Source organism: Glutamicibacter sp. 2E12 (genome assembly GCF_050030965.1).
Taxonomy (GTDB): Bacteria; Actinomycetota; Actinomycetes; order Actinomycetales; family Micrococcaceae; genus Glutamicibacter.
Genome location: NZ_CP188297.1, coordinates 2,103,131 through 2,158,348, shown reverse-complemented (window position 1 = coordinate 2,158,348; position 55,218 = coordinate 2,103,131). Strand labels below are relative to the sequence as shown.

Below are 55,218 nucleotides of genomic sequence, written 5' to 3'. Positions count from 1 at the left end.
CACCGATAACCACTGCGGCGATCGCGTCGAGTTCCATGCCCACACCGGTCAGCGCATAGCCCGAGCGCGAGAACATGGCGAAGAGGATTCCGCCCAGCGCCGCACAGGTGCCGGAGATGACGTAGACAACCACCTTGGTGCGTGCCACACGCAATCCCATCAAGGTGGCTGATTGCTCTCCGCCGCCCACCGCGTAAACGGTGCGGCCGAAACGGGTGCGGTGCAGCACCCACCAGGACCCGGCAATCACCAGCACGGCGATGACCACGGCGGCGGTCAACCGCCAGCGCCCCGCAGAAACGCCCCAGCTCGACAGCGCCACGAAACCCTCATTGCGGATCGGCACGGATTCCGGGGCGAAGATGAAGCACAGGCCGCGGGCCAAGAACATGCCGGCCAGGGTAGCCACGAAGGGCTGCACCTCGAAGTACTGGATCATCACTCCCATGCCCAGGCCGATGATCGATCCGCTGAGAATCGCGATAGGCAGCACCAGGGACAACGGGATCCCTGCATTGAGCATGGTTGCGGTGATGACCGAGGACAGCGCCAGCACCGCACCGACGGACAGGTCGATGCCGCCGGTGAGAATCACGAACGTCATTCCTGCTGCCAGCACGATCAGGTGGGCATTGTTGATGAACAGGTTGGACAGTACAGCGGGCGAAAGGAAATTCTCGTAGCGCACTCCGCCGATGACGAGCATCAGCCCGAAGACGACCACAGTGCCCAGAACCGGCAGGTAGCGCCGGTCCACATTCAATTTGGATATGGACTTGCGCGGAACACTGAGGATGCTCATGCTCCCACCTCCTGGTAGCGGCGGCGTTCGCGCAAGGAACCGAGCATGGCGCGCAGCCGGGTTGACATCATCAAGGTCACGGCAATGACCACGATGGCTTTGAATAGCGAAGTGACCAGCGGTGAAACGCCCAGGACGGTCACGGCCAGGCTCAGGGTGGTAATGATCAGCACGCCAATCATGGTGCCCGCGAGGTTGAACTTGCCGCCGGCCAGGGACGTGCCGCCAATAACCACGGCGAGAATGGCATCCAGCTCTATGAACAGTCCTGCATTGTTGGCATCAGCGGCCATGGTGTTGCCGGCGAAGATCAGTCCAGCCAGGCCCGATAGCAGGCCGCACAACACATAGACGGTGAATACCAGAGTTTTTGATTTCACCCCTGAGAGCCGGCTGGCTTCCGGGTTGATGCCTACCGCTTCGAGCAGCATGCCCAGTGCAGTACGCCGTACCACGAGGGCCACCACCGCAAACACGCCGTAAGCGATGAGCGCGGCCACCGGCAGGCCCAGCACATAGCCCGAGGCCAGTTTGCTGAAAGGTGCGCTATTGACCGTGGTGATCTGGCCGTTGGTGATCAGCATGGCCACACCGCGGCCGGCGGTCATCAGGATCAGCGTGGCGACGATCGGCTGGATGCCGAAGTTCGCCACCAGCACGCCGTTGAATGCGCCGAGGATCAGGCACAACCCCAATGCCACGATGACGGCGCCGACGGCTGTACCTGCGGATCCCGGATTTGCCGAGCTGGCGATGAACGTCAGCGCCACGGCTCCGGAGATCGCGACGGTGGCACCCACTGACAGGTCGATGCCGCGGGTGGCGATCACCAGAGTCATGCCCAGGGCGACCAGCAGCAGCGGCGAGCTATTGCGCAGGATGTCTATGGGGGCGCCGAACAGGTGCCCGTCCAGCACGCTGATGCCCAGGATGTCCGGGCGCTTGATGGTGCAGGCTAGCAGCAGCGCGAGCAGCGCAATCGCTGGCCAAAACAGGCGATGCTTGTAAATACGGGTCATTTGTTTTCTTCCCCGGTGGCGATGATTTCGATCAGGCGTGGCACATCCACATCTGGAGTGCTTGGAATTTCGGCAACCTTGGCGTGATCGCGCATCACAACGATGCGATCCGAGAGGCGCAGGACTTCTTCTAGCTCAGCGGAGATGAAGACCACCGACATGCCCTGTTCAGCTAGTTCGGAGACCAGGTTCATGATTTCGGTCTTCGCGCCGATGTCGATTCCGCGGGTGGGCTCATCGAGGAGCAACAGCTTCGGAGCGGTGGCGAGCCAGCGGGCCAGCAGAACTTTCTGCTGATTCCCGCCCGAGAGGTTCTTGAGCAGGGCGTTCGGATTGGCCGGACGGACGCCCAGTGCCTTGATATAGGCGTCCACGATTTGCGTGGCTTTGGTCTTGGGCAGCGGGCGGATCCATCCGCGCGCTGCCTGCAGGCCGAGGATGATGTTCTCGGCCACGGTCAGCTCGCCCACAACCCCTTCGCCCTTGCGATCTTCGGATGTGTAGGCGATTTTTCGGCCCAGGGCCTGCCGGGGAGTTCGCAGCTTCACCGGTTTCCCGCCCAGCTTGATCACCCCTTCATCTGCCTTGTCCGCTCCGTAAAGCAGGCGCGCGAGTTCGGTACGGCCTGAGCCCAGCAGGCCGGCCAAGCCGATGACTTCCCCGGGATAGAGGTCCAGATCGAAAGGCTGCACCGCTCCCTTGCGCCCGAGTCCCACTGCCTGCAGCAACGGTTCAGCGTCGGCCGCGCGTTCGGTTGCGGCGGTGCGTTCGTTGGCGCCGCCCACGTGGGCATCGGAGGTGCCAGCGATCATCAGCGAGACCAGTTCGCGTTGCGGCAGCTGGTCTTTCTTTCGTTCTTCTACCAATTGCCCGTTGCGCAGCACGGTGATGCGGTCGGCAATGGCGTAGATCTGGTCCAGGAAGTGCGACACGAAGAGGATCGCCACACCGTCATCACGCAACTTCCGCATGACCTCGAAGAGCTGGGCCACCTCGTCGGTATCCAGGCTCGAGGTCGGTTCATCGAGAATCAGTACCTTGGCGTCGACCACCATGGCGCGGCTGATGGCCACCAGCTGCTGGACTGCCAGTGAATGGGACCCCAGCGAGCTGGCCGGGTCTATCTTCAGCCCCATCCGCTCCAGATAGGTTTTGGCCTGGCGCCGCATGGTTCGCCAGTCAAGACCACCGAAACGGCGAGGCTCGCTGCCGAGCATGATGTTTTCGGCCACGGTGAGATTGGTGCAGAGATTCACCTCTTGGTACACCGTGGAGATGCCGCGTTCGCGGGCATCGGCGGGGCCGGTGAAGCGGGTGTCGTTGCCGTTAACCGTGATGGTTCCGGAAGCGATCGGATTCACGCCAGTCAGGGCTTTGATCAGGGTCGACTTTCCAGCGCCGTTCTCCCCCATCAAGGCGTGGACTTCACCGGGAAAAAGCCGGAAGCCAACGTTGTCCAGTGCTTTGACCCCGGGGAACTCCACGGAAATTCCAGCCATTTGAACGATGGGCTTCATTGTAGGGGAATGCTGCACGGTGATTTCCTCAGTCCGTGACATGGGTGTTGAATCAATCATTAACTTGCCTCTGCGAGTTGCTTGTCCTGCCACCTGGTGGTGAACCGGCGGGCCAGCCTGTGGCCCGCCGGCTCGTGCTCTTGCCTGCGTCCCTAGTAGGTGCGATCGGCCAGGACCTCGGCCGCTTCATCCTGGGTGAAGGCGGCGTCTTCAACGACGATGCGCTTCTCTACAGATTCGCCGGCTACTACCTTCTTGGCGATTTCTGCCAAATCCTCACCTAGCAGCGGGTTGCATTCGACGATGTAGTTGATCTTGCCGTCAACCAATGCCTGCATGCCGTCCTTGACCGCATCAATGGTGACAATCTTGATGTCCTCGCCTGGCTTCTTGCCGGCTGCCTCGATGGCTTCAATGGCGCCCAAGCCCATGTCGTCGTTATGGGCGAAGACCAAATCGATATCGTCATGGGAGTTCAGGAAACCTTCCATGACCTGCTTGCCGCCTGCACGGGTGAAGTCACCGGTCTGCGAGTCGATAATCTCGATGTCCGTGCCCTCAATGGCCTTCCCGAAGCCTTCCTTGCGGTCGATGGCCGGTGCTGAGCCGGTGGTTCCCTGCAGTTCGACAACTTTCAGGTCCTTGTCCAGATTCTCCACAACCCAATCTCCGGCCCGCTGTCCTTCTTCAATGAAGTCGGAGCCGATGAACGAGGCAAAGAGCGTGTCATCGGTGGTGTCAACGGCGCGGTCGGTGAGGATCACGGGGATGTTGGCGCTCTTGGCTTCTTGCAGCACAGCATCCCAGCCCGTTTCTACCACTGGGGAAAAGGCCAGGACGTCAACGCCTTGCGCGATGTACGAACGCAGAGCCTGGATCTGATTCTCCTGCTTCTGCTGGGCATCAGAGAAGCTGAGCTTGAAGCCGTTTTCTTCGGTCAGGGTGTCTTGGATGTCCTTGGTATTTGCCGCGCGCCACCCGGACTCGGCGCCAACCTGCGAGAAACCGATGGTAATGGTCTCAGAACCCGAACCTCCTCCTTCGCTGCCACTGGAATCCGAGCCGGCGCATGCGCTCATGGCTGCCATAGCTGCGATGCTGAGCGTTGCCAAGCCAGTGCGCAAAAAGGTCTGTCGTTTCATCGTGAGTTCCTCCTCGTGGGTCCCCGCCGGATAATGGTGGAGTGAATGGTCTCCGGCACCAGAACAATGTGTCGATGGTCACAATGTTAGCGCTAACAATTTAGGGTGTGAAGAGCCTTCCGGCTTTTGATTTCTTTTTCCATTGCCAACGGGTGACGGTTTTCAATCTAAATCGATATCCGACTAGGTAAAAAGGAATCAATGAGAGAAGGGAAATTATCCGGATTTAATCAATTGTTTGTTCGTCAGCTGGGCAATTCGGCACAAATATCCCTGAATTCTTGTCCTGCTTGACGGTGCGCCTCATGTAAGGATGCAGTGTGCGAAACTGGGCATGTGGATGCACAAATTATTTACACGATCATCGCCGGGCTGCTGCTAGTCGTATCGGCATTGGGCACCATCTTCCCGGTGCTGCCCGGCTCGTTGCTGACGATCGGCACGCTCTTGGGCTGGGGCTGGCTGCTGGGTTCCGGCGCTTCCTGGTGGGCGGCCGGCCTGGGCATGGCGATCGCCCTGCTGGGCTGGTCCGCCTCTGCGATCCTGACCGGCAAGAAACTCAAGGAACATCAAATCCCCAAGGGTTCCATTCTCTTTGCGGTCGTGGGTGCCATCGCCGGTGCTTTCCTCATTCCCGTGATCGGCATGTTCGTCGGTTTCGCAGTGGGCCTATTCGCCGGTGAAAGCGTGCGCCGGCGCGAAGTCTCCGGCGCACTCGGCTCCTCCTGGGCTGCGTTGAAGGCCATGGGCCTGGGCATCGTCGTGGAATTCGGCTGCGTGCTGCTGGCCTCCTCCATTTGGGTCATCGGCCTGATTACCCACTTCGTAACGCGCTAGATCCAGCCCATCTCGCGGGCGTAGCGCGCGGCCTCGATGCGATTGGCAGTGCTGGTTTTGCCGATCGCATTGGACAGGTGGTTGCGCACAGTTCCCACCGACAGGTGCACCGCCGAGGCAATCTGCGATACCGGCGAGCCGGAGGCGGCCAGTGAAAGGATCTCGCGCTCACGCCCGGTTAGCGGGTTGCTGCGGCTCTCCACGCTAAGCATGGCACGCTGCGGATCCACTACCTTGTCCCCGCAATAGACCCTGCGGATGGCGGCAATCAGCTCGGCCGGCGGAGAATCCTTGACCAGGAAGCCGTGCGCTCCGGCTTCGAAGGCCTGGCGGAAATATCCGGGACGGTCAAAGGTGGTCAGGATCAGCACCTTCACCCCGGCGTGGCTGGCCTTGAGTTCTGCTGCGGTGCGCAGCCCGTCGTGCCGCGGCATCTGCACATCCAGCAACGCGATGTCGGCGGGGTGCGCATCCAGTGCGGCGGCGACCTCGTCACCGTCGGCGCATTGCGCAACGACGTGGATGTCTTCTTCGAGGTTCAGCAAGGCTGCCAGCGCGCCCCGGACCAGGTGCTGGTCATCGGCGATGAGAATCCGGATCACGCTGCACTCCCCTCTGCCTCGAAGGCCACTTGCACGCTGGTTCCGCCCAGCCGCGATGCCCCTACTGTACAACTGGCACCGAATTGCTTGGCGCGTTCCTGCATTCCCCGGATGCCGTGGCCTGGCGTGCTGGCTTGCAGGCCATCCCCGTCGTCATCGACGCTGACTTTTCCGGGTTCCAGATGCAGCACGATGGTGCTGGCGTGCGCGTGGCGCAGCACATTGGTGACCGCTTCGCGCAGGATCCATGCCACATGCGAACGCAGCTGCATCGGGACTTGCTCGGCGGTTCCTGCCACGGTGAACTCGAGGTTGTTGTCGTCGCACGCCTGCTGCAGCTCGGCCAGTTCCCCGGCCAGGTCCTGGCGGCTGAGCCCCTGCACCGTCGTGCGCACGGAGTCCAGCGCGTCCACGGCCAGGGCGCTGAGTTGTTCCAGTTCCCCGCGGGCCTGGGCGTACTGTTCCTGGTCCATCAGGCGCAGGGCCAGCTGCGCCTTCAAATTCAATGCGGTCAGCGAATGCCCGATGCCGTCATGCACGTCCCTGGCCACGCGTTCCTGCTCGGCGACCAGCAGGTAGTCGCTGCGGATCTTTTCTGCTGCGGCCGAGCGCCGAATGGCGGCCACGGTAATCGCGTACACCACCATCAGCACGAGGTTCAGGCCGATCAGGAAGATCGCGTCCATGAACTGCCCGTAGACGATCGGCAGCGCGAAACTGAGCACCAGCACCGCGGCGTAGGCCGCGATGGCCCACTTCCTGCTGAGCAAGAAGATCGCGAAGGAGGTGATGAAGGGGAAGAGCCCCATGGTGGTCAGCCCGATGACCGGGATGCCCAGGGCGATAATCGCGCAGAGGACCAGGAAGTTCGCCTGCGCCCTGCGAGCGCTGGTTCCGCCTTGCCCGATGTTCTGGGAGAATTTGGCGTACGACTGCAGGTAGACGGCGGCGAAGAGGGCGATCAGCGCCAGGCCGATGATCCGGGTGGGCAGCGTGTAGTCTTCCACGAGAAGGTCCAGCACCGGGAAGACCAGGAAGATCACCCAGACGCCGGCGATCAGCCAGCCTCGGCGATCCCAGAATTTCTGGTCCTCGTCGATCTCGCAGAGCGGATCGTCCGCTGGCGCGGCGCCGGGCAGGTTGCGGCTCACTGGCGTGCCTTGGCCTTCCTGGTGGCGAGTACCGCGAAGAGAACGAAGATGAGTGCCCATGCCACTAGGTTAGCGGTTGGGATCCACAATGCGTCCGGGGCCATTTCGACTCCGGCGGGCATGTCCTTGAGCAATGGGTAGCGGGCCAGTGCTACGTAGCCGTACATCGGGGTGAAGCGGGCCGCGTCGAGCATGCCTCCTTCCAGGGGCATGAAGACATTGCCGAAGAAGGCGAAGAACACCATCAAGCCTGAGGCCAGGCCCAGGGCCGATTCGGATTTGAACACCATGCCCACCCCGATGCCGTAGCAGGCGAAGACCATGGCGCCGAGCAGGATGATCAGGTAGCTCGCTCCCCAGATCCACCCTTCTTGCACTTCGGCTCCAGTCGCGGCGCCCAGGGCGAAGACTACTGCTGCCGAGGCACCGGCTACCGTGGCCGCGACGATCATCTTGCTGCTGACGAACATGGCCGGCGGCATTTTGGTCAAGGCAATTTGCCTGCCCCATCCCTGCATGGTTTCGGTGGCCACGGTCCCGGCGATTGCCACAGTGCTGACCGCCGCCCCGTAGGCTGCCATGGAAATCATCAGATAGAACTTCACGTTGCCTGCGCCCAGCTCGAACTCGGTGTAACTGGGGATGTTGCCGAACAGGATGTACATGGCTGCGGGCAGCAGCAGGGCGAAGATCAGGTTGTACCCATCGCGGAAGTGCCGTGCGAATTCCACGCGGATGTAGGTGCTCATCATGATGCGTCCTTGGTCAGCTGGATGAAGGCCTCTTCCAGGCTCGGCGAGGAAATTTCCAGGTCGTAGCCCTGGTAGTCGGCGAGCAGGGCGGCCGCGAAGCGATCCGAATCGGCGCTGTGGAAAGCGAAGCGCAATCCGTTGCGTTCGGCTACCTGCACCGAATTATCAAAAGCTCCGGCTCGTTCGGCATGCTCCGCCGAGGGGAAGGAAGCGCTGACGGTGCGTCCGGAGATGAGCTTGCGCAGCTCTTCGGTGGCTCCATCGGCGACAATGCGGCCTTGGCTCATCAGCACAGTGCGTTCTGCGAAGTTCTGGGCTTCTTCCAGATAGTGCGTGGCGAAAATGACGGTGCGCCCTTCGGTGGCTTCTTCTCGCATCGTGGCCCAGAAATCCCGGCGGGCCATCACGTCCATTCCGGCAGTTGGCTCATCGAGGATCAGTACATCCGGGTCGGGCAGCAGAGCCAGAGCGAACTTGATGCGCTGCTGCTCGCCGCCAGAGCATTTGCCCACGCGCCGCTTGGCGATCTTATCCAGCCCCGTGCGTTCCATGACCGGCCCAACGCGATCTGCTTGCTCATGCATGTGGGCGATGACTGACACTGTCTCCTTGACGGTCATATCGCGCAGCAACCCGCCGGTTTGCAAGACGGCAGAGACCCGCCCAGCGGAGATGGCTTGGCGCGGATCCAAGCCGAGGATCTCCACCGACCCTCCGGTGGGTTGGGTCAGGCCCAGGATCATGTCCACGGTTGTCGTCTTGCCAGCTCCATTGGGACCCAGGAAGGCCACGATCTGTCCGGTCTGGATCTGCAGGTCAATGCCCTTGACTGCTTCAACTTTGCTGCGCGGCGTTGAGAAGGTCTTCTTCAAGCCGCTGAGCGAAACTGCATTCGTTCTAATCAGCGTTTCCATGCTTCATAGTCTTCACCCTTTGCCGGGTGTGCAGAAGAGCAGAAAGTCATGCGTTGCCCATGACCGTTGTCATGGACCGATTCCAAGTGGCTCGATGCAACCTCGCCGACTTTTACGTCGAATCCCGCTGTGAGCTTGGCAACTTGCCGCTTCCCATTGTTCCCCCGGCTCTCGTTGCTGGCCCCGTGAAAAGCCATGATCACTACGGGTCAACGAACAACTTGGAGATTTTCGCCCTTGTGGCCGGGTTGTCCCCCATCAGAGATTACGGATGGCACTCTGGGAAACTCACAGCGTACTCACGTAGGATTTTTGCTGTGCTAGATCATTCTTCGTTTCTTTCCCTTGTGACCGATTATGCGGCTCCAACCATGGGCGCGGCTTTCCTGCCCGACTGGTTGAACCCAGTCGTCTTCCTGAACAACCCCGCGCTTGGCCCATGGGTCTTGCTGCTGGTTTGCGCCATTGTCTTCGCCGAGACCGGCTTGCTGGTGGGCTTCTTCCTGCCAGGCGACTCGATGCTCTTCACCGTTGGCATGCTCATTGCCACCGGCACCATCCAGATTCCGTTGTGGCTCTTCGCCGCCGCGATCTTTGTCTGCGCCTTCGCAGGTGACCAGACCGGCTACATCATTGGCAAGAAATCCGGACCTGCCATCTTCAAGAAACCGGATTCCCGCTTCTTCTCGCAGAAGAACGTTGAGCGGGCCCACGAGTTCTTCGAGAAGTTCGGCGGCCGCGCGGTGATCCTGGCACGCTTCGTTCCAGTGGTCCGCACCTTCGTCCCGGTAATCGCTGGCGTAGCGAAGATGAACCACAAGACCTTCATCCTCTACAACCTGATCGGTGCCGCCCTGTGGGGAATCGGCGTCACATTGCTGGGTTATTGGCTGGGCCAATTCACCTGGATCGAAGAGAACATCGACCTGATCTTCATCCTGATCGTCCTCATCTCGGTGATCCCTATTGGTGTTGAACTGCTCAAGGCCCGCAAGCCGAAGAGCAAGACCCCCGAAAACTGATCTTCAAGCACTTCGGCGGCGGAACTGACCGCCGCCCCACTGTACGCCGCGGCGCATCAACCAATGTTCACATGGTTGGATTGTGCCGCGGCGTACTCCTTTGCAGACAAGATTTTCGTCATTGTCCACGGCTTGAATCGCTTCACGCGTGATCGGGCGGATGGCATTGGACAGCACTTCGCAGTCGCAGAATCCGCCCAGCAGCTGCATTTTCCGGTCAATCGCGGTAGCTCGCGGAGCGCTCGCATCGCGATAAGACAGGAGGGAGAGATGGGTCCCGTCGCATCCTTGCGCGCAGACCGCACGATACAAATAGCACGCAAGGCATTCATGTTCGACAGGTTCGAGTACTGCAGGCATTGGTGGCTCCTTGAAACAGTGGATGGCAGTAACGAAGCGTTACTGCCATCCACTGTCCATTTTGAAGCGCCACGCGCAGCGCATTGCTCACCTAATGTGGAAAACTAGCTTCATGCCAAGCTCTGCCGGAGGAAAGCCGCAACGCGTTCCAGGGCTTCTGCCACACGCTCATATCCGGCTGCGAAGGACAAGCGGATATACAGGTGGCCTTCGAACGGATCAAAGTCGCCTCCAGGGGTTAGTGCCACATGCGCATGCTCCAAAACCGCTTGGCAGTATTTGCCCGCAGAACCGAAATGCTCCAAGACTTCGGGGGCCAACCGGCCGTAGAGGTAGAAAGCCCCATCGGCGGGAGCTGCCTCGCTGATGCCCAGGCTGCTGAAGTGCTCCAACACGTGGGCTCGGGTGCGGGCGAACTCGGCCACGCGCTCATTGGCTTCATCGAGGCTCTGCTGTTCAAAGGCAGCTACCACCGCGCGCTGTGCTGGCGCTGGAGCGCATAAGGCGAGGTTCGAAGCCAGTGCGTCCACCGTTGGCACTAGCTCATCGGGCACGATCATCCAGCCCAGGCGCCAGCCGGTCATCCCCCAGTATTTGGAGAAGGATGAGACAACGATGGACGAGCGGGAGAACTCCCACGAGGTGTGTCCCTTGCGGTCTGGGACGAATTCAATGCCGTGATAGATTTCATCGCTAATCAGCCGAACATCATTGGCTTCGCACCAGATGGCCAAGTCCGAGAGCTCGCCGGCGCTGAACATGGTTCCGGTGGGATTATTCGGCGACGCAACAACCAGCCCATCGAGGCGTCCATGCTCCTTCTTGGCCGCCTCAAGCAGCTGCACGGTGGGCTGGTAACGCTGCGCTGCACCGGTGGGCAAGTCAATAACTTCCAACCCCAGGGCACCCAGAATATTGGCGTAGGCCGGGTAGCCGGGACGGGCCAGCGCCACCACGTCTCCGGCATCGAAGGCTGCCAAGAACGAAAGCTGGAATGCACCGGAGGAACCGGTGGTCATCACGAAGTTCTTTGCGGGGATCTGCACCCCGTAGGTGTCTTGGTAGTGCTTCGATAAGGCCTGTCGGGTTTCGAGCAGGCCCGCGGTTGAGGTGTACCCGAAGTCGGCATGCTCGGCATGCAGCTTCGCGGCCAGGTCATTCACGGCAGCCGGTGCTCCTCCACCGGGCTCCCCCACGCACAGTGAGATGACGTCGTCTCCGGCAGCGCGCATGGTGGCTACCTGATCAACAATCTGCATCACTTCAAATGGGGCTACCTGGGAACGTTTCGAGGCTTGCACTGTCGTCCTTCTTTTCACTGGTGCGCTGAAGCTATCTTTTTCAAGGCTATCGGCTCAGCTCCCGAAGGCCACATCATCGGCCGTTCGTGACCGGTTCTGGTGGTGGCCAGTGCTCAAGAGCATTGCTGGTGACTTGTCGTGTTCAGGTAGCTAGTGGATCATGGAAGCAGACGGCAAGCCGCCAGTTATCACGGCGTAGAAAGATAGGGCATCAGATGAGCGAACAGCGCGTTTTCAAGGCAGTAGTGGGCAAGGAAGCTGGCTGGTGGAACGTTTGGGTTCCTGAGTTGGATCGCGTCACTTCTACTCGCAAGTCCCGCAAGATCGCGCCTTACACCCGGACCCTGATCGCTGCAGTGCTCGGCGTGGATGAGACCTCATTCCGGGTTGAGCGCGAACTGGTTTCCGCACCTGAATTTGAACGCCGCTACACCGAAGCTGTACGCCAGGCTAACGCCTAAGAAATCAATCGGCCTCCGTTTCCTTCTAGGAAGCGGAGGCCGATTGTTAATTGTTCTTCTTTTCGAAGGTGCGTGCTACTTATGCGCCGGAGACAGGCTTCTGTACTGAAGCACTATGCGCGATACTGTCTATTCAGCGGTCGAGGCCCCTGAGAGTAATTCCAAACTCAGTCTGCTGAATAAGTTCAATAAACAGTTTTCTACGTCCCGATGACCAGTCCATGCAGTTGTCGCTTGAACAGGGCATACCGTGTTTTACTCCAGTGAAATAATCTCTGAGCATGCATTCGCCACCGTACTTGAATGGGTAGCAATCAGCACCGAAGCTCCTTCAGAAGCGATACGTTCCAACTCGTTGAGCACCATCTGCTCATTTTCTGAGTCAAGGGCGCCTGTTGGTTCATCAGCGATAACAACGGAGGGAGCCTTAAGGATCAAACGAGCCAATGCAACTCGTTGTTGTTCTCCTCCTGATAACTGATAAACCGGTTCACGCTGACGCCGAGGTAACCCAACTCGCTCCAACGCACCATCGAAATCAGCGGATCTAACCATCGAACGACCTTTTGCCACGAGGGCAATCTCAAGGTTTTCTTGGACAGTCGCATTTTCCACTAATGCATAGTCTTGAAACATGTATCCAACAATGTCGCGTCGGAACTTGCGTTGACGCTCTGCGGACAATCTTGAGATATCCCTGCCTCCGACAAGAATCTGGCCACGGTCCAACTTATCCAGCAGACCGATGCAATTTAGCAGGGTCGATTTCCCACTTCCCGATGGACCGGTGATTGCAGTCAGCTGTCCCGCAGATACATTTATGTCTAGATCACTAAAAAGCCAACGATTTCCGAATAATTTGCTTGCCTTTGAAACTACTACGCCGGTCACGCAGTCTCCTCCGATCGGTTACGGATCAATATGTTCGTTCTACTGCGCAAGGAGATTACTAGAACCACAATATTTATCAGACATACCAGCAACACTGCCCATGGTTGCCAAATATCAATTGCAGTAGCTTGTCCATGAACTCGACCGCTCTGATCCGCTGGGGCCAATCCTATGTAGTGGATCGTCTCATTTAAAATAATTCCGAATACAACTAGTCCAGCAAGTACCACCTCGAACGAGAAAAGTTTCTTGTGAGTATTGAAGAAATCCCACCCATGAAGGTACTTCACGAGAATGAGACGCGCGTTTCCTCGAACATGAATTTGAGCCATTCCGACTGCTGTCGCCAAAAGCACGACCAAAGAGAGCAACGCTGTGACAGAGCGAATCCGCAGCTCCATGACTCTGGTTGAATATTCATCTGCAGCTTTTTGTGCAATGGGAATGTATGCGGCAATCCATGACCTTAAATACTGCGAGGGAGTCACAGCAACTGCCGTTTGGAAGTCCTTGAACAGAACTCGCCCTTGGCTTGCAAAAGCCATGAAGTCATCATCTCTAACAAGATCAGACTGAGCTCCGTACAAGATCAGCGGAACATCAGACAATGACTGCGGCCTACTTTCACCGTCAGGTTCTGGTTCATACAGGGAAAAATCCTGCTCGTCCGGAATCGTTTCGACTATTAGATTATCCGCATAATCAGGGTCAAATGACCCTCCGATTTCAAGAAGGTCAGCAATCTCCTGCTGTGACAGCTGAAGACCATCTGGGAGTAAAACTTTTACGCTTTCAGGTGGCACGTAGGAGATCTGCTTGCCATCGCTCGAAACAAGTCCACTCTCTTTTATGTATGAATTATTGACCAGTAACGCCGTGGACAATTGACCTGTAGCACCTTCAACTTCTAGAGGAACTGCTACCAGAAGATTCCCTAAGGAGTCTTGTTCCTTGAGCCATTTTCCGGACGAATATGCGAGTTCATCTTCTTCTTCCAAAGCAGCGCTACCTCCGAACAAAATGGTTGCCGCATTTCCTGCCTTCGAAAGTTGCTGCCTCGCCTCATGGGATTCCAAGGCAACTTGCGCCGAGGCAAACGACGAAGTCACTAATGAAATTGCCACGATTAGGCCAGGAATACGGATCAGGTATGCAAGTGCGGATGCGGCCGAGAATCCCAATTTGCCCTTGATACCAGCAAGTACGTCGACTGACCAAACAACGTGCACAGCTAGCATATGAACGATGATTGCAAGAAGTACCCCAATCAGCTCTATGCAGAACCAGACTTTAAGTACGGAGCTAAATTGATTCAAGCCATTATATAGAAATAGGCCAAGTGTTCCAGAAACGATGCTCGCAACCATTACCCAAACGGCAAACGGAATCAATCTACGCAGATCATCCATAATGGCTTGGTTCTTAGACATGCCATTAAGCTGCCTAATGGAATACATCTTAATATTATTAATCGTCGTAACGGTCACCAAAAGGATCACGAGAAGAATTACCACGTAGGAAGCTGAACCGATCATTCCTGTTAGGAACCACGTGAACGCCTCCCCAAGGTGAAAACCGATCTCGCTGACTTTGACATCAAGCCCGATTCTTTCGAATTGAGCGATTAGCTCCCCGGGGGCCCCATCGTCACCAAATACGAAATACCTTCCGCGTGGATCAACCCCCGTAAGTTCTGAAGCCGAATGAACAATGGTCGAAACCGAATTACTAAAGGTTGGATACCCCTCGTTCAACCACGATTGCTCAGGACGTGACGAACCAGCCTCACTGAGATAGGCATGACGAACCTTTGGATCATGAAGATCTCTAACTTCTCTTAGGATTACGGCGTCGGCCTCCTGCGCTGCACCATTGAGCAATTCCGAAAGAGAATCACTGCCAACAGAGGCTTTTTCGCCAGAAACCTGCACGGCAACAGAACCTGGGTATGCCGATTCGTCAGCAAGAATGCTAAACATAAAACTTGCGAATGCTGCATAAAGGGAAATTACAACTACAGCAAAGCGGAAACCAGAATGCTTCATATTGGTATCACGTTGAAATCGGGAAGAGCAAGAATACCCTTCCCGACCAATCAAACTCCCTAGCAGTATCTATGGTAGGCGCGGTGAGAGCCACCCCAAGTCGAATAGACCGATTCTGCATAAGCGCGAACCCCAGGCGCTTTGCAAGCAGAGCGTTTGAGCCCGCCTACATCGCCCTCAGCAGATACTCCATGTTTTTTGAATGGATAATCCCATCTCGACCACACGTATGTTTGAGTCCAAGATTTTGACGTGGTTCCGTAATACCACTCTGTCGAGGCAACAGCAGACGCGGCAGCGGCCGGAGTGAACATTGCCGCAACAAGGGCGATCAACGAAAATTTGACGATCAACTTTCTAAAGCGAACTTTCACGCAGAAGATTCCTAATCTGAAGATGTAGTGAATGACTAACCGCAAGCCTCGTCGAGAAGCGTCCCACGAAAGTAAAACCAACAGCCGAACAATGACTTGCTGGAAAAGATTACCGTTAACTTCACAATCTTTCCAAAAACACTGTACTCACCATGGGTTTACTATAGTTTTCAAGAAATTTCTTCAGATCCAGTATTGCAAATGTAACGCATCAAACTTTCCGTCTAGGACATCAGTTCAGGACGACTGCAGTACCTGATAGGCCTGAATCTCCTGTCCAAAAGTCCCCTCAGGAGATGAGGGTCGGGTATTTTGTGACCTGCACGCTTGCAATGTATTTTTAACCCGCATTTATCCGCATGACCGATAAACACGCTTCAATTTTCAGCTGTCCCATGCCCCTCAGGACTACCCGGCTCATGTTTCACCGGTAGGGTTCAGGGCAACCCACTAACTCACTACTGCCTGAGAACAGAGGTTGCCTGCATTGTGTGGCACAGCCCGGCATGGGGTCTGCCTACTTGAGCGGATAAAGGATACGTCGGCGCAGGAGATCGTGCCAAAGCACTAGTCAAAGATAGAAACTTTATGCCGGGCACTCTGAGGAGGAATTCGTTGGTCATCACGTGGCGGGCACCAGCGAAACGAATTCAAAGTATGAAGCGGCGGCCGTTGGCTATTTGCCCGTCTTTTCCAGTTCGCGTTCCTTGACCGGGTGACGGGAAAGGATCGAAATCCGGTTGAAGGCGTTCATGGCCACAGCGATCCATTGGATGGCTGCCACTTGCTCATCGCTGAGCACCAGACGGGCCGATGCCACCGCGGCGATACGCTCTTCTGGCTTGGGCAGGTCGGTAGCGGCTTCAGCGATGGCTAGTGCTGCGCATTCTTCTTCGCTAAACAGGCCGCCGCATTCATCCCATGTGCTCAGCAGGTTGATGCGTTGGAGGCTCTCCCCTGCGTCCAGTGCATTGCGGGCATGCAGGTCCAGGCAGTAGGCACATCCATTGATCTGCGAGACGCGCAGGTTGACCAGCTCGGCGGTGCGGTCGCTGATTCCGGCTGCGCGGTAGGACTTGGCGACATCTTTGGAAAATCTGCCAATCGAGTTCCATAGCTCTGGATTGGTCTTATCAAGGAAAAGCGGGTCTGAAACGGCCATATCAGAACCATACATGCAGTCGTAGCTCTCCTGCACGAAGAGGGCTCGTTAACGCATCGTGGAGACCAGCGAAAGCTGGTCTCCACGGTAAATGCTACTTGTCGCCGTCGGCTGCGAGCTGGCCGCAGGCGCCGTCGATTTCCTTGCCTCGGGTATCACGCAGCGTGGTTGGCACGCCGAGCTCATCGAGGCGGCGAACGAACTTGGATGTGATATCCGGTTCGCTGCGGGTCCAAATGGAGCCCGGCACCGGGTTCAGCGGAATCGGGTTCACGTGCACCCAGCCGCGGCCGCGCGCGTTCAGCTTCTTGGCCAGCATTTCTGCACGCCATTCGTGGTCGTTCATGTCCTTGATCAGCGCGTACTCGATGGAGACACGGCGACCGGTCTTCACGTAGTAGTCGTACGCGGCATCCAGTGCCTCGTCGACCTTCCAGCGCGAGTTGACCGGGATCAGCTCGTCGCGCAGCTCGTCATCCGGCGCATGCAGCGACAGCGCGAAGGTGACCTGGACATTCTCCTCGGTCAGCTTGCGGATCGCCGGAACCAGGCCAACGGTGGAGACGGTGATGCCGCGGGCGGCCATGCCCAAGCCCTCGGGGGCATCGGCGACCATGCGGTGCACGGCGTTCATCACGCGCTTGTAGTTGGCCAGCGGCTCGCCCATGCCCATGAACACGATGTTGCCCACGCGCTCCTCGGGGTGCTGGCGTCCGCCCAGTCCGCCTTCGGCGATCACGCGGTTGGCCTGGACGATCTGGTCCAGGATTTCAGCGGTGGACATGTTGCGGGTCAAGCCCGCCTGGCCGGTGGCGCAGAACGGGCAGTTCATGCCACAGCCGCACTGCGAGGAAATGCACAGGGTGATGCGGCCCGGATAGCGCATCAGCACGGACTCGACCAGCGAGCCGTCGAACAGGCGCCAGAGGAACTTGATGGTCTTGCCATCATCGGTTTCCAGGCGCTTGACCTCGGTGAGCAGCTTCGGGAACATGGCCTCGGCCAGTTCCGCACGGCGCTCCTTGGGAAGATCGCTCATCTTCTCCGGGTCGGTGGTGTAGTGCTGGAAGTAGTGCACGGAGAGCTGCTTGGCGCGGAAGGCCGGCAGTCCCAGTTCCTTCAGCTTGGCCTGGCGCTCGGCCAGGGACAGGTCAGCCAGGTGCGTTGGCGGCTGGGAGACACGGCGCTTGGTGGCGAACTGCAGCTCTGGACGACCATCGGCACCCATCTCCTGCTTCCAGCCTTCGGCGGTTGGAACGACCTGGGCGCGGCCTTCGGCTTCGGCTCGGGACTTGGAGATGCGCATCTGCTGGGCGCGCTGGGCCGCGGCCTGCTCATTGCGCAGTGCCTTGCGTTCTTCGGCGGAAAGTGGGGTGGAATCGATGGAAGTCATTGCTACCTATTGTTTCATGTATCCGCGAGTATTTGGCGGTGAGTTTGGGCACGCAAAAACAGTGCCGCACCGCCAATCTACCGGCGGCGCGGCACAGCTGCATTCGGGTGTTCAGTACTTGAAGGATTCCTTCAGGTGGCCGAGGTTGCCCACGGCACCGGCAAGGTCCATGTCCCCCAGATGCCCGCTGGTGGCAGAGGCCGGTCGGTCTTTGCTCCAGTGCCGGAATCCATCCTGGTGCTCGCGGGTGACCACCGCATCACCGGTGCCGGCCATGACCGCCTCCAGCTGGAAGGTTTCGCCCCAGAGGGGCTCGCCATGGTCGGTTTCACCCAGGTAAACCCTGACTTCTCCGCTGACCGAGCCGTTGGCGAGCTGCTTCTCGATGTGCACTTCCAGCGCATCGCCGTACATTCCCACAGCGCCCAGCGTCTCGCAACCGCTGTCCGGATCCCATGACGGCATTTCTCCTGCTGGGCAGTCGAAGTTCACCACTGTCGCATCCCCTGAGCCGGTTGTGCGTGCGAAGAAGCTGATCAGGTGCGAGTTGCCGGCAAAACCGTCGAGGGTTCCGACATGGGCTACCTCGCCCATGAGCCAGGTGGTGTCGGTCTTTTCCGGGGGTGCCGCCGAAGCGGGGACAAGCGCGTTCAGCGCCAAAATCGCGGTGCCTGCGGCGCACAGCACTGCACCAGTCTTTTTCTTCATGATGATGGGTCCTTTCCGCTTCGCATGCCTCGATGCACGCGCAAGTGATGCCGTCCAGTGTGCGACCACCACTCCGGTTAATTCAATAGATAGACATAAGAGTTATCCGGACGCAATGCACGCTGGCCGGCAGCGGGTCTGGCCGTGCTGTTGCGCTCCGGCCCTCATATGCACTCTCACCGCATCTGGGCGCCATCCGGATAGATGCTCCGTTCGCAACCAGTCATCGAAACGTTGCCCTTTCGTCACGCAACGGGAACCGAACGCTGCCCGCGACCGGTCATCGTGAAGTCTCGCGCCACCTTCCCCTGCAACCAGGCACTGGAGGCCAGCCGGGACATCGCCGAATCCCGCAGCGGGACAGCCCAGCGCGGCAGGGCACGACCCAACAGCATGTTCACCTGCGCACGACGGGCCGCACTGCGCGCTGCCCCGAGCCGGCGATTATCCAGTGCTCCCATGGGCGCCCTGGCAGCGATGAGGTGCGCCACCGCCTGCGCATCAGCCAGCCCCAAGCTCAGCCCCTGCCCGCCGATCGGGCTGATCTGGTGGGCCGCATCGCCCAGCAGCACCACGCGCCCATGGACCATCGAGGGCACCATCCGGGTGGCAGTGCCGAAGTTGCTGGTCATCGTGCAGGCCTCGGCGTCAAGAAGGTATCCGGTGCGATCCAAGATGGTCTGGGCCAGCATGCCCGGCGAATCATCGACCTGCATTTGCTCGATGCGCACCACCCAGCGCCGCCGCGCACCGGGCAGCGGGAAGGACTCGACAATCCCCTGCTGATGCAGGAAAAGCGCGGCAGTGTGCGCCAGCCCAGTGGTCTCCGGGAAGTCCCCCATCAGGTAGCGGTCGCGATGTTCTCTTCCGGCAAAGCCCACCCCGAGATCCGTGCGGACCGCGGAGCGGACCCCGTCAGCTCCGGCCAGCCACCGGGCCCGGTGCACCACGCCGCCAGCGGCAAATTCCACGGCTTGCTCCGATTGCCCGAGTACCTGCTCGAAAGCGCAGTCCATCATCAATGACCCCGGTGCCAGCTGTTCCAAGCGCTCGCGCAGCAATTGCTCGGTGTCCTGCTGCGGCAAGGACAGCACATAGGGGTATCGGCCGCCAATAGTGGAGAAATCCATCGAAGCGATGCTCCGCCCGCGCGAGATCCCCAGTCCGCCGCGGATTTGCACACCGCTGCGCTGCACCGCCGGTCCCACGCCGAGCCGCGCCAGAACCTCTTGCGCTGGAGGATGCAGGCCGATAGCGCGCGAGTGGGCTACCGGTTCGCTGCGCTGCTCGAAAACCCGAACGGCATGCCCACTTTGGGCGAGCTCTATGGCCAGGGCCAGGCCCACCGGCCCGGCGCCGATGATCGCGGCGTCATCCATGGCCGCCAGCTTCCCAGAGCAGCAGGTTGCGGTAGGGCCGCTGCGTGCGCACCTCCCAACCAGAGCGGAGCAATGGCCCCAGTTCCCCCGGCACGAAGCTGCGCCGAATGGAGGTCAGGCCATCGCGCCGGATCAGCGAACTGCCTGCCAGCGGCAGGGTCGCCAGCCCGAACAGGCCCAGCGCCACCGGGGAACGCCGGATATCGCTGTGCAACCCGATCCCGGTGCACAATTGCTCGGTCTCGTCCTGCAACTGGCGCAGCTGGTCCGTACCCAGGTGGTGCAGCAGGTGATTGGAGAGCACCAAGTCGAACTGCTCGCCGTCGGCCGCTAGCCGGGTGCTGGTTGTTTCCCGGAATTCGAGTACCCCGCGCGGCAACGTGCAGCGTTGCAGCGCTTGCCGGGCGTAGGAGATGGCCCGGGGATCCGGGTCGATACCGCACACTGCCACCTCGAACCCGTCGGCGAGCGCCCAGCGCGCCAGATTCGCCGCAATGTCTCCTCCCCCGCTACCTACGTCCAGAATCCTGGCCCGGACCCGGCGCGCCAGCAACGGGCGGATGTACTGCACGTAATTGCCCCGCCAGCCGGCTACTACCCGGTTGACCAGAGGGAACTGGGCGTAGGTGCGGCGCAGCAGCGCCGGGTCGCAATCCGGGCGGTCCATTTCCTCGATGGCTTCCGCTGCCCGGGCCAGCCGGAGCATTATCCTTGCCGGCATATGGTGAACAGCCCGGATTCCACCGTCAGCCCCGGACCGAATGCCATGGAGCAGACCCTTTCGCCCTCGTCCGTAGCGGCCGCTTCCAGGATTTCCTTGAGCACGAATAGCACCGTGGCGCTGGACATGTTCCCGTAGCGATCCAGGATCGCGCGGGCTGGCACCAGCTGCTGGTCATCCAGGCCCAGCCGGTTTTGCACCCGGTCCAGGATGGCCCGGCCCCCGGGATGCAGACCCCAGTGCCTAATCCGGTCCACGGAGAGTTCCGGGTCGGCATCCTTGGCCAAGAGCGGCTGCAGCGCCCCGGCGATGTGCTCGTCGATGATGTGCGGAACGTAGGTGCCCAGCACCATCTCGAATCCGTGGTCGCCGATATTCCAGGCCATGGCCTCCTCGCCCACCGGGGTGAGCACGGTTTCGAAGCCGTCCATTTCCAGCAGCCCGCTGCCCTGCGCCGAGACGATCACCGCAGCGGCCCCGTCGGCGAAGATGGCCGAGCCCATGATGGTGTCCGGGTCATTGGAGCTGTGCACATGCAAGGTGCACAGCTCGGCGCAGACCACCAGCACGGTGGCTTGCGGATCGGCCAGGCAGAAGTCGCGGGCCGCGCGCAGGGCTGGGAACGCCGCGTAGCATCCCATGAAACCAAGGTGGTGGCGCACCGTGCTCGGCGCCAGCCCCAGTGCCCGTACGATCTGGTAGTCCGGACCCGGGTTGTAGAACCCGGTGCAGGAGACGGTAATGACGTGGGTGATATCTTCCGGGGCAAGGTCCGGGCAGGCGTCGAGAGCCTTTTTCGCGGCGTTCGTGAACAGCGCGCTGGCCTGTTTCGCATAGATGCCGTTGCGTTCGGCGGTGCTCGGGGAGAGCAGCCGGCCTTCAACCCGGTCGTAGAACAGCGGAGTTTCGGGTTCGGGCAGGGAGAGGTCGAATTCATCGACACAGCTGTACCTGGTGCTGATCGCGGCGGAGTTGAACGAGGTGGCGATGAGCCGTTCACCCAGCCGGCTCAGGTTCGGCTGGCTGGCAAAGACATCGCGGATCTCTTCCTGGGCCAGGGTCGTCGCGGGAACTGCGGTTTGAATCGTGCGGATCTTCACTGACATGACCCGAGCCTAGGACCGATGCGGGGGAAGGTAAACAGCTTTGGCGAATTACCAGCAATAGCCCGGGTATTCTGTTCCGCCGTGCGCGTGGATTATCTATCCCCTGCGAAGAATATGATTATTGTTATTAACATCAGATTCAATCGATCACGCATGAAGAGGTCAGCTTGGCAAAGGCATCAGTTCATTCCCTGGAGGGTATCCGCCGAACCATCCTTGATGGCTTCTGGTCCCCCGGTGACCGCCTTCAGCCGACCACTTTGGCAGAACAGTTCGAGACCAGCACCACCGTGATCCGCGAATCGCTGACACGGCTAGCGGGGGAAAACCTGGTGGTCATCCGCCCAAACCGCGGTTTCTTCGTGCCGGATCTGAACCTGCGCGAACTGGCGGATATCACCGAACTGCGGTGTTCCACCGAGGCACTGGCCGCCCGCTTGGCGGTGGAGCGCGGAGATGTCGCGTGGGAATCGAACTTGATCGCAGCCCACCACAAGCTTTCGCGCACTCCGCGGCGTTTGCCGGAGGAACCTGGCACCGTCAACCCCGCATGGTCCGAGGCGCACCGCGAATTCCACCATGCATTGCTGGTACCGTGCGATTGCCAGCCGATGCTCAAGCTCTCTGCCGACCTTTCGAACTTCACCGAGCTGTACCGCCGCTGGGCTGCCCCGTCGAAGGCCGCAGGCAAGCGCAACGTTGAAAAGGAGCACCAGGAAATCCTGGATGCCGCCTTGGATCGTAATGCAGCCCTGCTCGGTGAACTGCTCAATAGCCATTACCGTTCCACTATCCAGGTGGTCATGGATGCGGGATTGAGCACCCTGCGCTGAATCATCGCGCAGTAGTCTTTCCTTTCGAGCGCCGTCCAGCTATTTTTTGCCAGGCGCGGGCGGAATGACGCGCTGGGTAACGATGGCGGCGTTCATCGCTGCTACTGCCCGTTGCGCGGAGTCGGCTGCTGGTGAATCCTGTGCGAGTTCCGCAATCCGGGACTGCGCTTGGCTTCCCGTCATGGGTGCGAGCTCTTCTTCCAGCACATCGTTCACCAGGCCTATCGCCTGCAAGATCGCGAGCACGGTGGTGTCGCTGGTTCCCGGGATCTTCTGCCCGTGCAGGGCGCCCTGCAAATCGGTCCGGATCTGGCGCTGGATCTGTTGGTTGATGATGCGGACCCGCTGTTTGCCCAAGCCCAGCAGTGTGCGTTCACCGTATTCGATGATCCCGCCCTTGGCCAAGGAATCGGTCAGCGAGCGGGCATCGCACAAGGAATTGATCTTCACCGCTTCGTCGAGGCTCAGATTGCCTCTCTTTTCCAGCTTTTCCAATGGCGCGGCGAGAACTGGATCCGGGCAAGGGCCGGCACCGATGAGTTGGATCTGCCGCTGCTGATCCTCGCTCAGCGCCACACGCCCAGCGATCATCAAGTCGGTGATGATGGCAGCATTCATGCCGTATCCCGTAGCTGATACAACTGTCTCCGGCTTTTCGGAGTCATCGGCCATTAGCAAGTAGAGCTTTTCTGCAATCAACATATTTTCAGGCTACCGGCCCGCAGAGGCGAAATTCTTCAGCCTTCCGACGGATATTCAGGCTCGGCCGCCCTAGGCCGCGGACTTCTTCGCCTTGGCTACTTCGGAAGGCGAATGGGTGGTGCGGGGTTCGGAACGGTCCTGGGTCATCGCCGACGTCGTGCGGATGAATACCGAGATCCAGCTGAACATGATGGCCACGACCGAAAGCTCGAAACCGGTCAGGTTGTAGTACGACCATTCGGTCCACAGCTGGAAGGCCGCCCAGATCGCGCCAATGGCTGCGTAGGAGAGCATATGGAATACCGCAGGGTAGCCAGGCAGCAGCACGATGGTGCCCAGCAGCAAGAAGATCATGGCCGCCGAGACCAGTTGCACGAATGCCGAATGCACTTCCATCGACAGATCGAAGGGGACCAGGCCAATGCCGATAATGCCGACCGAGACAATCAGCAGGCACCAGCGCACGAGCCGCGGCCGGGGACGCACCATTCGTGCAATCCTGTACCTTTCCAGCGCCGGGCGGCAACGGTAGGACTGGGCCAGGCGGACCAGGTCGCGGGTCAGGAATTCGGTGAAGGCCGCCAGCACCAAGCCGGAAATCACCAGCGTGAGGTTGAAGGTCCAGAACGAGCCCATGCCGGCCTGCGTGGTTCCCAGCGAAGAGAACATGCTCTGCCACCAGCCCTGGTCTTCGGCCAGCAGCATGCTGATCAGCACCCCGGCGCTCATGAAGATGCCCAGCACCACGGAAAGTGATTCCGCGTTGATGCGCGCGGTTGCTTCCAGGGACAGGTAGGCGGAGATGCCCGTGGCGACGCTGACTGCCAGCGCGCCTGCAAGCACATCCAGATGCAGCCCGTAGAAGGCCTGCTGGAACAAATGGAAGACCACCAGCAGGATCATGACCGAACTGGCTACGTGCACCAATACGAGACCCAGGGCCGTGACGATCTGGCGCCATTTGGGAATCTTCTTCAGCCACGGTTCCCGTGCTCTCAGCATCGAACGGAAAGCATAGGCGCTGCTGGTTCCGGCCGAGACAGCACCGCAAACGGCGGAGACGATGCCCACGGACAGATCGCCAAAGAGCGGCGGACGCTCGCCGGCGAAGATAATGAGCCCCACAACCAACCCGAATAGGGAACAGAACAGGCCGGCCCACAGGGCACGGCGCTCAATGTCTAGCTCGCTGACTCGTTTGCTGAGAGTTACATCGGGATATTGGGAATGCACGGAGTACATTCTCTCATTTTCATTGAAAAACGTGTACCGCCCGCGGCGCCGCCGCGCACTGCGCAGCAGCGCACTGCGCTAGTTGGAGGCCAAGTCGACCAAGCCGCTGGCCATCAGGCTCACGGCACCGCCGAAGGCAATCAGTATCACGAATGCGCGACTGAATTTTTGCGGGATCCTCGGAGCCAGGTAATTGCCCAGCAAGATGCCCAGCACCATCGCGCCAAGGCAAGCACCCCACTGCTGCCAATCCAGCTGTGGCATGCCGCCCTTGGCGGCCAGGGACGTCAGCGACAGCACCAGGAAGTAGAGCTGCACGGAGATGGCGAATTGCGCCTGCGGCCAGCGGCTGGCCACGGCGTATCCCGCGATGGCCGGGCCGGAGACACCGGCGGTCACTGACATGAATCCGGAAACTGCCCCGGCGCCGATGGCCAATCCCTTGCTTTGGGCCAGCGCGAGATTTCGAATCATGAAACTCGAAACCAGTGCCAGGATCACCATGAACGATATGCCGATGGAAAGCCATGGACCCTCCAGCGAGTTCGCCAGCCAAGCTCCGGGAACGGTCATGAGCATGGCCGGTATGAGCATGAAGGCGACCTTCCGGTACTCGACCTGACGGAAGACCTGCGCAAAGATCAGCAAACTGCTGCAGGCGCCGAGCAGGTTGACCAGCATGACCCCCTCATGGGGTCCCAAGACCATGACCAGGAAGGGCGAGGAGACCAGCGCGAACCCCATTCCGGAGATTCGTTGCGTGGAGGCGCCCACGAAAACTGCAGCTGCCAAGCCGATTACCGCCGCTAGTTGCACGCTTTGCTCCACGTTGCCTCCGCTTTCCCGATCGCCATCCTCTATTACGTTAGTCCACGGCCAATGAGTCAATTGAATGGAGCCCGCTTCAGTTGGAGTTTTACGCTGTAGAGGTGAGCAATGACGTAGATTTCATGATTATCGGCGGCGGCGCGATGGGCTCGGCGGCCGCGTGGTCCCTGGCCTCTGGCGGGCACGAGGTCCTGCTGCTGGAACGCTTTGCTCCGGGCCATCTGGAGGGCGCCTCGCACGGAGCAACCCGCAACTTCAATCCTGCCTACACCGAACCGGAGTATCTTCGCCTGCTGCAGCGTTCCGACGCTTTGTGGGATTCGCTTTCCGAGCAAGCCGGCACCCGGCTGCTGGAGCGCACCGGATTGGTCAATCACGGAATCGTTGCCGAACAACGGGGAATGCACCAGGTCCTCGCCCACGCAGGATTCGGCAGCGAGCTGCTGAGCATCGCTGCGGCAGAAGAGCGTTTCGCGGGAATGAAGTTCGAGACCGAAGTCCTGCATATCCCCGCCGGCGGCCAGATCAATGCCGATCTTGCGGTGGCTTCGCTGCAGAAGCTGGCCGTAGCGCACGGAGCTGCCGTGGAATACGGGCACCGGGTGACCGCTCTGCAGGTGCTTGCCGATGACCGTGTCGAGGTGCAAGTCCAGCACCAGGGCACCATGTCGGCTATCCGGGCTCGCCATGCCATCGTCACCGCGGGGGCTTGGACCGCGCAGCTGCTGGGCGATGCGTTCAAGCTTCCTGCCATCCACGTCACCGAAGAGCACCCGGTGCATTTCGCGCAGAAGGACCTGCCGGCGCACTGGCCGGGGTTCAACCACACCCTGGATCCGGCGCGGGATATCGGATCACGCGTCTTCGGTCCCATCTACGGCATGCGCACCCCGGGGGAAGGCATCAAGGTGGGCTGGCATGGTTCCGGACGGATCATCGATCCGGAGCACCGGCCGCACCAGGCCAGCGACGAACAGCTGCGCGCGCTGCAGGACTACGCGGCACGCTGGCTTCCGGGAGCGGATCCCTCGCGCTACGAAACGGTGTCCTGCACCTACGCCAACACCGCAGACGAGCACTTCATCCTCGATTCGCTGGGGCCGGTCACCGTCGGCGCGGGATTCAGCGGGCACGGCTTCAAATTCGTGCCCGCCATCGGCGAATACCTGGCCGACCTGGCCCTGGGCCGGCGCGCGGCCGAACCCCTGTTCTCCGCAACCCGCACGGCGGCGAAACCGGTCTTCCTGGAACGCCGCCGCGCGGTCGGCCTGGGCTAGGGGCCTATCCCCGTTCCGCGGCGGGCTGCTGCTGGGTGATGCAGTGGATGCCGCCTCCGCGGGCGAACAGCTCGCGCGCATCCACGCTGGCCACTTCCCGTCCTGGATAGGCCGCAGCTAGGATGCTCGCGGCCTGGTGGTCATTGGGATCATCGAAGCTGCAGGCGATGACCCCGCCGTTGGTCACCAGGTGGTTGATATAGGAATAGTCCACCCAGCTTTCGGCATCGCGCAGCACGGTCGGCGCCGGCACGGCAATGAGCTCCAGCGTCCGTCCCTGCGCGTCGGTTGATTGCTCCAGCCGTGCGCGCACGGCCTGCGAAATCGCGTGGTCCGGGTGCCGCGGATCCTGCTGGTCGTGGTAGAGCACGACACCGGGCCGGGCGAAGCAGGCGACGATGTCCACGTGGCCGCGCGTGCCGAATTCCTCGTTGTCGCGGCTCAGCCCGCGATCGAGCCAAATGGTCTTCCGGGTTCCGAGCAGCCGGGCGAACTCGTCCTCGATGTCCATCTCGGTCTTGCCCGGGTTGCGCCCCGGATCCAGCTGGACGCTGCGCGTGGCCAGTACCGTTCCCTCGCCGTCCACGTGGATCCCGCCACCCTCATTGGTGATCGACGCCCGTATCTCTTCTGCGCCGGCAAGGCGCGCGACATGGCCCGCCACCAGGCGGTCCTTGTCCCAGGATGCCCAGCTCTGCGCGCCCCAGCCGTTGAAGTTCCAGTTCACCGCCTTGAGCTGGCCCTGTGCGGTACGCACGAAGCTCGGGCCGGAATCGCGCATCCAGGCATCGTCCAGCGGGTGCAGGCAGTAGCTGACCGCATCGCCCAGATGGCGCCGGGCCTCGGCTTCGCTGGCCGGGTCCACCACCATTGTGACTGGGGTGAAGGCGCTGACTGCCCGGGCCACGGCGCTCCAGGCGGCACGGGCAGCTTCGGCCTGCGCTTCGGTTTCACCCAGCGTGTAGCCGCCGGAGGGAAATGCCATGAAGATGCGCTCATGGGCTTCGGTTTCGGCCGGCATGCGCAACTCAGGCATGGGACTGCATCCGTTCTCCCAGCTGCGCGTCTTCGCGCGGCGCAGCCAGCACCGAGTAGGTATCGGGCCGGCGGGTGCGCAGGAACGGGAAGAGCTCCAGCCAGTCGCGGCGGGCGTCCAGGTCCAAGGTGGCCACGAGCACCGCTGAGGCATCGCGCGGGGCGCGGGCCAGGATGCGGCCGTAGGGGTCCGAGATGAATGACGATCCGTAGAAGTCCAGCGCCCCCTCGTCGCCCCAGCGGTTAGGGACAACCATGAACAGCCCGTTGGCAATGCCGTTGCCGATGATGGTCTGGCGCCACAGCGGCTCGGTGTCGAAGTCCGGGTGGTCCGGTTCGGAACCGATTGCGGTGGGATAGGCCAGCAGGTCCGCTCCGGCTAGCGAATAGATGCGCGGCGGCTCGCTGAACCATTCGTCCCAGCACGTGGGCAGGCCCATGGCCAGGTCCCCGAGCGCCTCGATGCGGTGCAGCGGGTAGGGCTCGTCGTTGGGCCCTTCGCGGAAGTACTTGTCCTCGTAGTAGCCGGCGGTCCGCGGAATATGCAGCTTGTTGGTCAGCGCGACGATCCGGCCCTCCGGGGAAAGAACCACTGCGGTGTTCAATCCCAACCCGTCGGCGGCCGGAGCCTTGCGGAACAGCGAGATGTGCACGTGCAGGTTGTACTTGGCGGCCATCTCGCGGGCGAAGGCCACGGTCGGCCCGTTCTCCAGATCCTCGGCGGTCTCGTCCGCGGCGTCGGCGTCCGGGATCTCGAAGGCCGGGTATTTCCCCAGGGTCAGTTCCGGAAGGAAGACGATGCGCGCGCCATGCTTGGCCGCGCGGGCAATGCCGTCCTCCAGTTCGCCGCGCAGTTCCCGCGGGTCTTCGCGCCAGCGGTGCTGCACCAGCGCAATGGTGATCTCGCCGCGCGACTTGGCTTCGGCACGCGCCGGGGAAACGGGTGGTTCTAGGGCCAGGATCTCTTGCATTGGGCTCCCCTTCAGATATTAAACGAATGGTATTCGTTTAAAGATTAGGTCCAGCAAAGGCCTCGGCGCAAGGGATTTAACGAATGACTTTCGTTTATTTGTGTAAGCTCTACCCAGAACCTTCAACAACGGGAGAATTCATGGCCAGGCCTTCCAAGCCGAAGCTCAGCACCGCCGCAATCGCCGATGCCGCACTCAAGCTCGTCGACGCCCATGGCGAGTTCACGCTTCCGCAATTGGCCAAGGCCCTCTCGGTCTCCGCTTCGTCCCTGTACAACCACGTGGCCGGCAAGGATGAGATCATCGAGCTGATGAGAGGCCGGGCCATGTCGGCGATCAGCCTGCCCGATAACGCTTCCAGCGACTGGCAGGAGATCGTACGGCAAATTGCCACGTCCTACTGGGAGTCGTATTCAAGGCACCCACGGTTGATCCCGCTGCTCACCAGCCACACAGTCCGCGACAGCACCACGCTGCGCGTCTACGATGCACTGGCCGAGGCCTTCGCTATGGCCGGGTTCGAACCGAAGCGGCGGCTGCAGGTCATCACGATCGTCGACTCCTTTGTGCTCGGATCCGCCTTGGACGCTGCGGCACCTGCACTTGTCTGGGAGCCTAATGCCGAGTCATCACGTTATTTCAAAGAAGCGTTGGATGCCGACCTGCCCGATAGCAGCCGTCCCCGGGCAACCTTCGAGCTGGGGCTCTCAATGCTGCTGGCTGCCTTCGGCCAGCAGTCGTCGGACCGCGCGAACGACGCGGAAGACGGTCAATCGCGGCAGCGTTGAGCGCTGCGCTCTAGGAACAGCTGAAGTCCCTGGCAAGCAGTAGCCCGGGATGGTAGACGATCGTACGCGTAGGCGAGGTGGCCAGCGGGGCGCTCCATCCGATATTGCTCCCGTTTTCGTTGACCTCATTGCTATCGGTGGTGTAAACCGCCAGCAGCTTCAGCTCCATCGTCTGGGCACCTCCCGTCGTGATCAGTCCCAGCAGATTCAGCCCCGGCCCATAGGCTGCAGAGGTCGCTCCGGATGCCAGGTTCGTGTATCCGAAGGTGGTGGCACCGGTCTGCAGCCTGAGCACCAGACGGGCTCCGGGCGGCAGCTGCTGCGCTGGCCACGAAACAGTGGCAGTGGTCAGGACCAGGCCGGACTCGGCGCAGGCCAGCGAACCCGTCGCCGGCGGCAACGTGCTTGCCCGGATGGCGGACGATGCAGTGGCGGTACCAATGAAGGCCGCCTGGGTCACTTCGGCTTTCGGCCCGTGCAGGGCAATCGTGCCCAGCAATGCTGCCGCAGTGAGCGCGGCGATCAACCGGAAGAAGCGCGAGGGTCTTTTGGCTGCCTGTGCTTTTGCCGGTACTTGCTCTGATGACTGACGGAGAACCCCGGTGCCCCCTGTCCGAGGCTGTCCGCCGTTGGAATTCCGGCCATTGCGGCGGAAGGCAATGAAGAACACATACGCGCACAGCAGGCCGCCGAGGAAATACGCCCAAGGCTGGCTGAGCCAGGTAATCGCATAGCCCAGCCCGGGGACGCTGAAAAGCAATCGGTCCACCTGCTCCACCCGGTAGGCTTCCAAATCGGGAACTGGATTGGCATCACCCTTGAGGACCAGCCCCGCGTCCGTCTTTTCGACAACCCGGTGCGTCACCCGCACTTCGTCACTGATCACCACCGAAACCACGTCGCCCACGGCGACGTCCTCTACCGTGGTCGGAACAGCCAGCCCCAGGGAACCGGTGGGGATGCCCGGTCCCATTGATCCCGAGGCGAAAACCAGGGGCTTGATCCCGAAAGCCAACGCCAGCACCGCCATGACCAGGCACAGGGTCCCGGCCGCGGCGCAGGCGTTCAGCACGAGGCCCTGGAACAGCGTCAGCGAAGATCCTGTGCGGGGTCCAGTTCGATTCAACTTCATCTCATGAACCCACCGTCGAGGTGAAGTCCAGGGTGATTGCCGTCGTGGCGCCCTGCAGGGTATTGGCCGCGGTTACTGGCAGCGAGTACTGCACGCACAGGGTTTCGCTGCTGCCGGCGGCCAAGGGCCTGGCGGCCGAGGCACTGCCGAACTGGGATCCAGCGTTCTTCGACAGCAGCGTGGTTCCGCCCGAGCAAGTAACGCTGGAGCCGGTGCCGCTGACCGTGGCGCCTGTTTTTACAACGATATTGAGTGCCGCCCCCAGCGCAGCGTTGCCCGATTCGGTGATTCTTCCGCCGAAAACATAGGGCGCCGAGATGGAACCGGTGTTCTTCACTGTCACGACGGATGCCGATGTCGAGCCCGGAAACAGGTTATTGCCGCTGATGGGCATCTGGTAGCTGGCCGAGGTTGCGCTGGTCGCAGTAGCTCCAACTCCCAGGGCAACGGTGGCCGTGCTGACGTTCGAGGTAGCTGTCGCTTGTCCGGTCCATGAGGCCAGCGTCGAGACGGTGCCGAATCCTACGAGGATGCCCAAGGACAGAATTGCCTTGATGCGCATTGAACGGTCGCTCATTCTTCCACTCCGTCCGTTTCAAGTTCCTTTTGTTTCCTGCGTTGCGCAGCAAGCAACGATAATCCCCCGATACCCGCGATGCCTGCCGCCGCAAGCAGCGCCGCACCGCGGAACCCGGTATCTCCGAGCCCATCATGCCGCTCGGGAGGATCCGATTGGGGCAGCTCTTCCCTCGGCGCATCACTGTCGGGCGAATCCCCTTCGTCAGGCGGCCGCGAAGAATCCGGAGCTTGCCCATCTCCGCCTGCTAATTCGACGGCGTCGATGCGCACCTGCAACGAAGGCACCTGCTGGTTCTCCGACTCATTTTTCGCCGACCAGGGCAGTCCGACCCTCAGTCCGAATTCCGCGGCTTTGTCAGGTTCCAACCGGACTACCGAGGCTCCGGCTGTTTCGAAATAGATCCGGGTTGACGCAGCGGGCTCGATCGTCCGGATGCGGACTTCGATATCCGACTCCCGGTCATTGCGAATCCACAAGGATCCTGTGGATTCAACGCCAGGCGCCAAGACCGGACCTCCTCCAAATACCTGCGGTGGGGCATCGGAATAGACCCGGCCGTCCAAGCTGTAGCTTAGGCCCTGGTCAGTTTCCGCGGCTGATGCGGGCAGTGCTAGACCGAGTGCCGCGCAGGGAATCACGGCCGTCATGGCCGCGCTGGCTGCAAGAAAACGGAGCTTCATCGCTGCCCTTTCCCCTGCCGTTCACGCCATGCCCCGCCGAACATCACCAGCGAATACACGATCAATCCGCTCGCTGCGATCCAGGTCAGCCACGTTCTCTGCTGGAGTGACAGAGCGCTGTTCACGTATCCCAGGAGCGGGACGGAATACCAGAGCTCGCCCCGGATCTGTTCGGGTTGCACCGGCTCGTCATCGGTATTGTTTGCATCCCCGCGGAAAATGAATTGTTCTTCCCCGCCCAGGCTCGCGCCGATAGCGGAAACACGGTGCGTAACGACTTCAGGCTCACCTGATTCCAGCTGGTAGGTGGCAACCTCGCCAATGCGAAGGTACTGCGGGTCAATCGGCTTCACCACCACCAAAGTACCGGGCGGCAAATGCGGCCGCATGGATCCGGTGAGCACGGTATACGCCGTCGCCCCGCCCAATTTCGGAACCACGATCATGACGGCAATCAGGGCAAGGACGATGAACAGCACGAGCCAGGAAAGCACCTGACCGCACCACCACCGGATCCCTGTGCGTTCCTGCTGTTCCCTGCGCCGGACGCGATTCCCAATTGTCATCGTTGCTGCCCCGCGAACCCCAGCTTGAGCGCTACTTTCCCGCCGGAAGCCGTTTGAGGTGCTCCAGAGGGAACCGAAACACGAATGCACAAGGCCTCGTTCGCCATCGCCGGCGCTGCGCGCAGCACCCTGGCAGCTGCGAAGGAGGCGGTGGATCCCAGCGGCCCGGCATACAGCCGTTCCCCGGCCAACGGCTGGTCGGCTTCGCAGGCCGCTTGGTCCATGCCGGAATAGATGCTCAGTTGCAAAGCGCTGGACAGGGCACGATCAGCGGCAGTCGGCGAAGCGGTCGCATTGACCGCCCCATCCAGCTGATAGGTCAAGTCCACAGTGCCAGCATTGCTGATCACCAGTGATGCTTGCGTAAACGCCCCGGGGATCAGCTCACTGCCGGACAGCTTCGCGAACTGGTGCTCGGTTTCGCCACCGGCCAGCAATGCCAGCGAACCGGTTTTCAAGGCTGGCGGATCCACCGTGCTTTCGGCGCGCCAAGTTGCGGCCGTGCCTTGCGCGCTGATACCCAGCAGCAAGAGCACAACCGCGACCATGGCGAACTTCAAGGGTTTGGGCATGCACCAGCCAATCCACGTTCCATGACTAAGCGCGGACTTGGTCCAAGGTCAGCGTCAGCGCTTCAAGATCCAGCGGCTGGTCGTAGGTCGACGGCGGGGTGTCCCCCACCGCTCCTTCGGCAAAGGTGACGGTGATCAGGAATGGAACTGAATAGGTGCCCGGATCGGCAAAGCTCAGTGTGCCGTCAGCTTCCTCCGTAATCCCCGGCGCCGATGCATCGACCTGCAGAGCGACGGTCACGTATCCTTCCAACGCTCCCAGCGCCGTAGCCGCCTGGTCGACGCTCAGCGATCATGCAATGTTCTTGCCTTCGGCATCGATGGTGGCGGTCTGGCTGAACGCAACAACGTCCCCGGGAACGAGCTGCTGGGTTGCCGGGTCGAACGGCTCGGGCGCTTCCGGATTGCTGATGTCCTGCCAGCTGCCCTCCCCGTTGGTCGTCAAGTTCAGGTGGCCGGTTTCCACGGTGCCCGCGTCAATAGTCTGCTGCGCCTGCCAGCGCGCGATCGTTCCAGCGCCGCCGAGCAACAGCGCTCCGGCTGCAACAGCAGCAATGGTTGCCTTGGTTACTTTCTTCATGAATTACGCATCCTCAAAGTTTCAGGTGCCCCCAGTGACACACACTTTAAGTAAAGCTTGTTTAGTAGGTTTTACAACCCCCGGACGTCACATGTCGCTGCCGCCGGCCTGCACCGCTAAAGGAAACAAGACAACCGCCGTGAAAACGTATTCTCATGGCATCGAAAATTCTTGCTAACCAGCAGCTGACCAGTTCCTTTGCGCGAGGATTTCAACTCTCGAAACGATCCGGCACCGAATGGCGAAAGATGGACGGCAAAGGCCATCCACCTGTCCATAAAAGTTTAGCTAGTTAGCGAATCAATCCGCCTTTTGGATAATGCGCGAAACGCACGGGATCAGCTTTCCCGATCTGGCGCCGACGCAAACAGATTCAGGCCCATGGCACGCGAAAGCTGCCCGATGGCCAGCTGCGCGCGCACCGAGTTCCCGGCCATATCCAAGGGCGGCGAGAACGCGCCAATGGCACCCTTGCCCGGAGCTACCGCGACAATACCGCCAGAGACCCCGGACTTCGCCGGGATCCCGATCTCGAACAGCCACTCGCCAGAACGCTCGTACAAGCCGTTGGAGGCCACGGTCGCCAGGGTATCGCGGCAAACGTCTGCATCGACGACGCGCTTTCCGGTCACCGGGTTCACTCCGCCATCGGCCAGCGTCGCGCCCATGACGGCAAGATCATGCGCGCTGATATTCAGCGAGCACTGCTTGGTGTACACATCAACGGCATCCGCAGGTTCGTTCTCCAGCCGCCCGTAGCTCTTGAGCAAATGACCCAGGGCCTTGTTGCGCTCGTTGGCCAGCGATTCGGAGTGGTAGACCTCGTCATCCAGGCTCAGCGCCCGGCCAGCAAAGGCGGAGAGCCCTTCCCGGACGTTCTCCCACTTCTTGGCAGCGGTCTTGCCGGGCATCATTGCTGTCGTGGCGATGGCGCCGGCATTGACCATGGGGTTCATCGGCAAGCCGTTGTTCAATTCCACGGCCATCACAGAGTTGAAGGACATGCCCGTATTGTTCACGCCGATGCGTTCGCGAACGACCTCGCGCCCGTGCTCCTGCACCACTAGCGCGTAGACGAACATCTTGGAGATCGACTGGATCGAGAACAGGTGATCGCAATCGCCAACCATGTGGACAGAGCCGCCGACGTGGGACATGGCGATGCCAAAGAGATTGGGGTCCGCTTGGCCCAGGATCGGTATGTAGTGGGCAAGGAGCCCGTCGTCTGCATCCGCGTATCGCTCATGGGCTTCCTTGAGCAGGGAATCGATGCGATCATGTTCCAGCTCACCGGTAGAAACTTGCTGAACGACGTCGTCGAAATCGGTGGGAATAGTTTCGTTATTCCCTTCCGAAGGATAGGTCATCTTCACCTGCCTTTTAGTCCTGGGTCCGTTGATTCATGCTGCTTGATTTGACCTTATCAACAGCATTGCCGCTTAGCACCTTGGATACAGCCATCAGCAGGCAGGAAGCATTGGGCCAGTTCTCCCGGCACCCGCTCCAATCACGTGTCCACTTGGTGCTCAATGCATGAATCGCATGTGTTTTCCCCTACATTGTGGAGCAACTTACAGCGCAATGCACCCGATCTGACTTAGCATTTTGTGTATGGCTAAGGGTATTACTTTTCATACGCGCAAGTGGGTTCGCCCAGAAGACTTGAACGCAAACGGCACGCTGTTCGGCGGCAGCCTGTTGCGCTGGATCGACGAAGAAGCTGCGATCTACTCGATCATCCAGCTGGGCAACAAGCACGTTGTCACCAAGTTCATGTCCGAGATCAACTTCATCGCCTCCGCAAAGGAAGGCGACCTGATCGAGATGGGCCTGACGGCTATCGACTTCGGCCGGACTTCGGTCACCCTGCGCGCAGAGGTACGCAACATCTTCACCCAGGAATCGATCCTGACCATCGAGAAGATCGTCTTCGTGAACATCGGCGAAGACGGCAAGCCGGCACCGCACGGCTACGACCACATCACCTACACCCGCGATCGCATCCCGCTGGAAATCACCAAGGCACTGATCTAGTCCCCGTTTGAATGCCCGAAGCCCTCAAGAATTCAAGGGTTTGGTTCAAGGCCCCGCTCGGCCGCGCTTAACTGCGTGCCCTGGCGGGGCCTTGTTTCATTTCAAGGTTAATCCCGCATAGCTCTTGCGCTCGGTTCATGCGTCCAGCAAAGTTGTTTTTGCACTGAGGAATTCCCCCTACGCAGAAGCGAGAAACCCATGGGCCAGATGATTTTCGTCAACCTACCGACCGCCGATCTAGCCAGAGCCGACAAGTTCTACGAGGCCATGGGCTTCACCAAGAACACGACGTTCTCCGATGAAAATGCCACCTCATGGATCATCGCCGAGAACATTCTCGTAATGGTCCTGCGCCAAGAGTTCTTCGCAAGCTTCCTGGTCAACGGCGATAAGCCGGCGCTCGGAAGCGGCCTGCGCGAAACCCTCAATGCCCTTTCGGCAGAAACCCGCGAAGGCGTCGACGACTTCGTTGCGCGGGCCGAGGCCGGTGGCGGCAGCGTCTACCGCCCGGCAGATGAGCCATTCCCGGGCATGTACCAGGCAGCCGTTCAGGACCCGGATGGCCACGTCTGGGAAATCGCGTGGATGAGTCCAGAAGCAATGGAAAACCCAGGCAGCTAGGCTGCTAGCCGACCTCGGAATTCCGCAGGTGCCGCAGCTCTTCTGCTTTGCGGCGCTTGCGGAACTGCTTCTTCATCCCCTTGGCCGGATGCATCGGCTCCGGCCAGCGGGGACGCAGCTGGTCCCCCAGGGTAATGCCGCGCATGCGCCGCCCGAACATCGGCAGCACCCACTGCCTCAGCCACTCCACGTCGCGCTGCGTGGCCTGCCAGAATCCGACCCGGTCCGCGGCGCCAAAGGGATCGAAAACCAGCTGGTGTGGATACCCGAGGATCTCCAGGATCCTGATGGCCATGTAGCGATGGCCGGCACGATTCATGTGCAGCTTGTCGATATCCCACATGCGCTTATCCCGGTACGCCTCCCAATTCCAGTAGTCAACGAGCACTACTGAGTCCGGATAGCGTTCAGCGAGCCGGCGCACGTGGTCATTGAAGCGCCAGTTGCGCCGCTTGAACGGGGCGAGCACCGGGTGCACGGGGATATCGAACCCGGTGAACAGCAGGACCTTGGCACCCGTGGAAACCAGGGCTTCGACAGCCTGCGAGTATCGGGCAAGGAATTCCTTCATGTCCTTGCGGAATTCCAGGATGTCGTTGCCGCCGGCATAAAAGGTGATCACCTCCGGCCTGAGTTCCAGGGCTATGGGGATCTGCTCGTCGATAATCGACTGGAGCCGTCGGCTGCGTATTCCCAGGTTCACGTACTGCCACTCGGGATCCGCTTTGGATAACTGCTTGGCCACGCGATCGGCCCATCCGCGTACACCGTTGGGCAGCCTGGGTTCCCAGTCCCCCACACCTTCGGTAAAGGAATCCCCGATCGCCATAAACAGCCGTCCCATGCTACCGACGCTAGAAGCCGAAAGTGCATAGCATGAAGCTTGCGGTTGAATTTCTGGTAAACCCTGGCGGTTCAGAAAACCATGCGCATGATCAGCCGGGGCATCCTGCTGGCCTGGGCGTCGCTGATCCCGACGACCTCGAACCCGGCCTGCTCGAACATCTTCCTGGTTCCGACGAAGGCCATGGTCAGGTCCATCCGCCCTGCCGGATCCACGGGGTAGGCTTCGACCGCTGGCGCCCCGAGGTCCCGCGCATACTGCACTGCGCCTTGGACCATTTCCCGATTCACGCCCTGGCGGCGGTAGCCGCTGCGCACCACCATGCAGGTGATGCTCCAAGCCTCCAGATCATCCACGGGCCTGATGAGCTTGGACTTTTCCAGCAGTGGGATCCTCGATCGCGGAGCGATGCTGCACCAGCCCACCGGTTCCCCTGCGCGATAAGCGATCACTCCCGGGGCAATCGGCTCGGTGCTCAGTGAGCGCATGGCGGCGAACCGGTCCCCTGCGCCTCGTTCCCTGATCTCGGCGGCACCGATCCGGTGCGACAAGCACCAGCAATGCTTCTGCCTCCGGCTCGGATTCACTACCGTCGCGAAGTCGTCCATGCGTTCTTCGGCCAGCGGCCTGATCTCGAGGGGCGCTGTTCCTGCCGCCTGCGGATCCTGGTTCGTGTCCATCTGTCCATCCTGCGCTCCGAAAAGCCCAAAGGGCACCCTGGGAGACAAATTCTTCGGGTTTTCCATAATGAAGAACTCCGGTTCCCTCGGTGTTGGCGCTGACCTGCGCGCTCTAGTGTTGAGGTATGACTTCGACACCTAAGGTTCTACCGGGCACCGCACCTGCCCGTCCCCCGCTGAGATTGGGCATGACGCTGCTGCATATGGCATTGTTCGGGTCTGCCGGCCTGATCCTGTTTTCGCTGCTGCTGGCCTGGCTCTCGGTAGGCGTCGCGCTGACCCCGATCCTCGGTTTGGGCCTGGTCGTCTTGGCCGGATTGGTCTATGCGCTCTTCGGCCTGGCCCGCTTCGAGCTGACTCGAATCAGCAACCTCTACGACATGGACGTCGCTCCGCTGACCTGGCGGCCACGCCGCCGTGAAGGCTTTGGCGAATACGTCCGTTCGCTCGGACGCAATGTGTCCAACGGACGCATGTGGGCGCTGCTGGGAAGCTTGCTCTTCTCCTGCCTGGCCGGCTCGCTGATGCTCACTGCCCTGCAAATGGCCGTGCGTTCGTCCATCGTTGCCTTCGCCCCGGTCTTGCAGGCAGATAGTGCCGACCCGCTGGGAACCGTTCCCGGGCTGTGGGGCTTCCAGACTCCAGTAAGCCAGGCACCTTGGCTGGTGCTGGCGGCGCTGCTGGGAATAGCAGTGGTTATCGGCTTGGTTTTCTTGCACCGGATGGTCACCGTGGGAATCGTCGGTTCTATTGCCCGCGAGAGTGCACTGGTCGAACGCGTGCGCACCACCGCGGTGCAGCGTGAAGGAGCGGTGCGCGCCGCAGAGGTGGAGCGCACCCGCATCGAACGCGACCTGCACGATGGGGTCCAGCCCCGGCTGGTCTCCGTGGCCATGACCTTGGGGCTTGCGCACCAGCAGATCGACAGCGATCCGCGCCAGGCCAAGGAACTGGTGGCCGAGGCCCATGCTTCAACCAAGTCCGCGATTACCGAACTGCGCCAGCTCACCCGCGGAATCTACGCGTCGGTACTCGATGACCGCGGACTGGATGCGGCGCTCTCGGCTATCGCAGGCCGCTCGCATATCCCGGTGGGCCTGGATATCCAGCTCAATGGGCGCTATCCGCGCGTGGCCGAAGCGGCGGTGTACTTCGCCATTGCCGAGGCGCTGACCAATGCTGCCAAGCATTCGCGGGCCCAGCGCTGCCAGATCACCGTGAGGGTCCGGGAGCATGAGGGCCAGCAAAGCCTGTGGGCCCGCATCGAGGACAACGGCACCGGCGGGGCGCGCATCACCCCCGGCGGCGGCCTGGATGGAATCAATAATCGGGTGCTCGCCGCCGGCGGCACCTTTAGCCTGGACAGCCCCCAGGGCGGGCCAACTGCAGTGGAGGTGAACGTGTTATGCGCGTACTGATTTGCGAGGATTCGGTCCTGCTGCGTGAAGGGCTGGTCAGGTTGCTGGCCCACAGCGGCCACCATGTTGTCGCGGATTTGCCCGAAACCAGCGGGCTGATGGATTTCCTGGACAACTCGTCCGCCGATGATTTCCCGCAGATCTGCATCCTGGATGTCCGTCTCCCGCCGACCTACACGGATGAAGGCATCCGTGCGGCGCTGGAACTGCGCAAGAAGTATCCGGATCTGCCGGTGCTGGTGCTCTCCCAGTACGTCGAGGAGCGCTACGCCTCGGAACTGATTTCCACCCAGTCCGGAGCGATCGGCTACCTGCTCAAGGACCGTGTTGCGGATGTCAGCGAGTTCATTGCTTCGCTGGAGCAGATTGCAGGTGGTGGAACCGTCTTGGACCAGGAAGTGGTGGCACAGCTGTTGACTCGACGCAATCACGATGACCGCATGCAGAAGCTGACCGACCGGGAACGCACAGTCCTGGCCGCGCTGGCCGAAGGAAAATCCAACCAGGCGATCGCCGCGCTGCTCTTCCTCTCGGAGGCCAGCGTAGAAAAGTACATCACTTCCATCTTCCAGAAACTCGGCTTGGAAGCCGACGGAACGGGCAACCGGCGCGTGCTGGCAGCCCTGGCTCATATTGAAACCCTGGGCACCAACCGCACAGACAGGACAGGATCATGACTACCACGCAAACCATGCCGCTACCGCCAAACCCACCGGCGCCACCCAACAACGGCAAGCCGCTGAATATCATCCTCGCGGTGCTCGGCGGGCTGGTCATTCTCACCTTGGTCATCGCCACGGCACGCAGCGCCTTTGCTTCGGTCTCCCGGGAGCATTCGGTCCACGAAGCAGAGGTCTCCGGGGTGACCGCCTTGGAAGTTTCGGCGAGCTCGGGACGCTTCGATCTGGTCTTTGCGGACACCGACAAGGCAACACTTGAAGTCAAAAGCGCCAAGTCCGCGAGCTGGAAGCTGCATCGGGAGCGCGATCGGCTCATCGTCGAAGCCCCGAATGCCTGGGACAACTTCTGCTTCTTCGGCTGCGGATTCGACGACAACGAGGCAACGCTGGTGCTTCCGCAATCCATGGACAACGGAAGGCTGGATGCGGACTTCGAGCTGTCCGCCGGATCCTTCAACGCAGTCGGCGCCTACAAGGACCTGGTGGTTGAAGTCGGTGCCGGGGAGCTGAACCTCACCGGCAGCGCGCACACCGCCGATATCGACTTGGGCGCAGGGGAAGCAACGGTGCGCCTGGACAATGTCCGAAGCGCCCGGTTTGATATCTCGGCCGGCGAACTCATTGGCGAACTCTCGGGCACGGCGCCCAAGAGCATCGAGGGCAGTGTCAGCGCCGGCTCGCTGGAGCTGGAACTGCCCGAGGCCACCTACGACCTGCGGCAGAATACGGCCGCCGGATCCGTCGAGAACCTGCTCGCCACCGATCCGAACTCCCCTAACAAGATCACGATCGATGTCTCCGCAGGCAGTGCCACCTTGCATCCAGCAGGCACCGCCCAGGAATCGGTCGGCCGCTAGACCCGGTTCCCACGAAAAAGGCAAAGCGTCCCTTCCCGGATCAGTAGTGATCCGGGAAGGGACGCTTTGGCGCTTGTGGCTAGGACCTAGGCCTGGTTCTTCTTCAAGGCAGCCAGGCGTGCTTCGATCTCGGAAACCTGCGGTGCGCCGGCTTCGATCTGCGCTGCGCCGTCGGCTTCCTTGAGGATGTCCTGTGGGGCGTTGCTGGCCTTCAAGGCTGCCAAGCGCGCATCAACTTCGGTCTCGGCACCGAGGTCTTCCAGCTGCGCGAACTGCGCATCCAGGGAAGAGGCCGCCAGTTCCTGCGCACCGCGGACCTTGGCTTCGTCCTGGCGGATCTGCTGCTCGAAGCGGCTGATCTCGCTGGTCGGGTCGTTGATGTCCAGGGCCTTGAGGGTGTCCATCATCTGGTTCTGGGTCTTGGCATTGCGCGCGCGGGCCACCAGCTCATCGCGCTTGGCCACCAGTTCCTGGCGCTTGGTCTGCATGGTGTTCAGACCGGTCTTCAGCTTGGCCACGACATCACGCTGGGTGGCGATCGTGGATCCCAGGTTCTTGGCGCGCTTCTCGGCGTCCATCTGGCGCTGGATGGCCACCGTGGCCAGCTGGTTGAACTTCTGCTGGTTGGTGCTGTCACCGGCGGCAGAATATTCGTCAGCCTTGTTCGACGCGGCCAGCGCCTTGTTGCCCCAGTCCTTGGCTTCCTGCTGGAACTTGGCGTGGTCGTCCTCGGCCATGCGCAGGTTGCCGATGGTCTGGGCAACCGCCTGCTCGGCCTGGGCAATGTTGTTGGTGTATTCGCGAACCGACTGGTCCAGCATCTTCTTCGGATCCTCCAGAGCATCCAAAGCGGCGTTGGCGTTAGCCTTGCCGATACCGAACATTCGAGCCCAAATTGAGCGCTTCTTGGCCATAGTGCGTCCCTTCGTCTTCCGTTGCTTAAAGCTTAGGGGAATTAGCAGCGCCGCTCTAACCGAAGACCACGCTGCGTTGGCAATCTAGTCATTGAAATGGCGCAGGTACCGTCCCGGGGCATCCAGGAAAAGCCGCCAGTTCCGCACCATGTCCAACTCGTCGTAGTCCGATTCGCGGATGCCCCACTCCCCGATTTCATAGATTCGCGCCTCCGGCAAGGAAGCAAGAATTGGCGAGTGGGTGGAGAGAATTACCTGGGAACCGGAACGCAGCAGATCTGCAATATGCGAGAGCAGCATGAGGCAGCCATTGAAGGACAGCGCTGACTCGGCTTCGTCGAAGACCCACAACCCATTGACATACGAGCGCTCGGTGAAGAACTCGACGAAGGATTCGCCATGGCTCTGGAAATTGTGCTTTCCGCGCGAGCCGATGGAGCCCAGATAGGCGAAGTGCCCGTGCATAGTTTCTGCGCGCAAGAACACTCCGGCCTTGGACGCACCGGCTCCGCGTTCCAATTGCAGGTGCGAGGACAACCCGGATTCGGTGGGCTGGGTATGGTGCATGCTGTTGCGGGTTCCGCCCTCGGCATTCAGTCCAAAGGCCGCTGCAATCGCCTCGACAAGAGTTGATTTTCCCGCGCCGTTCTCACCCACCAGCACAGTCAGCTGGCCCAGCTCAAGGCCCTCGTCAAGCAGTTGTTGCACCGCCGGGATCTGGGCGGCCCAGTCGGAACGATCCATGGGTGCCTTGGGATGTTCGGTGATGCGGCGAACCGGCAGAGTGTCGAAAAGTGCGCTCATGCACCCGAGGCTACCAGCAGCGCGCGACAGCTTGGCGGCCGTTATGCAGGCTTGGCCCCTTGGCCGCACCCATGGTTCAGCAGGGTGCGGCCAAAGAGCCACTAGGGTTTGCTAGCCGTTGGCCGGAAGCATGTTCCCGGCGAAGAACCCGGCAATCTCCTCACGCGCATCCAGCGGGAAGATCCCGGCGACGTACTGATCCGGGCGAACCACCACGATGGCGCCGTTCTTGCTGATTTCGCGGTCGCGGAAGATGTCGCGGCCGTGGCCGGCTGCGAATACCTGGTTGATGTCGTGCAGGCCGTACGGGACCTTCAGCGGCTGGAAGGCCTTGGGCACATCATGCAGCTCGACCTGCGTATAGTCCTGCTGGTAGATGGCCTTGGTATCGAAAACGGCATCCTCGTCCCTGCCTGCCGGGGTGTACAGGTTGCGCGGCGATGCCGGATCGGCGCTCCACCAAGCGGCGAAGTCGGCCATTGCGGTGCCCTCCAGTGCCGGTGCTGCCGCATCGGCGAAGGCGTAGATGCGCCAGCGTCCGTCAGCCTCGTGGAAGTGGCCCAAGTGGCGCCAGCGATTATCCGAACGGCGGATGACCTCGGCGGACTTGAAGCGCTTGCCCACCGGGAAGCCCGGGGCCAGATCCTGGTGCTCCAGGCCGGCGGTGATCGGCGATTGAGTGTACTGCGTCATGAACCCGGCAGGGAATTCCTGGGTCTTGGTGTAGTACTTCTCCAGCTCGTCAGGGTCTTCCCAATCGTCCACCGACTTGGCCATCAGGGTGGACCATTCCTTGTCGAAGTCGATCAGGTTCTGCGCGATGACCTTGCGTTCCCCGGCGTAGGTATCCAGCAGCGCATCCGGGGCGCGGCCTTCGAGCACGGCGGCCAGCTTCCAGCCCAGGTTGAAGCCGTCCTGGATGGACACGTTCATGCCCTGCCCGGCCTTGGCCGAGTGGGTGTGGCAGGCATCGCCCATGATGAAGGCGCGCGCGCAGCGGGTGCCGCGCTCCTCATCGGAAACGTCGTCGAAGCCGTCGGTGATCCGGTGGGCCACCTCGTAGACCGAGAACCAGGCGACGTTCTTCACGTCCATGGTGTACGGGTGGATGATGCGGTTGGCCGTGGCCACGATTTCCTCGACCGGGGTGTTGCGGATGGCCCCGGCATCCTCGGCGGTCAGCTCGCCCAGGTCCACGTAGAAGCGGACCAGATAGCCGCCCTCGCGCGGGATGAGCAGGATATTGCCCGCGTCGTGGGACTGGATGGAGCATTTGACCTGGATGTCCGGGAAGTCGGTGTTGACCATGACGTCCATGACGCCCCAGGCATGCAGGGCCGCATCGCCGTGCAGCTTGTGGCCCAGCGAGCGGCGCACCTGGCTGCGCGCGCCGTCGCCGCCAACCAGGTACTTGGCCTTCACGGTGCGCTCTTCGCCAGTACGCGGCCCCGCCACGTACTTGATGCGCGCGGACACCGGGTATTCGGCGTCCGGGTCGATCTCGCAGCCGAGGTATTCCACGCCGTAGTCCGGGGTGATTTTGCCCGGCGCGCGTTCGGCGTCACGCAGGAAGTAGTCCAGGATGCGCGACTGGTTCACGTAGATGTGCGGGAATTCGCTCATTCCGGTGGAGTCGTCGGCAGCACGCGAATGGCGCTTGATGTTCGCCGGGTTCTCGGGGTCCGGGGTCCAGAAGCACATTTCGACATTGCGGTAGGCCTCTTCGATAACCTCGTTGGCGAAGCCGAAAGCCTGGAAGGTTTCCACCGAGCGGGCCTGGATGCCGTCGGCCTGGCCGACGTCGAGCCGGCCCGGGCGCATCTCGATGGCGCGGGCGTTGATGCTCGGGAAGCGCGAGAGCTGCGCGGTCACCACGGTGGCCGCCGGACCGGTTCCAACGATCAGCACATCCATTTCATCGGGAATTTGCTCGGCGCGGTCAATGCCGTAACCGGCTGCTTCCTTGACCCGTGGATCCCCGGAAACGTATCCCCTGTGGTGAATCTGCATAATGTGGCTCCCTATCGCTGTGCCGCTGAACTTCATTGTCTCTATAATTGCGACACTGTCCTAACTATAGAAACAATCGTAGCTTTCACGTAGGCTGTAGGCAAGACGTGGATCACACCGGGAACAGCGCGGCAGGCATCTGCGCAGGCCAGATGGAATGATTGGAACATGAGCAAAACCACCGAAGGCGGTTCGCAGACCCTGGGCCGCGGGCTAGAGGCACTGACCCTGATCGGGGAATCCGCGACGCCGCTGAGCGTCTCGGAACTCGCCGGACTGCTAGGCGTGCACCGCTCCATGGCCTACCGGCTGGTCAAGACCTTCGAGCAGTACGGATTCGTGGAACGCAATCCGGCAGGCGAGCTCGAATTGGGAGCCCGCCTGGGCGCGCTGGCGCGCAACGTCGCCAAGTCCCTGCAGGCCGCGGCCGCACCGCATCTGGCCACCGTCTCCGATGAGCTGCAGATGACGGCGCTGCTTGTCGTCTTCGATGGCGAGGCAGCCGTTACCCTGAGCACCGCAGAACCCCGGCTCGCCGATGCCACCGTGGCCCAGCGCCCGGGCACCCGCCATCCGATCGACAACGGCGCACCTGGACGGGTCATCCGTTCCATGCTCAATCCCCAGGAGCACCCGGCCAAGGACTTCGAATTCAGCCATGACGAAGTGATCCCGGGGTTGACCTCGATTGCCGTTCCGCTGGTGCTCCCGCAGGGCAAGCCCGCGGCCATCGCCGTCATCTACCCGCCGCTGGAACGCGATCGCAACCACATTGCAGCCGTGCTCACGGCCGCCTCGGCACGCATCTCGGCAAGCCTGGGCATCCGCTCGTGAGCGGTACCTGCCCGCACGCTGCGCTAGCTAGGCGGTGCAGGCCTCATTGGAGCACCCCGCATCACGCGGACGGTAGGTCTGGGTACCTTCAACCTTCTCCCACACTATGTGGCGGTGCTGCCCGCAGCGATCGCATGAAGGAGCCAGGTACGTGGCCCGCTCTTCCATGGTGTATGCACGAAAATCACCCATCACAACCTCCGATGACCAGCCGCGAAGCGAAGTTCGCGGGCCTGCTGGACCTGCTTGGTGCCTTCACTCTACGCGCGGTTTGCACAACCGGCTAGGGTCCACTGGCGGCAGTTACCCACAGCCCCTCAAGCAGGGCTCTGCACCTCGTGGCAAACTAATGCAGAGAACCGGATATGACCGCTTCGCCACCGCCGGACCGCTAGCAAGGAAGAAGCCATGAGCACCTCTGAGCAAAAGCTGCAACGCTTGAAAGAACGCATTGCCCTATTGCTGAACAAGGCCGAGAACACCACTTTTCCACACGAAGCGCAGACCTTCCAGGAACATGCCGAACGGCTCATGGTGCGCTATGGCATCGGCCGTGCGGAACTGGATGCCGACTCGGCCCACCGGGGCAAGAAGAAGGAAGCCATTATCGAGGAGCACTTCGATATGCGCGGCGTCTACCGCCTGGGACAGCGCGATGGCCTGTCCGCTGTGGGCCGGGCCTTCCGCACGGTGTCCATGCTGCAAAGCAACTACTCGACCTCGTGCAGGCTGTACATCATCGGCCATGAATCGGATGTAGCTACCGTCAAGAATCTCCTCGCCTCCTTGGTTGTCCAGGCGACTGCTGCCATGGCCCACTGGTGGGCACAGGAGGGCAAGCTCTACGCGAACTGGTACACCGATTCCGAGAAAACCATTGAACGCCGCGAATTCCAGCGCAGCTTCTACCTGCAAGTCGCTTCGCGCATCGCCATCCTCTACCAGGAAGAAAGCGTGCACAGCGGCAGCGGGACCGAACTGGTCCTGGCTAGCCGCAAGGAACAGGTCGACGAATTCGTCAGCAACCAATATCCGTTCCTGCGCCGCAGCAGGAACCGCGCCGCAGCCGGAAGCGCCAATGCCTCATTGGCCGGACGGGTCGCAGGAAGCCAGGCAGATCTCGGTTTCGACAAGCACGTCGACTCAGCCGCGACCGGCGAAGTCGCCAGCTAGCGCACTTGCTCTAGTTGCGTATCCTCGATGTAGCGCGGACGCCCGGCCATGATGCCGACCAGGGTCTGGAAAACGATCAAGCCGGCAATAAGCCACATTGGCGCAACCCATGAACCCGAAGTTTCGTGCAGCACCCCGACCAGGAACGGACCGGGGAACGCCAGCAGATAGCCCGCAGACTGGCCGAAGGTGGAGAGCTTCGAGACACCCGCGGCGGTGCGGGCCTTCAAGCCGATCATGGTCAAGGCCAGCGGGAAGTTCGACCCGCAAATGCCCAGCAGCACCGCCCACAGCACCGCTCCCTGGACCGGAGCAAGCAGCATGCCGATGATCGCGATGATGCCCACGGCACCGTTGAAGATCACCAGTGGCGCCTGGTTCGAGAATTTGGCAGCGAGCGCCGGCATCACGAAGGACAAAGGCACGCCCACACCCAGCAGGATCGCCAGCAGGGATCCAGCGAATGCCGGCGAGACTCCCAAGTCGATGAAGATCTTGGGCAGCCACCCCATGAAGATATAAGCCACGGCGGACTGCCCGCCGAAGAACAACGCCACCCACCATGCGGTGGCGTTCTTGCTCATCGGCCCGATGCCGGCCGCATCATTTGAGTTACTGGCAAGATGCTGCTGCTGGGCTGCGATTTGGTTGCGCATCCCGAAGTACACCAAAAGCCACAGCACCAGCGCCAGCAAGGCCAGAATTGCCCAGAATCCCAAGCCCACGCGCCAGTTTCCGCCGAGCATCTGATTCACCGGCACGGCGACCCCCGCAACTCCGGAAGCACCCAAGGCAACCGCCGTAGTGTAGGCGCCGGTGACAATCCCGATCTTTCCCGGGAACCAGCGCTTGACCAGTACCGGCATGAGAATGTTGCCCACCGCGATGCCCGCAAGGGCCAATGCGGTGCACAGCAGGAAGAATCCGGTCCCCGGAGCCACCGCGCGCAGGGCAATGCCCAACAGGACAGCACCCATGGCTGAGGCCACCACTAGTTCCGGTCCGCGCTTCCCGGCCAGCCGCGGCGCCAAGGGACCCAGCAGCGCGAAGCACAGTGGAGGGATGCCGGTGATCATTCCGGCCACGAAGCCATTCATCTGCAGGTCGCCAATCACCAGATCAAGCAGGGACCCCAAGGAGGTGACGGCAGGACGCAGGTTCAGCGAGGCCAGGATGATGGCAAGGATCAGCAGTGCGCCAGAGCCCTTGGACAGGGTGGCGCGGTTTTTCGGGAAGTCAGGCATGGTATCCACAGACTATCTGCTTCAACACCCGGATCCCATCCCCGTTGCCTGGACTACGGCAACGGGCCGCCCCAAAAGTGGGACGGCCCGTGCCGAATGAAAAGTCCAGAGTTGGCTAGCCCAGTTTGGCGCGCACCATCTGGGAGACAGCCTTGCCATCGAAGCGGCCAGCGATTTCGGCGCCGACCAGCTTCATGGCCAGGCCCATGTCCTTCATGGTCAGGTCGTGATCGGCTGCAAGTTCGGCCATGATCCTCTCGACAATGTCCTGGGCTTGCGCTTCGTCAAGCATCTTGGGCAGGTACGTGGAGATGAAGGCGGCTTCGGCCAATTCGCGTTCAGCCAATTCGGTGCGGCCGTCCTTGGCGGCCAGGCCAGCAGTTTCCTCGCGGTTGCCGACTTCCTTGCGAAGCAGGTTCTCGACATCCTGGTCGTTGAGCTCGCTGGGGTTCTTTCCGGACTTTTCCTTGGTGCCGATGGCACTGAGGATATTGCGCAGGGTCGTCTTCTCCAGCTCGTTGCCGGCCTTCAGATGGGCGATGCTGTCATCGCGCAGGCGATCTTTCAAACTCATGGGAACTCGCTTTCAATACGTGTGCTTGAAATTTTACTCGCATTATCCGGTTACCGTTTTCCGGAGTACCAGCGGTCAAGCATGAGGTCGCATTTGATACAGTAGCCAGATGAATTCACTGCGCGCTGGAGCTAGCGTCATCGCACTGGCTCTTATCGCAGCCATCCTGGTGATCTGGCAGCCATGGAATTCCTGCGACGCGCCCGATGAAGTTTGCGATTTCGTTGCAGCCGTCGAGGACCGGGACGGGGTCCTTGGCGTCCAGATGTCCTCCGAGGTCATGGATCACGATGTCTTGGCCGCACCGGATCTGTCAGTTGACCTGCAATTCGTGCTATTGGATCAGCTCGATCCTGCACAAGCGGAAGTAATCGTGCGGGAGATGGCACAACAGATCCAGGCTGGGGCCCATGCCCTGAGCTTGCGGAACATCGACCTGGCCTTTGTCGCCGGTGAACCCCAGAATATCCCAGGCTCAAAGACGAAAACCTACCCACTGGAAGTCTCCGACAATTTTTCGCACTTTGGAGGCGAAGAGCAAGCGAAGCCTGGTCTTCTCGGTGAGAGGGCTTCATTCGCATTCCGCCTACGCGAGCTCGGCGCGGCAAGTGCGGCTAACTACTCGGCCACGGCGTTTAATTTGGAGCAGCTGCTGGCGCTGGGAAAATTCGCTGCACAGGCCAAGCACCCCACCGATTTGGCACTAGCAGATCGATCCGTGCGCTATTCGCCCGCGAAACGCACTGATATTCCCGAGCTCCAGCTTCTTATCGAGGCGGCCAAGCGAGGTGTCTTCGAGAGCGCCAGCATTGATCATTCCGGATTGAACCTGGTCCTCGGCAACGAGGCGCCAGCAGAGGCGGAAAAGGAAACCCGCTTATGGCTGGAGCGGCATGGTCCCTTTGGCGAGCCCATGCCCTACAAGCTGGCATCGCCTCGATACGAGGTCCTTGCTGAAGGCTGGGTTGGAAACAAGAAACCACAATGGCTGATTCCCAAGCCTGTGGTTCTTCCCGACAAGGTCAAAAGCTGGCCAGCGAATCAGCCAGCTCCGTTGTGCGCAGAGGGGGACTTGGAAATAGCCCTCGGCGCACCCGATGCAGCTGCCGGTTCACGGTACATGGCGGTCTACGCCAAGAACATTTCTGCTCGCTCGTGCGCGTTGCAGTCCTACCCGCAGATCGATTTCCTCAATGAGGCCGGCGATGCCCAGCCAGATATCGCGCTGCAGCCCGAACCGGATATCCTCCTTGAACGCGTTGCCATCCCTTCCGGCGAAGCGGTGATTTCGACGCTGGATTGGAATGCCATGTCAACGTCCCAGGATCCGGATGAAACCGTTGCCCTGGTCATCGCCGCAGCCAAGGGAATGAAACCGGTCCAGCTCGCACCCCAATACGATGGCCAGCCGACGTCCCTTGACATCCTGGACGGGGCGCAGATCGCCCAAAGCCCCTGGGTCCAGGCGCGCGACGGGTGGGCAATTCCTGGAGACGCCTTCAAACCGCAACCACCGGCCACTCCTAGGCCCTAGGCCTGGGCAAGCCTACTGGGTGCGCGGCGGGAACGCCTTGAACTTGCGGTAGTGGTTGGCCGCATTCAACAGCAGATAGAGCTTGCGGCGAGGGTTCTTCTCGGCTGCGAACTTCAACGGGTTCGAGACCTTGCCGGCCTTGAGCAGTGCTTCCGCCTTGCGGCCGGTTCCGCTGTCCAGGAAGCGGCGCAGCAAGTGGTGCGGCAGCACGGTGAATAGCCGCTGGCGCGACAGCTGCAAGACTCCTGTCCCGGTGTCCACCACCGCGTCGGTTTCCGGGTTCGACTGATCGAACGGCGCGCCGAGGAACTCGGTGACATAGAAACGGGCCGGGTTCACCCCGGCTGCGGTCAGGTAGAAGTGGTTGCGGCCCAGGCGCGGGTTGATCTCGAAGAATTTGATCTGGCCATCGCGGTGATCGTATTTGGCATCGATCATGGCAATTCCGCGCCAGCCCAGTTCTTCGAGCATGCGCGCGCCATCGGCGGCCATCGCATCGTTGCGACCGGTGACAATGGCAGCCGAATTGCCCAGCACCAGCGGGGCATGCTCCTCGATCACCACTTCGCCGTAGCCGGCGAAGATGACCTTTTCTTCCTGGGTGGCGAAGTAGGTGCACAGGCGCATCGCGTCATCTCCGCCCGGAATGTACTCCTGGAAGATGTAGCCCGAGTCGTAGCCGCTGCCATCGATTCTGGAAATCAGGGCTTCGAGGTCGGCACGGCTGTCGATGGTGTGGATCTTCTGCTTGCCCTCGAACTTGGCGGCGATCCAATCCGCGGAGCTCGATGGCTTGCCGATGACCGGGTAGTCGAAGGAACCAACCAGCGAATCCAGCGGGGTTCCCGGGTAATACACGGCGGTGCGCGGGTGGGCGATGCCCAATTTTTCGGCGAGCGCGTAGAAGTTCTCTTTCAGTGCCGCACCCTCGATGGTTTCCAGCTGGGGGTACGGGATGACGTACTGTTCCTCAAGCTGCTCACGGTTCTTGGCGATCAGCATGATGTGGAAGTCCAGGGAGCCGAAAAGCATCAGCGGCCGATCCGCCGCGGCCTTCAGCTCATCGGCCAGCTCGACCAGGGCCGCGACTACGCGTCCCTCGTCGGCCATGGAGCCGATGGGGCGCAGTTCGATGGCTACCGAGTGCTCGATGACGCCGTTGCCGGCAGCCGGCAGAACCACCGAGCGTACCCCGTAGGCCTCGTAGAATTCGCGCGCCAAGGTGTAGGTGCCGATGTCCCCGCCGAGGATGACCGGGACAAATGGCTGGGTTGGATCGATTGCCAAAGTGGTGTTTTCCCTACTTCTTGCGCCAGTTCATGTATTTTTCGAAGGCCCACGCCAGGGGCTTGTTCAGCGCCAGGTCCCACTCGCCGTTGGTCTGCACGATGTCGCAGCCGGTGTTGGTCTTGAACTTGGTCAGCCCCGAGAGGTGGTGCTCCTTGTCCAGGGTCGCGCTCACGCCGCCCTGGTCCAGATAGCGGCAACCTGCCTCGATGGAATCGATGACCATGTGCTGCATGATCGCCTTCGGCGCGAACAGCTTGCGCTGCTCCGAGGAGGAAGCGCCGTACAGGTACCAGGCCAGGTTCGAGGAACGGATGACAATGGATGCGGCCAGGTCCACGCCTTCATTGCTGGCGATGTACAGGGTGCAGGAGCCCGGCACCGCTTCGTTGAGCACGGTGTGCATCTTCTCGAAGTATCCCAGCGGGCGGCCGGTGAAGTCCTGGCGGTCCGCGGTGTGGTTGTACAGGGCATGGAAGCGGGCCATGTCCTTGGTCTGGCCGACTTCGATTTCCAGGGTGCTCTTCAGCGCCTTGCGGGTCTCGTTGCGGGTGGTCGCCGAGTAGCTGGCCATGACCTGGTCCACGTCCAGCTGGTTGCCGTCATCATCTTGCAACGCCACGCGGGCCACGAATTCCGGCTGGCCCGCAGCGAAGTCCAGACCCACATCTTCTTTGGAGAAGCCCATTTCCAGCAAGGCGTCATTCAGCGCTAGCGCGGTGCCTGAGGTGCTCTGGGTTTCAAGGTCAGCGAGCTGGGTGAACCCTTCCTTGCCCAGGTTCTTGCGCACCGCGGCGGCACCCCAGGTGCGCACGGCCAGTCCCGGGCCCATCTTCAGCTGGAATGCGCCACGATTCTTCAGGTAGGCGGCCAGCGGCTGGATTACCTGTCCAGGAGCATAGGTGCCGAAGTCGATGACCGGGCCATCGGGGATGTAGGCGAGGGTCTTCTTGATGACCGGGGCTGCACGATGCAGCACCAGTGCCGCGCCTACCAGCTCGTCTTCCTCGAACCAGCCGAGGGATTCACCGCGCCAGCCGCCCTTGACCTGGGCCCATTCGGGACGCTGCAGGAAGCTGACGTCTTGGGCGGTCTCAAGGAATGCTGAGTGCTCGGTGCCGGAAATCGGACGCACATGAAGTTCGTTGTGGCTCACGGGTGAAATCCTACCGTGCTTCCCTCTCCGGCTGGGGGATGCTGGATACCCCTAGGGGGTACTTGACTTAATACCCCTAGGGGGTATGATCGAAATATGGATACCAACCACACGCCACATGAAACAGCTGAGCACCACGGCTATCACGCGGATAAAAGCGCGTTGGAACGACGCCTGAAGCGCATTGAAGGCCAGGTGCGCGGAGTGGCCAAGATGGTCGATGAAGACAAGTACTGCATCGACATCCTGACCCAAATCTCCGCTATCAACGCGGCATTGCACAAGGTCAGCGTGCAGCTGATCGATGACCATATCGGCCATTGCGTGGTTGATGCGGCCAAGTCATCCATCGAGACGGGTGATCCATCCATCGTGCAAGACAAAATCGCCGAGGCCACGGCCGCCATCTCCCGTTTGGTGCGCTGAGCGCGCCCCAACGGACCCATTTCCAATTCACACAGAATTCATCGAAAGAGAGCAAGATCATGAGCCACAACTGCAATTGCGGATGCTCCTCGGAAAAGAACTCCAACCAGGGCCTGCAGATCATTCCCCGCGAGCAGAGCACCCCGCTGACTAGCCATGTGGAAATCAAGATCTCCGGCATGACCTGCGGCCACTGCGTATCCTCTGTCACCGAGGAGCTCAAGGAGCTTGACGGGGTGCAAGAGGTCGAAGTGTTCCTCGATGCGAAGGGCGTGTCCACCGCCAACGTCACCACCAGCGCAACCGTAAGCGAAGAAAGCATTCGCAATGCCATCGACGAGGCTGGTTACACCGTCGAAGCAATTAACGCCTAGCCGCAAAAAAGCCAGGCACCAAGCCACAACGGCAAGAAAGTGCAAGGTCGTAAATCATGACTTCCCATGCCCCGCATGAAACAATCCCCGAATTGCGCACCGTCGATCTGGACATCCAGGGAATGACCTGCGCCTCGTGCGTGAATCGGGTGGAACGCAAACTCGGCAAGCTGCCCGGTGTCAGCGCGACGGTGAACCTGCCCCTGGAAACCGCCAAGGTCCAGGTCCCAGCCGATGTCACCGATGAAGCACTGATCGATACGGTGCAAGCCGCCGGCTATACCGCTTCCCTCAAGCACCCGCCCAAACCTGCGGGTTCGGATCACCAGGGAGATGGTGAGCATGAGCACGGCGGGCACGAGCACCTGGTGCCCAACCACCTGCTGCGCCGCCTGCTGGTCTCCGCGATCTTCACCATCCCGCTGTTCATCATTTCCATGATTCCCGCAGCGCAGTTCCCGCACTGGGGTTGGGTCGCCTTCGCGCTGGCCACTCCCGTGGTCTTCTACGGCGCCTGGCCTTTCCACAAGGCAGCGGCCGTCAACGCACGGCACCTGGCCTCGACCATGGACACCCTGGTTTCCCTCGGTGTGCTCGCGGCCTACTTCTTCTCTGCAGTGCAGCTGATCCTCGATCCGCAGCTGACTGCCCATGTCGGCATGTCCATGTCCGAGCATGCGCTCTACTTTGAAACGGCCGGCGTCGTGGCCACCTTGCTGCTGCTAGGCCGCTTCCTGGAGCACCGCGCCAAGTCCTCGGCATCCGATGCGCTGAAGTCCCTGCTGAACCTGGGCGCCAAGGATGCAGTGGTGCTTCGCGACGGCACGGAAGTGAAGATCCCTGCCGGGCAGGTGCAGGTCGGGGACCATTTCGTGGTGCGCCCCGGCGAGAAGATCGCCACCGACGGCGTGGTCATTGACGGCGCCAGCGCGGTAGACACCTCGCTGCTGACCGGTGAATCGGTACCGCAGAGAGTTGCGCCCGGCGATGAAGTCACCGGCGCGACCCTGAATGCCTCGGGCCGGCTGGTGATTGAAGCTACCCGCGTTGGCGCGGACACCACCTTGGCCCAGATGGGCAAGCTGGTCTCCGAAGCCCAGTCGGGCAAGGCGCCCATTGCCCGCCTGGCTGACCGGATTTCCTCCGTCTTCGTGCCGATCGTACTGGCCATTGCGCTGCTCACGTTCATGATCTGGTTCTTTGCCAGCGGCGATCCCTACCAGGCGTTCACCGCTGCGGTCGCCGTGCTGGTCATCGCCTGCCCCTGCGCATTGGGACTGGCGACCCCGATCGGCTTGCTGGTCGGTAGCGGACGCGGCGCGCAGCTGGGCATCCTGATCCGCGGCCCGCAGGTCCTGGAAGATACCCGCAAGCTGGACACCATCGTGCTGGACAAGACCGGCACCGTGACCACCGGGATCATGACCCATCAAGGCACCAAGGCCATCGACGGGGTCGATCCCAATGAGGTCCTGGCCTTGGCCGGTGCCGTGGAACACCATTCCGAGCATCCGATCGCCCAGGCCATCGCCAAGGCCGCAGCCGGCTTGGGTCCATTGCCCGAGGCCAGCGACTTCGATTCGGATCCAGGCGGCGGCGTGGTCGGCACGGTCAACGGGCATCGCGTTGCCGTAGGCCGCTTCAGCTGGCTCGAAGCCCAGGGCACCTCCTTGGATGACTCCGCCAAGGCCATGCTCGCGGAAGCCGAACAGGCCGGCGCGACCGCCATCCTGGTCGCGGTGGACCAGCAGTTCCAAGCTGTGATCTCGGTGGCGGACAAGATCAAGGACAGCTCCGCGAAAGCTATTGCCGAACTCCAGGAGCGCGGCCTGCGCGTGGTGCTGCTGACCGGCGACAACCAATCGGTGGCTACCGAGGTCGCCGCCCAGGTAGGCATCAAGGCCGAAGACGTATTCGCCGGGGTCTTCCCCGCCGACAAGGCCAAGGCGATCACATCGCTGCAGGAGCAGGGCAAGGTCGTGGCCATGGTGGGTGATGGCGTGAATGACGCACCAGCACTGGCACAGGCCGACCTCGGCATCGCGATGGGCTCGGGCACCGATGTGGCCATCGAAGCCGCGGACATTACCCTGATGGGCAACGACCTGCATCAGGTCACGCAGGCCATCGATCTGTCGGCCAGGACCCTGTCCACCATCAAGATGAACCTGTTCTGGGCCTTCGCCTACAACACTGCCGGCATTCCGATTGCGGCCCTGGGTTTGCTGAACCCGATGATCGCCGGAGCGGCCATGGCAGCCAGCTCGGTGCTGGTGGTACTGAACTCGTTGCGACTGCGACGGTTCGGGAAGTAGGCC

At 61.1% G+C, this 55,218-nt stretch carries 58 protein-coding genes (1 of these 58 running past the window's edge); 17 read left to right on the top strand and 41 right to left on the bottom strand.

What is annotated here, in order from left to right:
- The 4 genes from yjfF to ACP3TE_RS10170 all read right to left on the bottom strand — a co-directional run.
- A protein-coding gene (gene yjfF, locus ACP3TE_RS10185) for a galactofuranose ABC transporter, permease protein YjfF (protein WP_332489088.1) crosses the window boundary here: on the bottom strand, positions 1-802 show its 5' portion. 188 nt of this gene lie to the left of the window's left edge; the window shows 802 of its 990 coding nt (coding positions 1-802); its start codon is at positions 800-802; its stop codon lies beyond the left edge, outside the window.
- Complete coding sequence (locus tag ACP3TE_RS10180) at positions 799-1,821, bottom strand: ABC transporter permease (protein WP_332499296.1); 1,023 nt, start codon at positions 1,819-1,821, stop codon at positions 799-801. Before ACP3TE_RS10180 ends, yjfF begins: the two co-directional genes overlap by 4 nt.
- Positions 1,818-3,380, bottom strand: a complete 1,563-nt coding sequence (locus ACP3TE_RS10175; RefSeq protein ID WP_426733439.1) for a sugar ABC transporter ATP-binding protein — start codon at positions 3,378-3,380, stop codon at positions 1,818-1,820. Before ACP3TE_RS10175 ends, ACP3TE_RS10180 begins: the two co-directional genes overlap by 4 nt.
- 110 nt (positions 3,381-3,490) lie before the next feature.
- Positions 3,491-4,480, bottom strand: coding sequence for an ABC transporter substrate-binding protein (locus ACP3TE_RS10170; protein WP_105656171.1), 990 nt, complete (start codon positions 4,478-4,480; stop codon positions 3,491-3,493).
- A gap of 336 nt (positions 4,481-4,816) precedes the next feature.
- Here ACP3TE_RS10170 and ACP3TE_RS10165 point away from each other — a divergent pair, with 336 nt between their 5' ends.
- Positions 4,817-5,317, top strand: coding sequence for a DUF456 domain-containing protein (locus ACP3TE_RS10165; RefSeq protein WP_208294262.1), 501 nt, complete (start codon positions 4,817-4,819; stop codon positions 5,315-5,317).
- On the opposite strand, the gene ACP3TE_RS10160 is transcribed toward ACP3TE_RS10165, so the two are convergent.
- From ACP3TE_RS10160 to ACP3TE_RS10145, 4 genes are read right to left on the bottom strand one after another with little or no spacing between them, the layout of a single operon-like run.
- Positions 5,314-5,919 carry a response regulator transcription factor gene (locus tag ACP3TE_RS10160; RefSeq protein ID WP_133834127.1) on the bottom strand — a complete coding sequence of 202 codons (606 nt, stop codon included), beginning with the start codon at positions 5,917-5,919 and terminating at the stop codon, positions 5,314-5,316. The genes ACP3TE_RS10165 and ACP3TE_RS10160 overlap by 4 nt on opposite strands.
- A complete protein-coding gene (locus ACP3TE_RS10155; protein ID WP_426733437.1) occupies positions 5,916-7,070 on the bottom strand; it encodes a sensor histidine kinase in 1,155 nt (384 codons plus the stop codon). The genes ACP3TE_RS10160 and ACP3TE_RS10155 overlap by 4 nt, the downstream gene beginning before the upstream one ends.
- On the bottom strand, positions 7,067-7,822 hold the full coding sequence (locus ACP3TE_RS10150) for an ABC transporter permease (protein WP_105656167.1): 756 nt from the start codon (positions 7,820-7,822) through the stop codon (positions 7,067-7,069). Before ACP3TE_RS10150 ends, ACP3TE_RS10155 begins: the two co-directional genes overlap by 4 nt.
- On the bottom strand, positions 7,819-8,736 hold the full coding sequence (locus tag ACP3TE_RS10145; RefSeq protein ID WP_133834128.1) for an ABC transporter ATP-binding protein: 918 nt from the start codon (positions 8,734-8,736) through the stop codon (positions 7,819-7,821). Before ACP3TE_RS10145 ends, ACP3TE_RS10150 begins: the two co-directional genes overlap by 4 nt.
- Positions 8,737-9,083: 347 nt before the next feature.
- On the opposite strand from ACP3TE_RS10145, the gene ACP3TE_RS10140 reads away from it, so the two are divergent.
- Positions 9,084-9,758, top strand: coding sequence for a DedA family protein (locus ACP3TE_RS10140; protein WP_365942750.1), 675 nt, complete (start codon positions 9,084-9,086; stop codon positions 9,756-9,758).
- A gap of 3 nt (positions 9,759-9,761) precedes the next feature.
- On the opposite strand, the gene ACP3TE_RS10135 is transcribed toward ACP3TE_RS10140, so the two are convergent.
- Positions 9,762-10,118, bottom strand: a complete 357-nt coding sequence (locus tag ACP3TE_RS10135; RefSeq protein ID WP_426733434.1) for a DUF2695 domain-containing protein — start codon at positions 10,116-10,118, stop codon at positions 9,762-9,764.
- 110 nt (positions 10,119-10,228) lie between these two features.
- Positions 10,229-11,419 carry a pyridoxal phosphate-dependent aminotransferase gene (locus ACP3TE_RS10130; protein WP_133834130.1) on the bottom strand — a complete coding sequence of 397 codons (1,191 nt, stop codon included), beginning with the start codon at positions 11,417-11,419 and terminating at the stop codon, positions 10,229-10,231.
- Positions 11,420-11,634: 215 nt separating this feature from the next.
- Between ACP3TE_RS10130 and ACP3TE_RS10125 the strand changes: the two genes are divergently transcribed.
- Positions 11,635-11,880: a hypothetical protein gene (locus ACP3TE_RS10125; RefSeq protein WP_133834131.1), complete on the top strand. Its 246-nt coding sequence runs from the start codon at positions 11,635-11,637 to the stop codon at positions 11,878-11,880.
- Positions 11,881-12,135: 255 nt separating this feature from the next.
- On the opposite strand, the gene ACP3TE_RS10120 is transcribed toward ACP3TE_RS10125, so the two are convergent.
- From ACP3TE_RS10120 to ACP3TE_RS10085, 8 genes are all read right to left on the bottom strand, one after another.
- Complete coding sequence (locus tag ACP3TE_RS10120) at positions 12,136-12,771, bottom strand: ATP-binding cassette domain-containing protein (RefSeq protein ID WP_133834132.1); 636 nt, start codon at positions 12,769-12,771, stop codon at positions 12,136-12,138.
- Complete coding sequence (locus tag ACP3TE_RS10115) at positions 12,768-14,816, bottom strand: hypothetical protein (protein ID WP_133834133.1); 2,049 nt, start codon at positions 14,814-14,816, stop codon at positions 12,768-12,770. The genes ACP3TE_RS10120 and ACP3TE_RS10115 overlap by 4 nt, the downstream gene beginning before the upstream one ends.
- 1,050 nt (positions 14,817-15,866) lie before the next feature.
- Positions 15,867-16,352 (bottom strand): carboxymuconolactone decarboxylase family protein, encoded by a 486-nt coding sequence (locus tag ACP3TE_RS10110; protein ID WP_286172208.1) that lies wholly within the window; start codon positions 16,350-16,352, stop codon positions 15,867-15,869.
- A 94-nt stretch (positions 16,353-16,446) separates the two neighbouring features.
- Entirely contained in the window at positions 16,447-17,658 is a 1,212-nt protein-coding gene (rlmN, locus tag ACP3TE_RS10105; RefSeq protein ID WP_166650787.1) for a 23S rRNA (adenine(2503)-C(2))-methyltransferase RlmN, read from the bottom strand.
- A gap of 198 nt (positions 17,659-17,856) precedes the next feature.
- Positions 17,857-18,453, bottom strand: a complete 597-nt coding sequence (locus ACP3TE_RS10100) for a hypothetical protein (RefSeq protein WP_426733431.1) — start codon at positions 18,451-18,453, stop codon at positions 17,857-17,859.
- A 245-nt stretch (positions 18,454-18,698) separates the two neighbouring features.
- Positions 18,699-19,832: an FAD-dependent oxidoreductase gene (locus tag ACP3TE_RS10095; protein ID WP_133834136.1), complete on the bottom strand. Its 1,134-nt coding sequence runs from the start codon at positions 19,830-19,832 to the stop codon at positions 18,699-18,701.
- Positions 19,825-20,538 (bottom strand): methyltransferase domain-containing protein, encoded by a 714-nt coding sequence (locus tag ACP3TE_RS10090; protein ID WP_133834137.1) that lies wholly within the window; start codon positions 20,536-20,538, stop codon positions 19,825-19,827. Before ACP3TE_RS10090 ends, ACP3TE_RS10095 begins: the two co-directional genes overlap by 8 nt.
- Positions 20,538-21,659 (bottom strand): type III polyketide synthase, encoded by a 1,122-nt coding sequence (locus ACP3TE_RS10085; RefSeq protein WP_332499257.1) that lies wholly within the window; start codon positions 21,657-21,659, stop codon positions 20,538-20,540. Before ACP3TE_RS10085 ends, ACP3TE_RS10090 begins: the two co-directional genes overlap by 1 nt.
- A 167-nt stretch (positions 21,660-21,826) precedes the next feature.
- On the opposite strand from ACP3TE_RS10085, the gene ACP3TE_RS10080 reads away from it, so the two are divergent.
- Positions 21,827-22,492, top strand: coding sequence for a GntR family transcriptional regulator (locus ACP3TE_RS10080; RefSeq protein WP_105656154.1), 666 nt, complete (start codon positions 21,827-21,829; stop codon positions 22,490-22,492).
- 39 nt (positions 22,493-22,531) lie between these two features.
- Here ACP3TE_RS10080 and ACP3TE_RS10075 read toward each other — a convergent pair whose 3' ends face one another.
- The 3 genes from ACP3TE_RS10075 to ACP3TE_RS10065 form a co-directional block, all read right to left on the bottom strand.
- Positions 22,532-23,194, bottom strand: a complete 663-nt coding sequence (locus tag ACP3TE_RS10075; protein WP_133834139.1) for a GOLPH3/VPS74 family protein — start codon at positions 23,192-23,194, stop codon at positions 22,532-22,534.
- 69 nt (positions 23,195-23,263) lie between these two features.
- Positions 23,264-24,427, bottom strand: a complete 1,164-nt coding sequence (locus ACP3TE_RS10070; protein ID WP_332489078.1) for a hypothetical protein — start codon at positions 24,425-24,427, stop codon at positions 23,264-23,266.
- A 78-nt stretch (positions 24,428-24,505) separates the two neighbouring features.
- On the bottom strand, positions 24,506-25,243 hold the full coding sequence (locus ACP3TE_RS10065) for a sulfite exporter TauE/SafE family protein (RefSeq protein ID WP_133834141.1): 738 nt from the start codon (positions 25,241-25,243) through the stop codon (positions 24,506-24,508).
- A gap of 113 nt (positions 25,244-25,356) precedes the next feature.
- On the opposite strand from ACP3TE_RS10065, the gene ACP3TE_RS10060 reads away from it, so the two are divergent.
- On the top strand, positions 25,357-26,532 hold the full coding sequence (locus ACP3TE_RS10060) for an FAD-dependent oxidoreductase (RefSeq protein WP_332489077.1): 1,176 nt from the start codon (positions 25,357-25,359) through the stop codon (positions 26,530-26,532).
- Positions 26,533-26,536: 4 nt separating this feature from the next.
- Here ACP3TE_RS10060 and ACP3TE_RS10055 read toward each other — a convergent pair whose 3' ends face one another.
- Together ACP3TE_RS10055 and ACP3TE_RS10050 are read right to left on the bottom strand one after the other, a co-directional pair.
- Positions 26,537-27,568: an agmatine deiminase family protein gene (locus tag ACP3TE_RS10055; RefSeq protein WP_332499264.1), complete on the bottom strand. Its 1,032-nt coding sequence runs from the start codon at positions 27,566-27,568 to the stop codon at positions 26,537-26,539.
- Entirely contained in the window at positions 27,561-28,538 is a 978-nt protein-coding gene (locus ACP3TE_RS10050) for a nitrilase-related carbon-nitrogen hydrolase (RefSeq protein ID WP_133834143.1), read from the bottom strand. Before ACP3TE_RS10050 ends, ACP3TE_RS10055 begins: the two co-directional genes overlap by 8 nt.
- Positions 28,539-28,678: 140 nt before the next feature.
- Between ACP3TE_RS10050 and ACP3TE_RS10045 the strand changes: the two genes are divergently transcribed.
- Positions 28,679-29,326 (top strand): TetR/AcrR family transcriptional regulator, encoded by a 648-nt coding sequence (locus ACP3TE_RS10045; RefSeq protein ID WP_332489075.1) that lies wholly within the window; start codon positions 28,679-28,681, stop codon positions 29,324-29,326.
- A gap of 10 nt (positions 29,327-29,336) precedes the next feature.
- Here the strand turns inward: ACP3TE_RS10045 and ACP3TE_RS10040 are convergent, their stop codons facing one another.
- The 8 genes from ACP3TE_RS10040 to glsA form a co-directional block, all read right to left on the bottom strand.
- Positions 29,337-30,458 carry a signal peptidase I gene (locus tag ACP3TE_RS10040; protein ID WP_426733427.1) on the bottom strand — a complete coding sequence of 374 codons (1,122 nt, stop codon included), beginning with the start codon at positions 30,456-30,458 and terminating at the stop codon, positions 29,337-29,339.
- Between the two features lies 1 nt (position 30,459).
- Positions 30,460-31,035: a hypothetical protein gene (locus ACP3TE_RS10035; protein ID WP_332489202.1), complete on the bottom strand. Its 576-nt coding sequence runs from the start codon at positions 31,033-31,035 to the stop codon at positions 30,460-30,462.
- On the bottom strand, positions 31,032-31,544 hold the full coding sequence (locus ACP3TE_RS10030) for a hypothetical protein (RefSeq protein WP_426733425.1): 513 nt from the start codon (positions 31,542-31,544) through the stop codon (positions 31,032-31,034). The genes ACP3TE_RS10035 and ACP3TE_RS10030 overlap by 4 nt, the downstream gene beginning before the upstream one ends.
- Positions 31,545-31,714: 170 nt before the next feature.
- A complete protein-coding gene (locus ACP3TE_RS10025; RefSeq protein ID WP_426733424.1) occupies positions 31,715-32,284 on the bottom strand; it encodes a signal peptidase I in 570 nt (189 codons plus the stop codon).
- A complete protein-coding gene (locus ACP3TE_RS10020) occupies positions 32,281-32,856 on the bottom strand; it encodes a hypothetical protein (protein WP_426733422.1) in 576 nt (191 codons plus the stop codon). Before ACP3TE_RS10020 ends, ACP3TE_RS10025 begins: the two co-directional genes overlap by 4 nt.
- Positions 32,857-32,881: 25 nt before the next feature.
- Positions 32,882-33,097 (bottom strand): hypothetical protein, encoded by a 216-nt coding sequence (locus ACP3TE_RS10015; protein WP_426733421.1) that lies wholly within the window; start codon positions 33,095-33,097, stop codon positions 32,882-32,884.
- A 51-nt stretch (positions 33,098-33,148) separates the two neighbouring features.
- The gene (locus ACP3TE_RS10010; RefSeq protein WP_426733419.1) at positions 33,149-33,436 is read right to left on the bottom strand and encodes an alternate-type signal peptide domain-containing protein; all 288 of its coding nucleotides are present in this window, start codon (positions 33,434-33,436) and stop codon (positions 33,149-33,151) included.
- 338 nt (positions 33,437-33,774) lie between these two features.
- Complete coding sequence (gene glsA / locus ACP3TE_RS10005; protein ID WP_105656141.1) at positions 33,775-34,803, bottom strand: glutaminase A; 1,029 nt, start codon at positions 34,801-34,803, stop codon at positions 33,775-33,777.
- Positions 34,804-35,047: 244 nt separating this feature from the next.
- Between glsA and ACP3TE_RS10000 the strand changes: the two genes are divergently transcribed.
- Together ACP3TE_RS10000 and ACP3TE_RS09995 are read left to right on the top strand one after the other, a co-directional pair.
- Positions 35,048-35,470 carry an acyl-CoA thioesterase gene (locus ACP3TE_RS10000; protein ID WP_105656140.1) on the top strand — a complete coding sequence of 141 codons (423 nt, stop codon included), beginning with the start codon at positions 35,048-35,050 and terminating at the stop codon, positions 35,468-35,470.
- A gap of 198 nt (positions 35,471-35,668) precedes the next feature.
- Positions 35,669-36,091 (top strand): VOC family protein, encoded by a 423-nt coding sequence (locus ACP3TE_RS09995; protein WP_332489207.1) that lies wholly within the window; start codon positions 35,669-35,671, stop codon positions 36,089-36,091.
- A gap of 4 nt (positions 36,092-36,095) precedes the next feature.
- On the opposite strand, the gene ACP3TE_RS09990 is transcribed toward ACP3TE_RS09995, so the two are convergent.
- Positions 36,096-36,935: an SGNH/GDSL hydrolase family protein gene (locus tag ACP3TE_RS09990; protein WP_105656138.1), complete on the bottom strand. Its 840-nt coding sequence runs from the start codon at positions 36,933-36,935 to the stop codon at positions 36,096-36,098.
- Between the two features lie 71 nt (positions 36,936-37,006).
- Positions 37,007-37,615 carry a GNAT family N-acetyltransferase gene (locus tag ACP3TE_RS09985; protein ID WP_426733417.1) on the bottom strand — a complete coding sequence of 203 codons (609 nt, stop codon included), beginning with the start codon at positions 37,613-37,615 and terminating at the stop codon, positions 37,007-37,009.
- A gap of 125 nt (positions 37,616-37,740) precedes the next feature.
- Between ACP3TE_RS09985 and ACP3TE_RS09980 the strand changes: the two genes are divergently transcribed.
- Genes ACP3TE_RS09980 through ACP3TE_RS09970 form a run of 3 tightly spaced genes read left to right on the top strand, consistent with a single transcriptional unit; the run spans position 37,741 to position 40,570 of the window.
- Positions 37,741-39,033 (top strand): sensor histidine kinase, encoded by a 1,293-nt coding sequence (locus ACP3TE_RS09980; protein ID WP_426733416.1) that lies wholly within the window; start codon positions 37,741-37,743, stop codon positions 39,031-39,033.
- The gene (locus ACP3TE_RS09975; RefSeq protein WP_332727922.1) at positions 39,021-39,710 is read left to right on the top strand and encodes a response regulator transcription factor; all 690 of its coding nucleotides are present in this window, start codon (positions 39,021-39,023) and stop codon (positions 39,708-39,710) included. The genes ACP3TE_RS09980 and ACP3TE_RS09975 overlap by 13 nt, the downstream gene beginning before the upstream one ends.
- Positions 39,707-40,570: a hypothetical protein gene (locus ACP3TE_RS09970; protein WP_400341368.1), complete on the top strand. Its 864-nt coding sequence runs from the start codon at positions 39,707-39,709 to the stop codon at positions 40,568-40,570. The genes ACP3TE_RS09975 and ACP3TE_RS09970 overlap by 4 nt, the downstream gene beginning before the upstream one ends.
- Positions 40,571-40,656: 86 nt before the next feature.
- Here the strand turns inward: ACP3TE_RS09970 and ACP3TE_RS09965 are convergent, their stop codons facing one another.
- The 3 genes from ACP3TE_RS09965 to ACP3TE_RS09955 all read right to left on the bottom strand — a co-directional run bounded on the left by ACP3TE_RS09965 (position 40,657) and on the right by ACP3TE_RS09955 (position 44,298).
- Positions 40,657-41,484, bottom strand: a complete 828-nt coding sequence (locus tag ACP3TE_RS09965; RefSeq protein ID WP_426733413.1) for a PspA/IM30 family protein — start codon at positions 41,482-41,484, stop codon at positions 40,657-40,659.
- Positions 41,485-41,568: 84 nt separating this feature from the next.
- On the bottom strand, positions 41,569-42,288 hold the full coding sequence (locus tag ACP3TE_RS09960; RefSeq protein WP_359185163.1) for an AAA family ATPase: 720 nt from the start codon (positions 42,286-42,288) through the stop codon (positions 41,569-41,571).
- Between the two features lie 111 nt (positions 42,289-42,399).
- Positions 42,400-44,298 (bottom strand): FAD-dependent monooxygenase, encoded by a 1,899-nt coding sequence (locus ACP3TE_RS09955; protein WP_426733411.1) that lies wholly within the window; start codon positions 44,296-44,298, stop codon positions 42,400-42,402.
- A gap of 168 nt (positions 44,299-44,466) precedes the next feature.
- Here ACP3TE_RS09955 and ACP3TE_RS09950 point away from each other — a divergent pair, with 168 nt between their 5' ends.
- Entirely contained in the window at positions 44,467-45,132 is a 666-nt protein-coding gene (locus tag ACP3TE_RS09950) for an IclR family transcriptional regulator (RefSeq protein WP_105656120.1), read from the top strand.
- Between the two features lie 27 nt (positions 45,133-45,159).
- On the opposite strand, the gene ACP3TE_RS09945 is transcribed toward ACP3TE_RS09950, so the two are convergent.
- Positions 45,160-45,324 carry a hypothetical protein gene (locus tag ACP3TE_RS09945; RefSeq protein ID WP_400341377.1) on the bottom strand — a complete coding sequence of 55 codons (165 nt, stop codon included), beginning with the start codon at positions 45,322-45,324 and terminating at the stop codon, positions 45,160-45,162.
- Between the two features lie 216 nt (positions 45,325-45,540).
- On the opposite strand from ACP3TE_RS09945, the gene ACP3TE_RS09940 reads away from it, so the two are divergent.
- Positions 45,541-46,305 carry a DUF2786 domain-containing protein gene (locus tag ACP3TE_RS09940; protein ID WP_359185159.1) on the top strand — a complete coding sequence of 255 codons (765 nt, stop codon included), beginning with the start codon at positions 45,541-45,543 and terminating at the stop codon, positions 46,303-46,305.
- Here the strand turns inward: ACP3TE_RS09940 and ACP3TE_RS09935 are convergent.
- Positions 46,302-47,549: a CynX/NimT family MFS transporter gene (locus tag ACP3TE_RS09935; RefSeq protein WP_286134065.1), complete on the bottom strand. Its 1,248-nt coding sequence runs from the start codon at positions 47,547-47,549 to the stop codon at positions 46,302-46,304. The two genes, ACP3TE_RS09940 and ACP3TE_RS09935, sit on opposite strands and share 4 nt — an antisense overlap.
- Positions 47,550-47,664: 115 nt before the next feature.
- On the bottom strand, positions 47,665-48,123 hold the full coding sequence (locus ACP3TE_RS09930; RefSeq protein ID WP_426733408.1) for a GatB/YqeY domain-containing protein: 459 nt from the start codon (positions 48,121-48,123) through the stop codon (positions 47,665-47,667).
- 109 nt (positions 48,124-48,232) lie between these two features.
- On the opposite strand from ACP3TE_RS09930, the gene ACP3TE_RS09925 reads away from it, so the two are divergent.
- Positions 48,233-49,657 (top strand): DUF4232 domain-containing protein, encoded by a 1,425-nt coding sequence (locus tag ACP3TE_RS09925; RefSeq protein ID WP_133834166.1) that lies wholly within the window; start codon positions 48,233-48,235, stop codon positions 49,655-49,657.
- A gap of 12 nt (positions 49,658-49,669) precedes the next feature.
- Here the strand turns inward: ACP3TE_RS09925 and ACP3TE_RS09920 are convergent, their stop codons facing one another.
- Together ACP3TE_RS09920 and ACP3TE_RS09915 are read right to left on the bottom strand one after the other, a co-directional pair.
- Positions 49,670-50,944 (bottom strand): carbamoyl-phosphate synthase, encoded by a 1,275-nt coding sequence (locus ACP3TE_RS09920; RefSeq protein ID WP_133834167.1) that lies wholly within the window; start codon positions 50,942-50,944, stop codon positions 49,670-49,672.
- A 13-nt stretch (positions 50,945-50,957) separates the two neighbouring features.
- Positions 50,958-52,100: a lipid II:glycine glycyltransferase FemX gene (locus tag ACP3TE_RS09915; protein ID WP_133834168.1), complete on the bottom strand. Its 1,143-nt coding sequence runs from the start codon at positions 52,098-52,100 to the stop codon at positions 50,958-50,960.
- A 96-nt stretch (positions 52,101-52,196) separates the two neighbouring features.
- Here ACP3TE_RS09915 and ACP3TE_RS09910 point away from each other — a divergent pair, with 96 nt between their 5' ends.
- From ACP3TE_RS09910 to ACP3TE_RS09900, 3 genes are read left to right on the top strand one after another with little or no spacing between them, the layout of a single operon-like run.
- Positions 52,197-52,526 (top strand): metal-sensitive transcriptional regulator, encoded by a 330-nt coding sequence (locus ACP3TE_RS09910; RefSeq protein ID WP_105656113.1) that lies wholly within the window; start codon positions 52,197-52,199, stop codon positions 52,524-52,526.
- Positions 52,527-52,585: 59 nt separating this feature from the next.
- Positions 52,586-52,900, top strand: coding sequence for a heavy-metal-associated domain-containing protein (locus tag ACP3TE_RS09905; RefSeq protein WP_105656112.1), 315 nt, complete (start codon positions 52,586-52,588; stop codon positions 52,898-52,900).
- 56 nt (positions 52,901-52,956) lie between these two features.
- The gene (locus tag ACP3TE_RS09900; protein WP_133834169.1) at positions 52,957-55,215 is read left to right on the top strand and encodes a heavy metal translocating P-type ATPase; all 2,259 of its coding nucleotides are present in this window, start codon (positions 52,957-52,959) and stop codon (positions 55,213-55,215) included.
- Positions 55,216-55,218 lie beyond the last annotated feature (3 nt).

Bases quoted from the DNA above. Each gene is read 5' to 3' on its own strand.
- ACP3TE_RS10180 (WP_332499296.1), bottom strand. From the start codon at position 1,821: ATGACCCGTATTTACAAGCATCGCCTGTTTTGGCCAGCGATTGCGCTG.
- ACP3TE_RS10175 (WP_426733439.1), bottom strand. From the start codon at position 3,380: ATGTCACGGACTGAGGAAATCACCGTGCAGCATTCCCCTACAATGAAG.
- ACP3TE_RS10170 (WP_105656171.1), bottom strand. From the start codon at position 4,480: ATGAAACGACAGACCTTTTTGCGCACTGGCTTGGCAACGCTCAGCATC.
- ACP3TE_RS10150 (WP_105656167.1), bottom strand. From the start codon at position 7,822: ATGATGAGCACCTACATCCGCGTGGAATTCGCACGGCACTTCCGCGAT.
- ACP3TE_RS10145 (WP_133834128.1), bottom strand. From the start codon at position 8,736: ATGGAAACGCTGATTAGAACGAATGCAGTTTCGCTCAGCGGCTTGAAG.
- ACP3TE_RS10135 (WP_426733434.1), bottom strand. From the start codon at position 10,118: ATGCCTGCAGTACTCGAACCTGTCGAACATGAATGCCTTGCGTGCTAT.
- ACP3TE_RS10125 (WP_133834131.1), top strand. From the start codon at position 11,635: ATGAGCGAACAGCGCGTTTTCAAGGCAGTAGTGGGCAAGGAAGCTGGC.
- ACP3TE_RS10115 (WP_133834133.1), bottom strand. From the start codon at position 14,816: ATGAAGCATTCTGGTTTCCGCTTTGCTGTAGTTGTAATTTCCCTTTAT.
- ACP3TE_RS10110 (WP_286172208.1), bottom strand. From the start codon at position 16,352: ATGGCCGTTTCAGACCCGCTTTTCCTTGATAAGACCAATCCAGAGCTA.
- rlmN (WP_166650787.1), bottom strand. From the start codon at position 17,658: ATGCGCATCTCCAAGTCCCGAGCCGAAGCCGAAGGCCGCGCCCAGGTC.
- ACP3TE_RS10100 (WP_426733431.1), bottom strand. From the start codon at position 18,453: ATGAAGAAAAAGACTGGTGCAGTGCTGTGCGCCGCAGGCACCGCGATT.
- ACP3TE_RS10095 (WP_133834136.1), bottom strand. From the start codon at position 19,832: ATGGATGACGCCGCGATCATCGGCGCCGGGCCGGTGGGCCTGGCCCTG.
- ACP3TE_RS10090 (WP_133834137.1), bottom strand. From the start codon at position 20,538: ATGCTCCGGCTGGCCCGGGCAGCGGAAGCCATCGAGGAAATGGACCGC.
- ACP3TE_RS10085 (WP_332499257.1), bottom strand. From the start codon at position 21,659: ATGTCAGTGAAGATCCGCACGATTCAAACCGCAGTTCCCGCGACGACC.
- ACP3TE_RS10075 (WP_133834139.1), bottom strand. From the start codon at position 23,194: ATGTTGATTGCAGAAAAGCTCTACTTGCTAATGGCCGATGACTCCGAA.
- ACP3TE_RS10055 (WP_332499264.1), bottom strand. From the start codon at position 27,568: ATGCCTGAGTTGCGCATGCCGGCCGAAACCGAAGCCCATGAGCGCATC.
- ACP3TE_RS10050 (WP_133834143.1), bottom strand. From the start codon at position 28,538: ATGCAAGAGATCCTGGCCCTAGAACCACCCGTTTCCCCGGCGCGTGCC.
- ACP3TE_RS10045 (WP_332489075.1), top strand. From the start codon at position 28,679: ATGGCCAGGCCTTCCAAGCCGAAGCTCAGCACCGCCGCAATCGCCGAT.
- ACP3TE_RS10040 (WP_426733427.1), bottom strand. From the start codon at position 30,458: ATGAAGTTGAATCGAACTGGACCCCGCACAGGATCTTCGCTGACGCTG.
- ACP3TE_RS10035 (WP_332489202.1), bottom strand. From the start codon at position 31,035: ATGAGCGACCGTTCAATGCGCATCAAGGCAATTCTGTCCTTGGGCATC.
- ACP3TE_RS10025 (WP_426733424.1), bottom strand. From the start codon at position 32,284: ATGACAATTGGGAATCGCGTCCGGCGCAGGGAACAGCAGGAACGCACA.
- ACP3TE_RS10020 (WP_426733422.1), bottom strand. From the start codon at position 32,856: ATGCCCAAACCCTTGAAGTTCGCCATGGTCGCGGTTGTGCTCTTGCTG.
- ACP3TE_RS10010 (WP_426733419.1), bottom strand. From the start codon at position 33,436: ATGAAGAAAGTAACCAAGGCAACCATTGCTGCTGTTGCAGCCGGAGCG.
- glsA (WP_105656141.1), bottom strand. From the start codon at position 34,803: ATGACCTATCCTTCGGAAGGGAATAACGAAACTATTCCCACCGATTTC.
- ACP3TE_RS10000 (WP_105656140.1), top strand. From the start codon at position 35,048: ATGGCTAAGGGTATTACTTTTCATACGCGCAAGTGGGTTCGCCCAGAA.
- ACP3TE_RS09995 (WP_332489207.1), top strand. From the start codon at position 35,669: ATGGGCCAGATGATTTTCGTCAACCTACCGACCGCCGATCTAGCCAGA.
- ACP3TE_RS09990 (WP_105656138.1), bottom strand. From the start codon at position 36,935: ATGGGACGGCTGTTTATGGCGATCGGGGATTCCTTTACCGAAGGTGTG.
- ACP3TE_RS09985 (WP_426733417.1), bottom strand. From the start codon at position 37,615: ATGGACACGAACCAGGATCCGCAGGCGGCAGGAACAGCGCCCCTCGAG.
- ACP3TE_RS09980 (WP_426733416.1), top strand. From the start codon at position 37,741: ATGACTTCGACACCTAAGGTTCTACCGGGCACCGCACCTGCCCGTCCC.
- ACP3TE_RS09975 (WP_332727922.1), top strand. From the start codon at position 39,021: ATGCGCGTACTGATTTGCGAGGATTCGGTCCTGCTGCGTGAAGGGCTG.
- ACP3TE_RS09970 (WP_400341368.1), top strand. From the start codon at position 39,707: ATGACTACCACGCAAACCATGCCGCTACCGCCAAACCCACCGGCGCCA.
- ACP3TE_RS09965 (WP_426733413.1), bottom strand. From the start codon at position 41,484: ATGGCCAAGAAGCGCTCAATTTGGGCTCGAATGTTCGGTATCGGCAAG.
- ACP3TE_RS09960 (WP_359185163.1), bottom strand. From the start codon at position 42,288: ATGAGCGCACTTTTCGACACTCTGCCGGTTCGCCGCATCACCGAACAT.
- ACP3TE_RS09955 (WP_426733411.1), bottom strand. From the start codon at position 44,298: ATGCAGATTCACCACAGGGGATACGTTTCCGGGGATCCACGGGTCAAG.
- ACP3TE_RS09950 (WP_105656120.1), top strand. From the start codon at position 44,467: ATGAGCAAAACCACCGAAGGCGGTTCGCAGACCCTGGGCCGCGGGCTA.
- ACP3TE_RS09945 (WP_400341377.1), bottom strand. From the start codon at position 45,324: ATGGGTGATTTTCGTGCATACACCATGGAAGAGCGGGCCACGTACCTG.
- ACP3TE_RS09940 (WP_359185159.1), top strand. From the start codon at position 45,541: ATGAGCACCTCTGAGCAAAAGCTGCAACGCTTGAAAGAACGCATTGCC.
- ACP3TE_RS09935 (WP_286134065.1), bottom strand. From the start codon at position 47,549: ATGCCTGACTTCCCGAAAAACCGCGCCACCCTGTCCAAGGGCTCTGGC.
- ACP3TE_RS09930 (WP_426733408.1), bottom strand. From the start codon at position 48,123: ATGAGTTTGAAAGATCGCCTGCGCGATGACAGCATCGCCCATCTGAAG.
- ACP3TE_RS09925 (WP_133834166.1), top strand. From the start codon at position 48,233: ATGAATTCACTGCGCGCTGGAGCTAGCGTCATCGCACTGGCTCTTATC.
- ACP3TE_RS09910 (WP_105656113.1), top strand. From the start codon at position 52,197: ATGGATACCAACCACACGCCACATGAAACAGCTGAGCACCACGGCTAT.
- ACP3TE_RS09905 (WP_105656112.1), top strand. From the start codon at position 52,586: ATGAGCCACAACTGCAATTGCGGATGCTCCTCGGAAAAGAACTCCAAC.
- ACP3TE_RS09900 (WP_133834169.1), top strand. From the start codon at position 52,957: ATGACTTCCCATGCCCCGCATGAAACAATCCCCGAATTGCGCACCGTC.